The organism is Bradyrhizobium tropiciagri, from assembly GCF_001189845.1.
In the GTDB taxonomy this organism is placed as follows: Bacteria; Pseudomonadota; Alphaproteobacteria; order Rhizobiales; family Xanthobacteraceae; genus Bradyrhizobium; species Bradyrhizobium tropiciagri.
On record NZ_LFLZ01000018.1, the window covers coordinates 1 to 57,671 of the forward strand.

At 58.4% G+C, this 57,671-nt stretch carries 42 protein-coding genes and 2 pseudogenes (1 of these 44 running past the window's edge); 30 read left to right on the plus strand and 14 right to left on the minus strand.

Annotated features, from left to right (window positions below; genetic code table 11):
* A pseudogene (locus AKN84_RS47380) lies at positions 1–795 on the plus strand (hypothetical protein); the annotation flags it as partial.
* A gap of 84 nt (positions 796–879) precedes the next feature.
* Here AKN84_RS47380 and AKN84_RS16375 read toward each other — a convergent pair.
* A complete protein-coding gene (locus tag AKN84_RS16375; RefSeq protein WP_050421724.1) occupies positions 880–2,262 on the minus strand; it encodes a polysaccharide biosynthesis/export family protein in 1,383 nt (460 codons plus the stop codon).
* Between the two features lie 479 nt (positions 2,263–2,741).
* Between AKN84_RS16375 and AKN84_RS47775 the strand changes: the two genes are divergently transcribed.
* From AKN84_RS47775 to AKN84_RS16405, 7 genes are all read left to right on the plus strand, one after another.
* The gene (locus AKN84_RS47775; protein ID WP_162240884.1) at positions 2,742–2,888 is read left to right on the plus strand and encodes a hypothetical protein; all 147 of its coding nucleotides are present in this window, start codon (positions 2,742–2,744) and stop codon (positions 2,886–2,888) included.
* Between the two features lie 112 nt (positions 2,889–3,000).
* Positions 3,001–4,104 (plus strand): Wzz/FepE/Etk N-terminal domain-containing protein, encoded by a 1,104-nt coding sequence (locus tag AKN84_RS16380; protein ID WP_128970889.1) that lies wholly within the window; start codon positions 3,001–3,003, stop codon positions 4,102–4,104.
* Positions 4,105–4,285: 181 nt separating this feature from the next.
* Complete coding sequence (locus tag AKN84_RS16385; RefSeq protein ID WP_128970890.1) at positions 4,286–5,626, plus strand: O-antigen ligase family protein; 1,341 nt, start codon at positions 4,286–4,288, stop codon at positions 5,624–5,626.
* A gap of 437 nt (positions 5,627–6,063) precedes the next feature.
* Positions 6,064–6,828 carry an FkbM family methyltransferase gene (locus AKN84_RS16390; protein WP_050421729.1) on the plus strand — a complete coding sequence of 255 codons (765 nt, stop codon included), beginning with the start codon at positions 6,064–6,066 and terminating at the stop codon, positions 6,826–6,828.
* Positions 6,829–7,280: 452 nt separating this feature from the next.
* Positions 7,281–8,348, plus strand: a complete 1,068-nt coding sequence (locus AKN84_RS16395; protein ID WP_128970891.1) for a glycosyltransferase family 4 protein — start codon at positions 7,281–7,283, stop codon at positions 8,346–8,348.
* A 275-nt stretch (positions 8,349–8,623) separates the two neighbouring features.
* Positions 8,624–9,838, plus strand: a complete 1,215-nt coding sequence (locus AKN84_RS16400) for a lipopolysaccharide biosynthesis protein (RefSeq protein WP_050421731.1) — start codon at positions 8,624–8,626, stop codon at positions 9,836–9,838.
* Positions 9,838–10,077 carry a hypothetical protein gene (locus AKN84_RS16405; protein WP_050421732.1) on the plus strand — a complete coding sequence of 80 codons (240 nt, stop codon included), beginning with the start codon at positions 9,838–9,840 and terminating at the stop codon, positions 10,075–10,077. Before AKN84_RS16400 ends, AKN84_RS16405 begins: the two co-directional genes overlap by 1 nt.
* Before the next feature lie 139 nt (positions 10,078–10,216).
* Here AKN84_RS16405 and AKN84_RS16410 read toward each other — a convergent pair whose 3' ends face one another.
* Positions 10,217–11,530, minus strand: coding sequence for a serine hydrolase domain-containing protein (locus AKN84_RS16410; protein WP_128970892.1), 1,314 nt, complete (start codon positions 11,528–11,530; stop codon positions 10,217–10,219).
* A gap of 404 nt (positions 11,531–11,934) precedes the next feature.
* On the opposite strand from AKN84_RS16410, the gene AKN84_RS16415 reads away from it, so the two are divergent.
* The 3 genes from AKN84_RS16415 (at position 11,935) to AKN84_RS16425 (ending at position 15,391) form a co-directional block, all read left to right on the plus strand.
* Positions 11,935–12,822 carry a hypothetical protein gene (locus AKN84_RS16415; protein ID WP_050421734.1) on the plus strand — a complete coding sequence of 296 codons (888 nt, stop codon included), beginning with the start codon at positions 11,935–11,937 and terminating at the stop codon, positions 12,820–12,822.
* A 150-nt stretch (positions 12,823–12,972) separates the two neighbouring features.
* Positions 12,973–14,130: a glycosyltransferase family 4 protein gene (locus tag AKN84_RS16420; protein WP_157863309.1), complete on the plus strand. Its 1,158-nt coding sequence runs from the start codon at positions 12,973–12,975 to the stop codon at positions 14,128–14,130.
* Positions 14,131–14,482: 352 nt separating this feature from the next.
* Complete coding sequence (locus AKN84_RS16425) at positions 14,483–15,391, plus strand: heparin lyase I family protein (protein ID WP_128970894.1); 909 nt, start codon at positions 14,483–14,485, stop codon at positions 15,389–15,391.
* Between the two features lie 628 nt (positions 15,392–16,019).
* Here the strand turns inward: AKN84_RS16425 and AKN84_RS16430 are convergent.
* From AKN84_RS16430 to AKN84_RS16440, 3 genes are all read right to left on the minus strand, one after another.
* Positions 16,020–17,279, minus strand: coding sequence for a glycosyltransferase family 4 protein (locus tag AKN84_RS16430; protein ID WP_128970895.1), 1,260 nt, complete (start codon positions 17,277–17,279; stop codon positions 16,020–16,022).
* Positions 17,260–18,522 carry a nucleotide sugar dehydrogenase gene (locus AKN84_RS16435; protein ID WP_050421738.1) on the minus strand — a complete coding sequence of 421 codons (1,263 nt, stop codon included), beginning with the start codon at positions 18,520–18,522 and terminating at the stop codon, positions 17,260–17,262. The genes AKN84_RS16430 and AKN84_RS16435 overlap by 20 nt, the downstream gene beginning before the upstream one ends.
* 677 nt (positions 18,523–19,199) lie before the next feature.
* Positions 19,200–20,729 (minus strand): hypothetical protein, encoded by a 1,530-nt coding sequence (locus AKN84_RS16440; protein ID WP_128970896.1) that lies wholly within the window; start codon positions 20,727–20,729, stop codon positions 19,200–19,202.
* A 932-nt stretch (positions 20,730–21,661) separates the two neighbouring features.
* Between AKN84_RS16440 and AKN84_RS16450 the strand changes: the two genes are divergently transcribed.
* The 7 genes from AKN84_RS16450 (at position 21,662) to AKN84_RS16480 (ending at position 28,742) form a co-directional block, all read left to right on the plus strand.
* Complete coding sequence (locus AKN84_RS16450) at positions 21,662–22,822, plus strand: Gfo/Idh/MocA family protein (RefSeq protein WP_128970897.1); 1,161 nt, start codon at positions 21,662–21,664, stop codon at positions 22,820–22,822.
* Positions 22,823–22,826: 4 nt separating this feature from the next.
* Positions 22,827–23,468, plus strand: a complete 642-nt coding sequence (locus AKN84_RS16455) for a sugar transferase (protein ID WP_488226065.1) — start codon at positions 22,827–22,829, stop codon at positions 23,466–23,468.
* A 41-nt stretch (positions 23,469–23,509) separates the two neighbouring features.
* A complete protein-coding gene (locus AKN84_RS16460) occupies positions 23,510–24,673 on the plus strand; it encodes a DegT/DnrJ/EryC1/StrS family aminotransferase (RefSeq protein WP_128970898.1) in 1,164 nt (387 codons plus the stop codon).
* Between the two features lie 2 nt (positions 24,674–24,675).
* Complete coding sequence (locus tag AKN84_RS49985; RefSeq protein ID WP_050421742.1) at positions 24,676–25,425, plus strand: N-acetyltransferase; 750 nt, start codon at positions 24,676–24,678, stop codon at positions 25,423–25,425.
* Positions 25,426–25,464: 39 nt separating this feature from the next.
* On the plus strand, positions 25,465–26,442 hold the full coding sequence (locus tag AKN84_RS16470) for a glycosyltransferase (RefSeq protein WP_128970899.1): 978 nt from the start codon (positions 25,465–25,467) through the stop codon (positions 26,440–26,442).
* A gap of 90 nt (positions 26,443–26,532) precedes the next feature.
* The gene (locus AKN84_RS16475; RefSeq protein WP_128970900.1) at positions 26,533–27,546 is read left to right on the plus strand and encodes a polysaccharide deacetylase family protein; all 1,014 of its coding nucleotides are present in this window, start codon (positions 26,533–26,535) and stop codon (positions 27,544–27,546) included.
* A 2-nt stretch (positions 27,547–27,548) separates the two neighbouring features.
* Positions 27,549–28,742, plus strand: coding sequence for a glycosyltransferase family 4 protein (locus AKN84_RS16480; RefSeq protein WP_050421744.1), 1,194 nt, complete (start codon positions 27,549–27,551; stop codon positions 28,740–28,742).
* A 111-nt stretch (positions 28,743–28,853) separates the two neighbouring features.
* Here the strand turns inward: AKN84_RS16480 and asnB (AKN84_RS16485) are convergent, their stop codons facing one another.
* Positions 28,854–30,779, minus strand: a complete 1,926-nt coding sequence (asnB, locus tag AKN84_RS16485) for an asparagine synthase (glutamine-hydrolyzing) (RefSeq protein ID WP_244485196.1) — start codon at positions 30,777–30,779, stop codon at positions 28,854–28,856.
* A gap of 923 nt (positions 30,780–31,702) precedes the next feature.
* Here asnB (AKN84_RS16485) and AKN84_RS45565 point away from each other — a divergent pair.
* The 4 genes from AKN84_RS45565 (at position 31,703) to asnB (AKN84_RS16505) (ending at position 40,391) form a co-directional block, all read left to right on the plus strand.
* Positions 31,703–33,511 (plus strand): heparin lyase I family protein, encoded by a 1,809-nt coding sequence (locus tag AKN84_RS45565; protein WP_162240885.1) that lies wholly within the window; start codon positions 31,703–31,705, stop codon positions 33,509–33,511.
* A 496-nt stretch (positions 33,512–34,007) separates the two neighbouring features.
* Positions 34,008–36,770 carry a type I secretion system permease/ATPase gene (locus tag AKN84_RS16495; RefSeq protein ID WP_128970902.1) on the plus strand — a complete coding sequence of 921 codons (2,763 nt, stop codon included), beginning with the start codon at positions 34,008–34,010 and terminating at the stop codon, positions 36,768–36,770.
* Positions 36,757–38,181: an HlyD family type I secretion periplasmic adaptor subunit gene (locus AKN84_RS16500; RefSeq protein WP_050421745.1), complete on the plus strand. Its 1,425-nt coding sequence runs from the start codon at positions 36,757–36,759 to the stop codon at positions 38,179–38,181. The genes AKN84_RS16495 and AKN84_RS16500 overlap by 14 nt, the downstream gene beginning before the upstream one ends.
* 542 nt (positions 38,182–38,723) lie before the next feature.
* A complete protein-coding gene (asnB, locus tag AKN84_RS16505; protein ID WP_050421746.1) occupies positions 38,724–40,391 on the plus strand; it encodes an asparagine synthase B in 1,668 nt (555 codons plus the stop codon).
* Between the two features lie 83 nt (positions 40,392–40,474).
* Here the strand turns inward: asnB (AKN84_RS16505) and AKN84_RS16510 are convergent, their stop codons facing one another.
* Positions 40,475–41,599 (minus strand): GNAT family N-acetyltransferase, encoded by a 1,125-nt coding sequence (locus AKN84_RS16510; protein ID WP_244485198.1) that lies wholly within the window; start codon positions 41,597–41,599, stop codon positions 40,475–40,477.
* A 388-nt stretch (positions 41,600–41,987) separates the two neighbouring features.
* On the minus strand, positions 41,988–42,425 hold the full coding sequence (locus tag AKN84_RS16515) for a hypothetical protein (protein ID WP_050421747.1): 438 nt from the start codon (positions 42,423–42,425) through the stop codon (positions 41,988–41,990).
* Between the two features lie 1,286 nt (positions 42,426–43,711).
* On the opposite strand from AKN84_RS16515, the gene AKN84_RS45570 reads away from it, so the two are divergent.
* The 4 genes from AKN84_RS45570 to AKN84_RS16535 all read left to right on the plus strand — a co-directional run bounded on the left by AKN84_RS45570 (position 43,712) and on the right by AKN84_RS16535 (position 49,013).
* Positions 43,712–43,939 (plus strand): hypothetical protein, encoded by a 228-nt coding sequence (locus AKN84_RS45570; protein WP_128970904.1) that lies wholly within the window; start codon positions 43,712–43,714, stop codon positions 43,937–43,939.
* An 82-nt stretch (positions 43,940–44,021) separates the two neighbouring features.
* Positions 44,022–44,213, plus strand: a complete 192-nt coding sequence (locus tag AKN84_RS16525; protein ID WP_050421749.1) for a hypothetical protein — start codon at positions 44,022–44,024, stop codon at positions 44,211–44,213.
* A gap of 2,798 nt (positions 44,214–47,011) precedes the next feature.
* A complete protein-coding gene (locus AKN84_RS16530) occupies positions 47,012–48,235 on the plus strand; it encodes a heparin lyase I family protein (RefSeq protein WP_128970905.1) in 1,224 nt (407 codons plus the stop codon).
* Between the two features lie 340 nt (positions 48,236–48,575).
* The gene (locus AKN84_RS16535) at positions 48,576–49,013 is read left to right on the plus strand and encodes a hypothetical protein (RefSeq protein ID WP_050421751.1); all 438 of its coding nucleotides are present in this window, start codon (positions 48,576–48,578) and stop codon (positions 49,011–49,013) included.
* 93 nt (positions 49,014–49,106) lie between these two features.
* On the opposite strand, the gene AKN84_RS50710 is transcribed toward AKN84_RS16535, so the two are convergent.
* The 6 genes and pseudogenes from AKN84_RS50710 to AKN84_RS16555 form a co-directional block, all read right to left on the minus strand.
* Entirely contained in the window at positions 49,107–49,268 is a 162-nt protein-coding gene (locus tag AKN84_RS50710) for a transposase domain-containing protein (RefSeq protein ID WP_430649911.1), read from the minus strand.
* Positions 49,251–50,695: pseudogene (tnpC, locus tag AKN84_RS16540) on the minus strand (IS66 family transposase); the annotation flags it as partial. The pseudogene tnpC and the gene AKN84_RS50710, both read right to left, overlap by 18 nt.
* Positions 50,696–50,790: 95 nt before the next feature.
* Positions 50,791–51,138, minus strand: a complete 348-nt coding sequence (tnpB, locus tag AKN84_RS16545; protein ID WP_050421752.1) for an IS66 family insertion sequence element accessory protein TnpB — start codon at positions 51,136–51,138, stop codon at positions 50,791–50,793.
* Positions 51,135–51,536, minus strand: coding sequence for an IS66-like element accessory protein TnpA (gene tnpA / locus AKN84_RS45575; protein WP_128970907.1), 402 nt, complete (start codon positions 51,534–51,536; stop codon positions 51,135–51,137). The genes tnpB and tnpA overlap by 4 nt, the downstream gene beginning before the upstream one ends.
* Positions 51,537–52,103: 567 nt before the next feature.
* Positions 52,104–53,126: a UDP-glucose 4-epimerase GalE gene (gene galE / locus AKN84_RS16550; protein ID WP_050421753.1), complete on the minus strand. Its 1,023-nt coding sequence runs from the start codon at positions 53,124–53,126 to the stop codon at positions 52,104–52,106.
* 212 nt (positions 53,127–53,338) lie between these two features.
* On the minus strand, positions 53,339–54,268 hold the full coding sequence (locus AKN84_RS16555; protein WP_050421754.1) for a LuxR C-terminal-related transcriptional regulator: 930 nt from the start codon (positions 54,266–54,268) through the stop codon (positions 53,339–53,341).
* A gap of 474 nt (positions 54,269–54,742) precedes the next feature.
* Between AKN84_RS16555 and AKN84_RS16560 the strand changes: the two genes are divergently transcribed.
* The 4 genes from AKN84_RS16560 to AKN84_RS49080 all read left to right on the plus strand — a co-directional run.
* Positions 54,743–55,396: a LuxR C-terminal-related transcriptional regulator gene (locus tag AKN84_RS16560; protein ID WP_244485199.1), complete on the plus strand. Its 654-nt coding sequence runs from the start codon at positions 54,743–54,745 to the stop codon at positions 55,394–55,396.
* A gap of 352 nt (positions 55,397–55,748) precedes the next feature.
* The gene (locus AKN84_RS16565; RefSeq protein WP_050421756.1) at positions 55,749–56,138 is read left to right on the plus strand and encodes an acyl-CoA dehydrogenase family protein; all 390 of its coding nucleotides are present in this window, start codon (positions 55,749–55,751) and stop codon (positions 56,136–56,138) included.
* 587 nt (positions 56,139–56,725) lie between these two features.
* Complete coding sequence (locus AKN84_RS16570; protein WP_244485201.1) at positions 56,726–57,556, plus strand: ferredoxin reductase; 831 nt, start codon at positions 56,726–56,728, stop codon at positions 57,554–57,556.
* Positions 57,505–57,671 carry the 5' portion of a 2Fe-2S iron-sulfur cluster-binding protein gene (locus AKN84_RS49080; RefSeq protein WP_244485203.1) on the plus strand. Its footprint extends 4 nt past the window's final position, so the window shows 167 of its 171 coding nt (coding positions 1–167); its start codon is at positions 57,505–57,507; its stop codon lies beyond the right edge, outside the window. The genes AKN84_RS16570 and AKN84_RS49080 overlap by 52 nt, the downstream gene beginning before the upstream one ends.

The following is a 57,671-nucleotide window of genomic DNA, read 5'->3' on the forward strand; positions in this document are numbered from 1 at the left end:
CGCGAGCGATCCGCACGGCTGGAGCAGGATCTGACGGCAGCGCGGCGCGACGTCGAGTCCAAAACTGCGCTGGTCGCAAAAGCGGCCGAGGATCTGTCCCGGCTCACATCGGCGGGGAAGAGCGGAGCGGCGGATCTGCAAAGGGAGCGTGAGCGGTCCGCGCGGCTGGAACAGGACCTGGCAGCAGTGCGTCGCGATAGTGAGGCCCAGACGGCGAAGGCCGCAAAGGCAAGCGAGGAAGTCCTGCTGCAGAAGCAGGCAACAGAAGCTGGCGCTGCCGAGTTGAGGCAATTGCGCGCCAAAGGCGCAGACGTGAAGGCAGAGAACTTCTTCCTGTCGCGGAGCGCGATCCATGCCTATGAGGCCCAAGGTCGCGCAGGGCTTGGCGCTGTGTCGTACGTCTTGACGACCGGTTCGCCTGGCCCAGATAGGTTCGGCTCCGTCGGAGCGGCTGCCAGTCCGATCGCCGAGCAGGCGCCTCTGGCGCCTGTTCGCGCCGTTGCTCAGCCCGCTTCCGAGCAGGTTGCGGAAGCTGCAGGGTTGGTCGCGCGTGCGAGCTCCCTGCTCCGGCAGGGCGATGTAAATGCGGCACGGCTTGTGCTCGAGCGCGCCGTCGAGATGGGCAGTGCCCAGGCGAGCTTCGCGCTGGCAGAAACCTACGATCCGTTGGTTCTGGCGAAATGGGGAACTTATGGCACGCGCGGCGATTCGAGCAAAGCAAGAGCCCTGTATGCCAGGGCCGATGCCGCCGGAATTAAGGAGGCGAAAGGTCGGCTGGACGCACTGCGTCGCTAACATCTGCAGACGCGCGCCAATCGACCGAGCGTCGGACGTCCCAAGCCCCAACGCTCGCAAACGTGACCGGCCGAGCCGACCTCATCACCTGATACCGACCGACGGTGGATCAGCTTCTGTCACCGCAGTTCGGCCGGTCGCCGATGAGGGGGTTGAGCTGCTTAGCCTTCGGGCAGGCGCGTCCGGAAGATCCTGGTATCGCAAGGAGACTTCGACCGTGTCGCCTGGTTGCAACTCGGTATCTTCGCTCGCGACAATCTGCTCCGGTCCGTTCTTGCTCTTCCTGACGATGGTAATGTCGGGCTTGCTGCCTGCTCCTCGCACAAGCTGTGATCGAACCATCGCGGTGTACTGAATCTTCTCCCCTACGCTCTGCAGCTTCTCGCGAACCTGGTTAAGCCTCAAGCTCGTATCCTGCAGCTCACGTAGCAGGTCAAGTCGCCGCTGATCATCGAGCTTTGTCAGCCTTCTGACGAGCTCATCCTGCTGCTTCTTGACTTGCAGCAGCTGCGCGGAGGTCTGCAACTTCCTGGTTGACGACAGCAAAACCGCTCGACGCGCATCCGTAACGCGCGGGCTGGTCAAGGTACCTCTGGCGAACATGTCTTGCGCTTTTTGCAACTCGTCCTGGTCCGACTGAAATCCTTCCTCCTCGCGCTTCTGCTGCTCAGACAGCACACGAACTTCATCGTCTCCTTGCCGAACGCCGCGCTGGATGAACTCCTTCTCCTGCTGATAGTCATTCTGCTTTGTCTTCAGATACTCCGTTTCCGCATTGAAGATTTCTGAAATCGCCGATCGAGCTATCGGTGAGTCCTTCGCAGCGTTCGGAACGATCTGGGTCGCCTCTCCGAGTTCCGTCTTGATACGCCACAGGCGCGCTTGCTCTTTGGCGAATTCTGTCCAAAGCGATCCGTACTCGGCTCTCAGGTCCGCCAGATCAAGATACGGATTGTTCATTCTCACATGCATGATGTCGTAACCGCTCGCCACAGCTATGAGCTGACGTGCGGTGATCGCTGGGAGGTAAGGGTACTGACCAGGCTTCGATACGTCACCATTGATGTATATCGGCCTGTAGTCCGCCACGGTCGCAGTGACTTCATCTGCATCGATCACGACGACGCTTTCACGCCCATCCGGACTTCGCTGTCGAAACACCTTGTTCGCTAGCACGGCGCCGACCTTGGTTCGGATCTGCGGTAAGCTCAGGCCGGCTACCTGGAGCACTCCAACGAGCGGCAACGAAATGTTCCCGTCTGTCTGGACGGCTGCACGAGACCGCAGCTCCGGCACACCCGCCGCCGCGACCTCCAGCACATCTCCGACATTTACGAGATATTCGGCTTTCGCTTGTGCCACCGAAATCGTTAAGCCGAGGGCGGCCAGGCCACATTTGATGTAACCGCCGAGGTCGTTGCCAAGGATCCTGATTCTGAGGCGTTTGCGCGGTGCGGAGTTCGGCATGACGGCAACTTTCTCTACGACGTGGTCACCAGGATGAAACCCTCGGGATCCGTTGGTGTGCCAACACGTCAACATCGCTGACACTCGGGTAACATCGAGACGGACGACCGGCAAACCGAGGTTCTTTTCCCATTTGCCCGGAGGCAGGGTCTCTCGCCTACTTTTTCGATTGATCGGCCCTGTTGATCGTCAATTCGAAGTTGCATCAGACCCATTGAGATGTGCGAACGAGCGGATCGCCGCACGAATTTAGTCCGGTAGTGTCGCGGCTCAATGGACCATCGTAATTACCCATTTATTGCCTTTCCCAACCCGTGACCCGGAATGTACTGATTTCAGCAGGGACTGAGCGATTGGGTCGTAGAGTGCCATGAACGATGCGTTCTTCGCCGATTTGCCGGCCTCCGCCAGCCTGCGGGCGCATCCGGTCGACAGCGGTTTGGCGAATTCAGCAGCTACCGTCAGGCCGGTTATCGATCATGCTGGCTATCACTGCTGCCGAATTCGACGCCAGCTCAATTTCGGCAGATTTCGCGGCCGTCGCCGATCGCAGGTTGGTGCGGCGACCACTCGCCCATCCCGAGCCAGCTACCCTCGTCTCAAAAGGTGCATTGAATGCCTATTGACGTGACTCAGCCTGCTGCGCCTTCCGCTAGCCGTGCTTCCTTCGGTGAGCCCCCTTGCGCTTTTTGACCTAGCTGCCGCAAGGGAGTTCCAATTATCAGCGCTGGTACGAAAATGTTACAGAATACGACGGAAAATTGGGTGAACCGAGACAATCTGCCGCCGCCGGAATTTCGTCCTACGCCGGTCATTTCCCTGCCGGCGGTGGTGGCCTTCATACGGCGACGCCTGTTGACCATATTTCTGGTGTGTTGCGCAACGCTTGGCGTTGCCATCCTCTATCTTATCATGGCGGTACCCACGTTCACTGCTAAGGCGCAACTTATCGTAGATTCGAAAGCGACCCCCGGGGACGTTGCAGCAGTCGCGACGATTGTTGAAAGTCAGATCGGAATCATAAGGTCCGAGAGCATCGCTAGCGCCGTGATCGAGAAGCTCGGCCTCGCAGAAGACCCGGAATTCGCGGGCGGCCAGGGCAGCAGCACGCTATCCGTCTCGCGTTTGCTCGGTTGGACTAGACCGCAAGGTGCAGCTGGCGCCATGCGCTACGCCGTGGAATCGTTCGGACAAAGGCTGACTGCCAAGCGTGTCGGCCCGACCTACCTTGTCGAACTCACTTTCAGTTCGAAAGATCCTGATCGAGCAGCGCAGATTCTGAACGCCGTCGCGGAAAAGTACATCACTCATCAAATGGATCAGGGCGGCTCGTTGCAAGATGAGACATGGGTCCGGGATCGACTGAACGGATTGAGCACGCAAGCCTCAGCTGCGCAAAGGGCACTTGAGGAGTTCGGTAGAGACAAGAAAGATGCGCTGGATTCGGCTGCCAGGATGGATAAATTGGCGGCCGCTGCGGAATCATCCAAAAGTGCCTATGATAGTTTTCGCCATATGTTGCGCAGACTGGAGGCGACGCGACAACAATCCTCGCCGGTGTTTGCTGCAAGTCTCATTACCCAGGCGTTGCCTCCTCTGAGGGCCGCTTCACCGAAGCCCAAGAATGTGCTTGGAATAGCGATCGTTGGCGGGCTGCTTCTTGGCCTCGCCATCGCTGTGCTGCTGGATCTGCTGAATGGCCGCATGCGTTTCGCTGCGTGGGACCTCTTGACCGGACACGATGATGGAATCGAGCGGTCTGTTTCGGACGCAGTCCGACCGGAGCTTCAATCTGACGCATCGACAAAAACCAGGCCAGTACGCCTCACGGGTTCAGGGTGAAGGCGGGAGCTGCTATTCTCAACAACGCTCGCGACACGTTGTTTTGGACGGCAGGCGGGCAGGCGCCATTGGGCGATCGGTATCAGGCGCGACGAAGCCTTAGCCGGGGCAGCGCGGCGCAGAGATCGTGGCGTAAGCTGCCCAGCCGCGGTCGCGCTGGAAGGCAAGGAAACGGTCCGTCATGAACGTTGCGTTAAGACATAGCGGCCGAACTCCCTATCATCAGACGTCTGCGTATTCGCTTGGCCAAAGTGGAAAATGGCTCTTTCTGGCGATCGTTTTCATATTGCCCTTTCAACGAGTGCCGTTCGTCAATACGAATCTATTCGGCATGCAGGGCTGCAAGCCCTTTAATCTGTTGTCAGCTGCAGTCTTGATCTATCTGTTAGTCCAGGGATCACTGTTATCCGCGACTGACAGGATTGAACGAACATCCATTCGCGTTCTTTTGTTATATTTTGTAACCTTCACCATTGCCTTCGCCAGATCAATCCAGAATGCGCCTCTGCTTCATGATCGCCTCCCGGATGTATTTCCAGATTCCTATCTGGATTACATCATGTCATACGGCATGGTTCCGGCGTTCTACATTTTGCCGTTTCTGTTCATCTTGAAGCGATGTCGCTCGCTTTCGGAGATTGAGACAGTCGTCAACGCAATCTGCGTTTCGATTCTGCTCTTATCGGCTAGCTTTGTCTTCGTCGCCTTCATGAATCCATCCGCGGCACTTTCAGGGCGCGCCTCCGTCAATGGGTTGTGTGAAGCCTACTTCGGCATCCACTACAATACGATGGGCACTATATACATCTGCACGGCGCCTTTGTTGCTGTACAAGGCACTTACTCGTAGCTCGCTCTGGATAGTGCCCGTCGCCTTGTCGCTTTTGGGACTGCTTCTACTTTCGTCGCGTAGCGCGCTTCTAACCGTTGCCGGCTCCTATGTTTTGCTTCTGCTTTACAAGCGCAAGTTCGCTGTTCTCGCTGTCGGCGCCGCGATGGTCGGCATCGCGTCCGTTCTCTGGATCGCGCCAACTATGGACGCCATTCTTTCCATCGGTTTCGACGGGTCTTCGGACGTGTCGGCTGACGAATTGCTTACTGGCCGCGTAGATTTCATTTGGATACCGCTGCTCAGTGAGTGGACAAGCGATCTCGGCCTATTTCTGTTCGGCGCGGGTCGGTCCGGAATAATCACCAGCGAAGCCTGGTACTCGGGAACGCTCATACAGGCTACTCATGCACACAACGCAATCATCGATTTCTTTCTCGACTGTGGAGCGATCGCTACCGGTATTCTTCTCGTTCTTATGTGCGTCGGGATATCAACCGCTTGGCGTGTCGGCCGACGGTTGCATAGCGACCTGTATTGGGCCTTGTTTGCGTGCATCGTCGGCTATGGAATAAGTATGTTTACTGAGCGGGAGGTATTTCCATCGTTCGAGAACATGTACCTGTTCCTTCTCATCGCGATGATGGTCAATCTGGCGCGCCTATCCTCGCGCACGGGCCATACCTCAGCTTGAGCCAAGCTACTAAGCATTGCGATCTTTGATGATGAAAACGTGCTTAGCTGAGGCGTTGCCGACCTGACGTTGAATCCGCATGGTCGCTCGAATTGTTTGCGCAATCTCTGCCGTGGCTCGATAACTGCGCTGGCAAGCTGGAGCGATCGACGGCCTATGCCGAGCGTGTGGCTATGGCGCAGCGAACGCGGCGACAAGCCAGTGGAGGTAACTCCTGTTCTCCGTTTCCGAGCAAGGTGACCTTCTTGCAACGAAGCAATCGAGCTCGCTTAATAGTGATATTTTACTTGGTATCGTTCTATTGGCTCGGTGGATTCCAACATGACTATGTTCGGGCGGGAGTTGACGGTTCGCAACAACTCGATCGAGATCCGAGGCCAGGGCGCCCATGGAGCGCACCGACGTGTGATCGAGCCGCGTGAGCAGGGAGGGCTCCAATGATAGGCCCGCTCAAGCGTTTAACGCAGCGCTTGCTCATTGGCGCGCTCGGGTTTGACAACTATCTCTTCTTCGTCGCTCAAGCGCGCATCGCGACGATAAAAGCGTTCCGCTATGAAGCCGACTTTTTGTATTTTCTTGCCATGGTGCCGAACGACGGCGTGATCCTCGACATCGGCGCCAATATCGGAGTGACGGCCTATTTCTTGGCGGCCACCAAACCCGGCTCGCGAGTTCATGCGTTCGAGCCGGGTCCCGAGAACTTCAAGAGTCTGACACGCGTGGTCGCGCGGCATACGCTCGCGAACGTGACGGTTCACGAGTGCGGCTTGGGTCGTCAGGCCGCAGCGCTCCCGATGATCATGCCCGTGATCGGCGGCATCAAACGGCACGCACTGTGCCAGGTCGACGACGGGCATTCCGAATACAAGGAAGGCGTCCGCTTCCAGATCAAGATAGAGGCGTTGGATGGCGTTCCAGACCTCAAGACGTGCACGGACGTGCACGCGATCAAGATCGATGTCGAGGAGTTCGAGGCCGAGGTCCTAAAGGGAGGCATGGAACTGATAAGGCGCTGCCGGCCGCTCATCTTCTGCGAGATTTGGAAGCCTGAGAATCGCGACGAGATTCGCGCGATGTTCGAAGGCGAGCACTATCGCATGTACGGCTATGAGCACGGCGTGCTCAGGCCTGCCGGCTCCGGCCTCAAGAATTTCACGGGAAATTTCTTCATCATCCCTGATGAGTGTCCGCTGCCCCAATAAAGGTCGCGCTAGTGTCCCGAATCCTGTCGTACTCGACACCAGCATACGTGCGAGCGTGCGCCAGCCACCGATCACAGCCCCCTCTGGCTTACGCCAGCCGTCCACGCCAAAGTACTACTCACGATGAGCAACGCAGTGCAACGGAGCGCTCCATTGGGAGCGCGGCCTCCCGTTGCGCCGGAGAGCCAAATGAGTTCAAATCGCCCCTGAAAGTTCGACTCCGCTGGATAGATGACGGGGGCGATCATACTGTGCCCGACTCCGCTCTGCCGCAGTCGAAACTCAAATGAATCGTCGTGACGCGCATTCTAGTTGTAACGCATAAGCCGCTCGCAAGCCTAACCAACGGCCATGACCTCCGCGTGTGGCACTTGTGCCGCGAACTGGCGAGGCGGCATGAACTGTACCTTTTGACGGTGAACCTCGGTTCGACGGACAAGTGCAGCGACGGCTTGGTCGGCTTGTCCGATGTCTTCCGAAAGATTGTTGAAACGCCGAAGTTTCCGAATCACAGGCCGTCACTGAAGAGGCACTTCCGCCGAAATGATTCTGAATACTACTCGCTCTCTTATCCGCGTCACCTTTCAACGGTTACCAAAACCATAGCCGACTTCTGTGAAGAGAACAGTATCAGTCATATGATTGTCTTCTGCCTGGTGCTTGCGGAATTCGTCCGACCGTTTTCGAGCGACAAGAAAATCATCTTTGATCTCATCGACAGCGAGGTTCTAACGCTGACCAGACAAATGCAGTATCTTCCACCATGGCCCGCGCAGCTGAGCGCGCGTCTGGACGCACACGTGATGCGCGCGCGCCGCGCGAGGGCCGAAGCCTGCTTACCTCATTGGTTCAACCACGTCACAACAGTCAATGATGCGGATTCCGATACTGTTTGTCGACTGTCTGGCAGGACTGCGAACGTTAGCACGATACCGAATGGAGTCTCGCCCGACTTGGTGGAGACATTCGACTCAAATGCACGTGTCGCTAAGCGAAGGGGAGTGGCATTTTGGGGCAATCTTGCCTTCAGGCCAAACAGCGATGCGGTCCGCTTTTTTTACCAGTACGTCTATCGACCGTACTTGGCTCCAGCCGGAATTGAGTGGTGCGTGGTGGGCAAAGATGCGGAAGGGTGGCTTCTACAGGCGGCAAGGCGAGACGACGGTATTCGTCTCACTGGGTTCGTTGACGATATCTGCTCCGTGCTCGCGGAGTATCCCATCATGGTAAATCCAATGCGGATTGGCAGTGGATTGAAGAACAAGGTGCTTGAGGCGTTTGCCATGGGGTTGGCCGTGGTTTCAACGGGAGTAGGCATCGAAGCGCTTGGCATGGCACATGATGGCGTCGATTACATGCGGGCTGATGAGCCCGAGAAAGTCGCGGCTGCGATCAAGCTGCTCATCGAAGACCAAGGCCGTCGGCACTCTATGATCCAGAGTGCTCGAAAGGTGATGCTAGAGCACTATACCTGGAACAGGGTCGCGCGTGACTTGGATGCACTCGTGGGCTCATTGTGAGCGCCGCGAGAGGTTCAGCCATGAGTCGGTATCGATTTAACTCTGCGGTCTGACAGGTGATGCAACCAGATTGGTTCTTACGAGATGGATGAGAAGTGGCTCGAGGGAGGTGAGCTGTAAGCAAGCCAATTGCCATCAAACCCTTCGCTTCATCGGGGTGGCTTCCTGCCCTGCGGTTCTGGAGTTTATCAGTGAGTTATGATCGTTTTCTTGGAAAGTTCGAAGGCGGCAATTCGCGCTTTGGATCGTCGACGCTGTCGGTAGGTCGCTGATCCATGGCATCGATACTGCGTCAAGGAATTGCACTCTCGGCTGCCCAATACACCGAGCAGGTCATCATGCTATTGACGCCGGTCGTTCTGGTGCGAACGATCGGCCCCACGGCGTTTGGTGAATACCGGCTGTTCTGGCTACTCGTAACGACTGTGGCCCTGTTGTTCTCCTTCAACATGCCCCGCAGCTTGCTCTTCTTCTTTGTCCGGCTGGATGCAGAGGGACGGCGGATTTACGTCGGGCAGACGGTCTTGTTTCTGCTCGCCACAACCATGATTGCGGTGCTTCTGGTGTTTACCTTTCGTAATGCCCTTCCCTCGGGCATGAAGGATCTGCTGCACGACCACGGGTTGTTACTGGCGAGTTTCCTGTTTGTCTGGAATTTGGGCCTATTGCTGGACGTGTTACCCAACGCCGTAGGGTTGATCCGCTGGCAGGCGCAAGCTATCTTGGCTTCATCCGTGCTGAGAGCCGCGCTCATAATTTCTGCAGCAGTCGTGTTTCATCGATTCGAAGAGGTGCTGATCGCGGCCTTGATTGCCGCTAGCGTGCGCGTAGTACTTCTGGCCGTCTTCATTGCGCGCCATTGTGGTATTCGACTGTTTCCGATCAAGAAAGAGCAGTTCCGTGCACAGCTTCGCTACGCCCTTCCGTTCGGTGTTGCCGGCCTGCTGTGGAGTATGCGGAAACAGGCGGAACTATGGATCGTAGCGACGATGTTTTCGTCGGGTATGTTCGGCATTTTTTCAATTGCGACTACGCTGCTGATGCCGTTCGAAGTCTTGAGAGGCGGGCTGGGGAATTTGCTCTTGCCAAAGATGAGTCATTTCCACTCGTTGGGTCGCCACGAAGAGCTGTTACGCCTGAACAATCAGGGGAACGTTATCATAAGTGCGGTGATGTTCCCGGCCATTGCGGCATTGTTCGTCTTTGCTGACGAGGTCATCCAATTTCTGTTTACGAAGGAATACGTGAGCGGCTCTCCAGTGCTGCGCATTTATCTGATCCAGACGTTGATCTCGACCGAAATTACCACTCTGCTCAATGTGTTCGGGCAGGGTTCGGCCAACATGCGTTATGAAGCTGCGATCCTTCCATTTGCCGTGTTAACGAGCTTGGCCGGCGTCTGGTACTACGGCTTGCCAGGGGCAGCGATCGGGTCGGTATTAACAACTTTCGTTGTGTATGTGTTTTTCTCAGAAGACTTTCAAAGGTGATGAGCATTCCGATCGCAAAGTTGCAGGATTGGAAAAACCTTGCACTAATTTTGGTCGCATCGGTATTGGCGGCAATGCTAGTGCGGTTTTCGGTTGATCTGCTGAAGCCGCCGGTTCCGATTGCTGCGCTGGTTGGTCCGGCTGCGGTTCTGGTGTGTTATGTGGCTATGCTGTTCGTGACCGGATACTATCGAACCCTGGCTGAGGTCCGGAGAGAATGGGGAGTTCTCGGCGCGTGACGCAAGGTGCTCTGCTTGACGGGGCTGCCTTAACATCAGAATAAGGACGCGACGGCCCAACGAGAGAGGTCCGAAGTTTGTACGAATCCTGGTGCCCGGTACGATCGAGTACGAACAGCACGGTGAGGACGCTCGCTCGTTAGTGAACCTTCGGCTGGCCGTCGGACCAGTCGTACTCGGTTGCGATGCTGTACATGATTTCGTTAGCCAGCTGTCCGCCTTGATCTCCGTTCGTCATGATAACAGCGCCGTCTCCATTTTCGAACATGGTCATCAAGCTGACGAACCCCTCGTTGACGCCCGAATGCAGGAATCGTCGATGCGGCGCGACCCCTAGAACAATCGGACCAAGTCCATAGTTGCCGAGCCCGGGTGTGAGCATTTGGAGAGCCGTGGCCTGAGATAGTACGGTAGTGTCTTGACCGGTCCAAGCGTGGACCAAACCAAGCGCAAAGTGCGCAACGTCGGTAGGCGTCGTCCACAAACCTGCGGCAGCCAATTCGGGATAGATATGCGGACCTCCCGACACCGGCGCTCCCGTCGCTCGGTAGGGCGTTGCGGCCATTGGAGCGTCATTTTTGGGTAGCGGTTGGAGAAAACTGCTGTGCGTCATTCCAAACGGCTTGAGGACAAGTTCTTCAAGTAGTTGTGGGAACGGCCTTCCGGTTACGTCGATGAGCAGTTGCTGCACGATTGTGTACCCGCCACTTGAGTACTCGAATCTTGTTCCGGGCTCATGATCGACCACGATGGGGGCGGTGTTTACAGGCGCCCGTCCCCTGCGCGCCGGCGTTGCCGCGAGCCAGCCCATCCGTCTGGCAAGGAGGTTTCGTACGCGCTCATAGTACGACGCGCCGTTGAGAACGTCGACGAGCGATGGAATTGGTGCGCCTACAGGATATCCCGGAAAATAGGGGACAGTTATGCCAGCCGAATGGTTCAGCAGTCTTCGAAGTGTGACCTGGGATTGATTAGTGAACGAGTTAACAGGAATCCTCCAGCTTTTAAGGGAGCGATTGACATCGTCATCGAGATCGAGATTTCCGGCCTGAACCAATGCGAGCGCCGCTACAGCCGTAACCGGTTTGCTGATTGAAGCCGCTTGGAACAACGTTTCAGGCGTTACTGGCGGACCACCGATGGTAGCGGATCCGAACCCGCGGGCCTCGACTATGCCGCCATGAATCACTGCGATGCTGACGCCAGGAACATGCAGTTCGTTCATCCGACCGGCAAGCCTCATCGGAGGTTCGCCGGCAGTGGCAGCCCGCAGTCCATTCACGATCCGCTGCATGCGCTGTTCGAAGTCGCCACTACTGCCTGCGAGCGCGCCGTCCCGTGCAAGCGAAGCCGAAAGGGTTGCGATGCTTCCTACGATGACGAGCAAGGCGATACGGCCGACGTTAGGAATCATCGACGTGGAGCTCCGCGGGCGGCCAATGGATTCGGCCATGGGAGCATTTCTAGCAAGAAGACGGCACGTCCGGTAGGGAAGCCGTCAACCGTCGAAACCGTGGCCCCTGACGGCGCAACTGCCACCGTACGCGCCTGCAATGTGTAGCAAGGCAAAACTCCTTCCAGCCGACTGCAGAGCTCCCAGACCTCCCCTGGTCGGGGCCCATTCCGAGCCAGTTAGCCTGAATTGTCGCCGTGATCGAGATTGGGTAATCCGAAAGGGTCGAGCCGTGTATCGATCCAAAAGATTATGCTTGTGAGCGCGAGAAACAAGGCGCAACTCGAGTTCCTGCGGATTGTCGATCGAAGGGTTCTTCCTGTCGACGACCACGAGCAGCGTACTTTCAATCGATTAAGTTCGAGCGATCTTGAGAGAAGCGAGTCGAGCAGAAGGTGCAGTACATGACGGTCCTGATGCGCTTCTCCGGAGATTTTGGGGGCGGCGTGGTTTTGAATGCAAGGAGTTTCTTGACGGCAGGAGATGCGTTTACGCAAACACAGGAAGCGGCGTTCTTCGCCTCGATCCGTCTGCGTAACGGCACCTACAAGACCACCGATCATCATCGCCTCGATGATCTGAATATGCTGGTTATCGGTGAGTGGAGGAAACTTGGCAGCAAGCCGAGCCAAATCATGGACGTCGGCGTATCATCAGGGATTTCCTCGCTCGAATGGGCGGATGCTCTGACGCGCGCTGGCATCGAGACGAAAATTCTGGCGACCGATCTGTGCATGCGCGGGAGCCTCGTGCGCCTGTTGCCAGGATATGAGGTTCTGCTCGACCGTGATGGCAAGGTGCTGCAGCACATCGTCTCTAATCTTCCGGTGCGCTGGTATCTGAATGGTCCCCGGGACTTTCTGAAGGGCACCGGATTCGTGGTCGCCGCGCTCAACGCACTTGCAGGCGCGCTCCTGCCTCTGGCCAACGCGCGAGGAAAGTGGAGGGATGTACTCCTGGTGAACCCGCATGCCCGCGATGACGCACGGCTGAGCTTTGCCGAGGATGACATTCTGGCGCCTAACCCGGCGCAACTGCGCGGCCGGTTCAACGCAATCCGCGTGTCAAATCTGCTCAATCATGGCTATTTCAACGAAGCGCAGTTGCGCCGCGCCGTCGCCAATCTAAGAGATCGCTTGGTGGGTGCCGGTTCGTTCCTCATCGTGAATCGAACGCATGCGAACGGCATCAATCACGGCACGCTCTTCCAGCTTGGCGACGCGATCAGGTTTGAGGTGGTGGCCAGGATAGGGGAAGGGAGCGAGATTGAGAACATCGTGTTGTCAGCTTGACAAGGAACGATCTCGTTCCTTGCTGAAGGCATGGCTCGCCCTCTTACTGCGCGAACTGAGAATCCGTACAGCTCGAGTTCGCGGGCAAGGCCGCGTGCATGTCGCCGAGCTTCTTGTCGTGATACGGTCCCAATAAGCACGGGGTATCGGGTGCGCATTCTCTCGATGGATTTTTCCATTCCTTATCTGATGAAAGATGAGAACTATCCGATTGGCGGGTGGGCGATCGAGCTCGCAGTATGGCTTCGGGCGCTTGAAAACGCCGGTCATGAAACCGCTGTTCTCACCTGGAAGGGGGCGTTGGAGCATGTAGGTTCGGGACAGCAAATCAAACTCATAGAAACTTACGATCCCGCTCGTGGGATTCGGGTCGCGAAGTATTTCTATTCGTATATCCCGAAAGTGTTGGCAGCCGCCCGCAGCTATCGCCCGGATATCCTGGTCCAAGGAGTATGCGGGATACATACCGCCATCATGGCGTTCGTCGCCGACCAACTGAAGATTCCATTCGTTTATCGCGTTGTGAGCGACATAGATGTCGATGAGCGATGCAAAGCCCTCCTTCCATCTTATGAATGGCTTTCCTATTCTTGGGCCCGGCATCACACCGCCGGCTTTCTCTGTCAGAACGAATATCAACGAGGGAAGCTGGCTGCGCTTTTTCCGGGCAAGCCAGTGCACGTCCTTCATAATCCGTTTGCCGTAGCAGAGGACGCGGCCGCCCCTTTGCCGCGTGCAGAACGCAGATACGTTGCCTGGCTCGGTGTCTTCCGCTATCCGAAGAATCTGCCGTTGCTTTTTCGGATTGCGCAGGCATTGCCCGCTGTCAAGTTTCGCGTGGCAGGGATGACCTCGCCGAATACCGATCAATCGACGCTGGACGCCGTGAATGGCTTGCGTCAGCTGCCAAACGTCGAATTGGTTGGCTATGTCCGACGGGCGGACGTTCAACAATTTCTGTCAGAAGCAACGATGCTTCTCTGCACCTCTGATTTTGAGGGCTTCTCAAACGCGTTTCTGGAGGCGCTCGCCGTCGGTGCCCCCATCGTGACGCGCCGGCATGTTGATCCGGACTCGATCGTCGAGCGTCATATGCTGGGTGCATCAGTCGAGGACGAGTTAGCGCTTTCCAATTCTGTGAGTGCGATTTGGAATATGGACGCGGGTGACTACGACGCGCTCGGTCGGCGATGTCAGATCTATGTCAAGGCTAATCACTCCCCGATGGTGAAGACTCACGAGTTGATGGCGGCTTTGACGCCCCTTGTCGCCGGGTCAAAACGCTCGGGTGCAACTGTGATGAACTGAGCGGCTCGCTCGTCGCCTATCCGGATCGGGGACGAGTACTGGACGCCGCGTGGTGGGCCCCTCAGTCGGATCCAGGCCGTCGGTTTTGCGTCCGCGTCAACGAGCCCGCAGGGGCCTTATCGACGCGACTGCCATCGACGCGCTCTGACGGCGTGATCCGCTAGCAGGCAGATGCGCTCGCCGCGAAGCTGTGCATTCCGCGCGCAGGGAGCATTCTTTCGAAGTCTGCCTGGCGGTAGTCCTTATTTTCCCTCGATCGAATCCGGTGAAAATTGCATTGATATTTGAATGAGTTACTCTTGCGTGTGACTAGCGCATCTTGCGACAGACGCTGACCGGAATAGGGATAGCAATGAAGATAGTTTTATCCGTCATCTTTGCGCTGACTGGCAGTGTAGCAAATATCTCTAATGGATCGACATCACTCATCGCCGATGCAGGCGGTCAGGCAAAACTATTAGCTGAGGGCCCGTCCGCCAATACCGACAATATTGCTGGCACCGAGAGGGATACCGCAAGAACCAGAACAGTTGTTCCGTTGATCACGTCATTCTCCGGTAGGCCGCGAACCCGCTTTCGGATCGGCGACGACGCCTACGGTGTTCACGTTGCTGACCAGAGCTATAGCCTAACCAATCCTGACCCCCAAACCCTGCGCTTCGAGGTCCACAAGGGCGACTATGCCTGGTATGACAGCTCGTCCGTCGATCGCTCCGAGATCAATTCCACGGTAACCTATCCCGCCGCCACACCCATCATGCTCAGCTACCAGTTCATGGTGGAGGCGAACGGTAGCAACGGGGCGTTTGTGAACAGCGCCACCGGTTGGTTCATCGTCGGACAGTGGCACAACGACGACAACGCCTCAGGCGTAGGAACGTCACCTCCGGTCGCGCTGAACATGCAGGGCGATCACCTGCAGGTGCTTGCGCGCTACTGTCCGCCCGGCAAGAGCCCGAGCAACGGCGCCGGCTTCGTCGTCACCAAAACATTGTGGACCGCCCCCAACCCGATCGTGACCGGCAAGTACCACGACGTGCAGATGCAGGCCCGATTCTCGAACGACGCCACTGGTTACCTGAAAGTTTGGGTCGATGGGGCGTCGGTCGTAAATTACAGCGGACCGCTGGGCTTTGGAGTTGGCACCAACTGGGAATACGGAATCTATCGGTCGTCGGCGCCCGAGATTGCTGCCGTCAATTACCGAAACTTGATGATAACGAGCGATTGGTCAACGCCCGTATCTTCGGGGCATCCGTGACCCGGGGTGGGCAACGTCACTGCGGCACAGTTCCCTGGCTCGGACGGATGCGGCCGCGCTGAAGCACGATGAACTGCCGCTGAAATTTCCTTCAGCGGGCTTGTCCGACTGGCACTGACGATTGGCAAAGCGTGCGTGCCATTGCCGACGGCTGTCGCGGTCAGACGGCGCATTTCGGACCGGCCGACGCTACGCCGGTCAAGACGCCTTGGCGGCAGCTCCGCCTGGAAGTTGCGGGCCAGCAACGGAGTCAGCCGGTCACTGGTTCGCGGTTGGTACACTCGCGCGGAAAGGACGCGCCAGTTCGACGATGCCGCGCGAGTGTGTCGAACAGTGACTCGGTTCGGTGGAGCAGAGTTATCGTCGCGCGGGTAGGGGACCTCGCGAGACAGCTCTTCGTGCACCAAGCTCAAAAACCGCTCGCGCTTAGCGCGCAAAGGACTGGGCAAATGGTCGCTACCGGGGTCCCGAAGGTTGGAGCCGCTTCGGATCGGGCCACGAACTGGCATCGCATGGCGTAGCATCCTTGGCCGGTCTGCCGCGGTCTGGTGGTCTGTACTATGGGCTTTCTGCGATGGCGGATGGCGGCTAAGCATCTGCTGAAATGCGAGAGAACGGGTTTCTCTCCTCATTTATCCCTTAGTTCGAATACTTTGTCATAAGCCGCCAAAAGCTTCGTCGATGCATGATGCCAGGCGAGCTCGCCACTAATTCTCTTTTGACCGAATGCGCCCATGGCTTCGCGCCGCGCCGGATCTTCTAAAAGCTCCAGTATTTTATCACCGAACTCGGCAGTGTCCGCATTCTGAACATACAACGATGCCTCTCCCGCCGAAAAACGGCCTTCGGTGAGGTCGAATTGGACGATGGGCTTACCCAACGTCATGTACTCCATGATTTTGTGCATCGTCGACTTGTCGTTCATCGAGCTGGGGCGGTCCGGATTTACACATACGTCCGCCGTCGACAGGATGGTGAATAGCGTGGCGTCATCGACCCGGCCCGTGAACGTGACCACGTCATCCAGCTCGAGCGCCATTGCAAGCTTCTTGAGCTCGTCCAATTCCCGCCCGCCCCCGACGATCACGAACTGGATATCATCGCGGTTCCGTGTCCCGCGGATGTGCTTGATTGAATCCAGCAACAAGTCGAGCCCCTCCTGTCTCGCGATAACACCCACATATCCGACAAGGTACGTTCGTCCCTTCTTCCAGGCGGGGTCGGGCGGAAGTGAGCGAACGCGGGACACGTTCGGAGCGGAGCGGACAACGAACACGCGATCTGGGCTCATGCGGCCGCGTTCGATCGCAACAGTACGATACGATTGGTTGGTCGCAATCGATACGTCTGACAAAGCGAATGTGATGCGTTCAAGTAGAACCATAACGCGCCAAAGAAAGCCACGACGTCCGAATTTCGCCTCGTAGAGCTCCGGATTGACGTCGTGTTGATCGAAAATGAAAGATTTCCCGAGCAGAAACTTATGAAACGCACCAACTATGAAAATGAGATCGGGCGGATTACAGGCGTGGATTACGTCAAACCCACGCGTTGCTACAACCTTCACGCTCAGCACGAATTCCCAGAACAACGCCACGCTGTACTCGACCACATAGCCTAGCACCCCACGACCTTCAGCAGGCATCCAATGGCGATAGACTGCGATTCCTTCGAGCATTTCAAATGAGGCCGTTGCGCCTGGTCCCTTGGGACAAATCACAGACACCTCGTAGCCATTCCGTGCCAGCGTGCTCGCTTCCGACCATACCCGGCCGTCAAACGGTACTGGGAGATTTTCGACGATAATCAGCACCCGGCCACGCACCGCGACAACGCTCGCTTGTTCAGATTTGCGTGCAACGGTGTCGTCATGAGAGAGTGTTGACATCAATTACCCGCTTCGCGTTTAACGCCATTTGCTTCGCCCACCCTCTGGTGTCGATGACAAGATCGAACAGCTCCGATTCGGCGGCCGATTTTGCGATTAGCAATTTGCGGAGAGCGGGCAAATTGGAGAACGCATAGCCAAGGTTCTGCCCAAGCAGTTTCGACGGCTCGACATGTGGATCGTAGATCGACAGGCCGATGTGCAAGCGGAGGAATTTGCGAGCCAGGTCAATATTAGGACTCTCGCGAAGATCGTCGCTGTTCTCTTTGAAGGCAAGCCCAAGCATAAGCACTCGTCCGCCGGCGGGGACTGCCTTCAGGCAATTCTCAAACAGGAAATTCTTGTGCTCATCGTTCGATCTAAGTACCGAGTCCACGAGCCAGGTATGCGCCCCAACGTCGCTCGCGATGTATTGGAGCGCGCGAACGTCCTTTGGCAAGCATGAACCGCCGAATGCGCCGCCTGGCCGCAAATAGTAGGGTGAAATGTTGAGCTTGGTGTCAGAGACGAAAATCTTGTGAACAGTGGTCGCGCTGATGCCGAGTTTGTCGCAAACGCGACCGACTTCGTTGGCAAAGGCAATTTTCACCGCGTGGAACGAGTTGTCGACGAATTTGGTCATCTCCGCCGTACGATAGGTGGTGTAGAAGACCGGCGCCGCGATGTTCGCGTTCAGTTCGTCGAGGACCGTGCACCGTTCCCCGTCCCTTGTTCCAACCACGATCTTCGGTGGATTGAAGAAGTCTTCGATCGCCACCGACTCGCGCAAGAATTCGGGATTATAGACGACGTTGATGAGGTCCATCCTGGCGTTCAACGAGCTCTCGAAAATCGGAAGGACCAGATCGTCGATGGTGCCGGGCCGCATCGTAGAACGAAATACGACAGTCAGCACTGTCGTGCGAGCCGGACCGATCAGATCTGCGATCTGATGGGAGACCTCGGCGACAAAGCTCATATTGTGCGATCCGTCCGGTGCGCTGGGCGTTCCCACGCACACTATTGCCAACGCGCAAGCATCGAGATGCCCGCTCGCGTCCTTCGTTGCGCTCAGCAAGCGTTTGCGGACGGCGGATTCCACAAGTTGATCGAGGCCGGGTTCTGTGATTGGAGATTTCCCCGCATTGACGATGGCGACTTTCTCGTCACTGATGTCGACGCCGATCACTTCGTGGCCTTGCCTGGCAAGGCAAGCGGCTGTCGTCATGCCCACATATCCTAGTCCGAACACGGCTATTTTCATTTTGATCCATCATGCGCATCAGGTTGCGCTGGCAACGCTGGCGGCTGCTTAGGGGTTGTCTGAAAGGTCGACGGTGTCATTCAGAGGTTGTATGCGAGCCGGTACCCGGAGAAAGTTTTACGCATCGGCAACTTCCACCAAAGTGCGGCGGCTGTTAAACTTGGGATCACAATCACTACGACTTCAAGCCAGCGTCTGGATTGTATTCGTTCAGGCTCGTGGAGCCTCAACTTTTTCGGGCTACCTATTCCGGTTTCGGCAAGAGAAGACGGACTAAAAGATCACTGATTTTCACCATGATCGCGGTGGAATTGATTGAACTTGAGGAATCGCAGACCTATTCGCAGGGGCCACGAGACTCGCGGTTCAACCGCGCAGAGGCAGTCAGTGATGCTGGTCGGTCGATGCAGACGGCAGACAGTGGTGTTGGGGGGGCGGGAAGCAAGAGAGGGAATGGCCGAGACCGGGATCCACTTCAACAGACGAAGCCCTTTGATCGCGCAGCTTCCGGAAAATACGTCGTGGCCGCTGCCGAGCGACCGACCGGTTGGAGGCCGTGCGGCGGGGCGGGCCTCTGAATCGTCGGAGCAAGGCAGCGATCGGCCCGAAGCATCCTGGTTGACGCGTTCTGTCAGGGCCGTAGCGGCTTGATCATGTCGCTTTTGGTTCGCCTCCGGCTACGCGCGAAAGCGGAGTAGGTGACCGTAATTATCACGGAGTTCAGATAGATACCGCCGCACGGCGACCCCGAGGAGGTATCGGATCGATTCTGACGCGGGCGAGTCATCCGGCGGTTCGTGATAAACGCACCGTATATCCACCGAACCGCCGGGCGGGATATCGACCATCACGCGCACATATCCGTCTCTGTATTCGTGCGGGACCAAGCCTTCGTTGACTGTAATGCCCTTTAAGGCAGCGAGCTGTGGTTCCCGCTTCCTGATCGAGGTCCGTCGCGTCATTGCCTCTCTGTTCTCAAACAGAAGCCGCTCAGCCAGCATCTCTACTACGATAGTGTCGCCGTCGGATTGAAGGCTGTAGCCGTGGCAGACGGCGTCCTCGAGAGGTCGCCAGCGGAGTGTCCACCGCAAGGATGCGAGCTGCCGAAGGAATTTCGTCAATTCGCTACCGTGGCCGCGGAGAAGGTCGTGATGTCCGGCAATGAAGCACGGCTTGCCCAGGAGTCCGTCAAACGCGAAGTTTTCGATGCCGTGGTCAATGTACCGTCGGGTATAAATTGGGAAGCTGCCGTATCGGACGATGGCGACACTCCAGAGATCCGCGAGTGTCGTTTCGTTCAGCGCTTCATCCGCCGGTGCAACCTCTGTGTTCACCGCCGCGATGAAGCCATTTTGCTTGAGCGCCAAGGCTGCCTCGGGCGAGAATGCCCCTTGCGGGAAGACCATCACGTTTTCGTAGTCAAGCGCGTGTTTTTTGCGAAGGGCCTGCATCCGAAGTCTGGCGGTCTTTAGCTTTCTGTCGAGCGACTGAAGCGAGCGGGCTGCAAACTCGCCACGGGTGTGATCGCAGCCGTGCACGCAAATCGATAATTTCCTGCTGCTTTCCCGGAAGGCGGCAACAGTGTCGCGATTGGTTCGTCGCCAGTTCCATGGAATGAAGGCAATGGTCGTCGCGAATGTCAGCTCGTCAGCCAGCTGGAGTAGTTCGTCAAAATCGAGGAGACCGTACCGTGGCCACAGAGGCGGATCGTCGATGATCAAGCAAGCGCTTGTTTCGGCGGTCATCGGGCAAACGTCGCGGAACGCCCACTTCAGATACATCACGATCGGCACCGCGCCGGCGAAGCATTTTTTTACATCGAAATAGGTTGCGGCGCGTTCGCGAATGTCCACGATCTCCAGCGAAGAGCCGGCAAAAAAGCGGACACCGGAATATATGAACCCGGCGAACAGGTGTCCCTCGCGCGCTCCGACGATGCTCTGCAAGTTGGTATTGCGGATGACGAGCGCGGTATCGGTGGCGCCACGCTCCACCGGGATCTGTAGTCCCGACATCGGGCCGCACATCTCGGGAAAAGTATCAGTAACTGCTGCGCTCATTGGCCACTGACCAAAGCCGCGGATTTCCGCCTCGGGGTCTCCAGTGATCTGGCGCAACAGTGCCCTACAGGGATCCGCTGCTTGAAATCCAAAGACGAAAATCGAATTGGCAGCTGCAACCAGGCCGGAAGCGCCTCTGTCTTGCATCGCTGCAGGACTTCGGCGAGACAGGGCGCGGAAGCCAGGATGGAGAACTGCGTATGACCGGCCGTTAGCGCGGCTATCTTGTCGCCATTGGTCTCGACGACCGTCAGCGCACTCCAAGGAATCTCAAAGAAATCGAGAATTTCAGCGAGATTGCGATCATTGGGCGATGGAGTGTCGCCGCGGAGCAGGAGCGCGATCGAAGAGCCTTTGTCCATAGCGTCGGCATTTCACCCGTGGGTTGTGCATCGTCTCTTGAAGGCCGTCAAGCCTCCTGCGGGTCCCTCGTGACCGCGCGCTTGTGTCCCTCTTCTGAAGAGTCCTATCCGAACGGTGGCCGGGTTTCCACTGATGGACACATGCGCAATGGTCCTGCGGACTGACTAATCTGCGGTAGGCGATCGGGTGGCTGATCGTGATCAGATCAGACTGCTCGCCAGGTGACGAGGCGATTGGTGAATCCCGCAGTCGGCAGTGGTCTCAATCCGCAGCACCAAGATTGGGCGCAACCTTCTGCTTTGAGTACAAGCGTCCCGTCGGGTTGCCGCAGGCGAATTCCGGACGTCGGGCATTCGCCCGCAGGTGATGAGAGGACGACAGGGTGCTGTTGCTCTCAGTCCGAGCGTGCCGGGCAGCGCTGCAAGCCAAAAAAGTCATGGATTACAATGCGGTGCCGCAACAGTTTAACACCCCCGGTCCTGCCGTTGCGCTGCGTGCGAAGCCTCTGGGTTGCCCGCGCAAGGGCGGGGGTACCCCCGATGGGCGTAGGTCATAATCCGTGTTCTATCGCGGCGCGCGCGCTCAACCGGCTATCCTGCTTGAACGCACGTTGAGGCCTTCAAACAAGGAGCCGCCATGGCGAGATAACCGTGCTCGTGAGGATACTGAATACTGACATTTACCATTGCTTTTCCTCTGGCGTGATCGTGGCAAACATGTCGAAACAATTATATTCCAAACTTGTCCCTGGCTTCATTGATACTCAGAACCACATCGCCGGCGCGGAAATTCAGACCGCGAAAGCCGGCCCATCGCTTGCAGTCATCGGTTGCGGCTACTGGGGCGCAAAACACATCCGTGTTGGCCACGATATCGGCGCAAGGGTATCGATGGCCGCCGACATGCGGTCTGACCGACTGGAGTATGTCAAATCACAGTATCCCTCCGTGGTTGTTTCGCGTGACTTCGATGCGGTCATCAATAACTCTTCCATCGACGGAGTGATTATCGCCACGCCCGCCGCGACGCACTTTGAACTGGCGCGGGCAGCGCTCCAGGCTGGAAAACACGCGCTCGTCGAGAAGCCGTTGGCTATGGTGAGCGCGCATTGCCGCGAACTGATTGCGATAGCCGAAGAGCGGAAGCGCGTGCTGATGGTGGGGCACACCTTCGAGTATCATCCAGCGGTGGGTATGATGCGCCAGATGATCCGAAGCGACGCGCTCGGCGAACTCTACTACATCGACTCGCGGCGTCTGAACCTCGGTCTGTACCGGCCCGATGCCAATGTCCTGTGGGACCTAGCGCCGCATGACCTCTCGATCATCTTCTTCCTGCTTGAGGAGGCCGCGCAAAATATCGGCGCCTGGGGTTGCGCGCACGTCCTGCCGGATGTTGAGGATGTTGTTTACGCCAAGTTGGGCTTCAAGAGCGGGCCGACCGCCCATGTGCATGTCTCATGGTTGGACCCCGTCAAGGTACGCCAGATCACGGTCGTTGGAAGCGATGCGATGATGGTGTTCGACGACGTGGAGCCGTCCGAGAAAGTCCGCGTCTATCAGAAGCGCTTCAGGCCGCAGATCAGCGGCGATTCGTACGCCGACTTCCAGTCAGCCTATCATCATGGCGATGTTCATATCCCCGCGATATCCGGTAGCGAACCGCTGAAGCTCGAGTTGCTCGACTTCGTCAACGCTATCAAGACCGGGGGACAGCCCCTTGCGAACGGAGCGCATGGCCTGCGCGTCGTCGAAGCGCTCGAAGCCGCATCGGAATGTCTACGGCTCAACCAGGAGCACCGTGGCAACGGAACACATCAACCGGCGTTTTTGCGGCGGAACGCGTCGGCGGGGGCTGCCGAAATTGTCGTTAGATGAAGCCGTGCGATGGAAGGCGAGCCCGCGGGAGTGCGTCAAGCGGGTGCTTGACATTGCGATCAGTGCTAGCGCAATCCTGATACTAGCCCCTTTTCTTGTGGCGGTGTGGATAGCGATCCGTCTCGACAGTCCCGGCCCGGCGATCTTTTGCCAGCGCCGGGTCGGACGAGACGAGGAGCCGTTCAATTGCTTCAAATTCCGGACGCTTCGTCACAAGGCCGACGAAAACGTCCATCGCGACGCTATTCGGCGGGTTTGGGCGAAAGAGCTCCTCTCGAACGATCCCGATGCCCCGTACAAGCTGACGGATGATCCTCGCGTGACGCGTGTGGGGCGGTTGCTGCGGAGAACCAGCGTCGACGAGCTGCCGCAACTCTTCAACGTATTGCGAGGCGAAATGAGCATTGTCGGTCCGCGGCCGGCGATTCCCTATGAACTCGAGTACTTCCGCGAGTGGCATCACAGACGTCATATCGTGAAGCCCGGCATCACCGGACTTTGTCAGGTCCGCGGCCGCGGTCGCCTCTGTCCGGAGGCGATGCTCGAGATGGACGTCGAATATGCAATGAACTGGACCTTGTGGACGGACCTGAAGTTGATTGCTCTGACGTTTCCCGCGGTGCTGCGGGGCCACGGTGCTCGATGAGATTCTCGAGTGACAGAGATGAATCCTGGTGAGGCTGGAAAATGAAAATTCCGTTCGTAGACCTCAAAGCACAATATGCGACGCTAAAGGATGAGGTAGCCGAGGCAATTCGAGGCGTGCTCGAATCCACGCAGTTCGTCGGCGGCGAGGCAGTTGCTTCGTTCGAAAGAGACTTTGCCGCGTATTGCCAAGTGCCCTATGCACGCGGTGTGGCGAATGGCACCGACGCGATTCATCTGGCGCTGCGGGCGTTGGGTGTCGGTCATGGTGACGAGGTGGTTACCACCGCACATACTTTCATCGCCACCGCTGCGGCGATCGTTGCGGCAGGAGCGCAGCCGGTATTCGTCGATATCGATCCCGATACCCACACGATCGATCCGAGGATGATCGAGCGGGCCCTGACGAGCCGCACGAAGGCGATCGTTGCAGTTCACCTCTTTGGCCAGCCGGCTGACATGGGCCCAATCAAGGACATCGCACGACGGCGCGGCCTCTTTGTAATTGAAGACGCAGCCCAAGCGCATGGAGCGGAGTATCAGGGGATCCGAACCGGGGCCCTCGGCGATGTAGCCTGCTTTTCGTTTTACCCGGGAAAGAACCTCGGGGCATATGGCGATGGGGGAGCGGTAACCACCAACAGTGCAGCGATTGCCGAGCGGATCGAACGGTTGCGCGACCACGGTCGAACCACACACTACAGCCACGCCGAAGTCGGGTTTAACAGCCGCCTGGATGCTCTCCAGGCCGCAGTTCTCCAGGTCAAGCTCCGACGCCTGGATGAGTGGAACGATCGCCGGCGGCGTGCCGCTGAGTGGTACTCTGCGGAGCTGACACACTCAGGCATCAAGACGCCTTTCGTCCGAATGGGATCCACACACGTCTACCATTTGTACGTGATCATCACGAACGAGCGGGACGTCATACGCAGTAGACTCGACGAGGTCGGCGTAGCGAGCGGAATCCACTATCCGTTGCCGCTCCATCTGCAGCCCGCGTTCGCTTATCTCGGCTACAAGCGGGGCGATCTGCCGTGCTGTGAGGAGATGGCCGCTCAATCATTGTCTCTACCGATGTTCCCCGAGCTCACGCGCGACCAAGTGCGCGGTATCACGGCGACTGTGCGTGCAGTTGCTGAGTGCGGAAACCGTCGGGAACGGGAGCGAAAGCCCGTCGCGATGCACGCGGATAGCGGGAAGGTGTGACGATGAATCGAATTAGTGCACGAGCGGTGGTCGAGACCGAGGCGATCGGTGCGGACGTGACGATCGCCGAGTTCGCCGTAGTGCGGTCTGGTGTAACGATCGGCAACAGGGTGGTCATTCACCCGCATGTCGTGATCGAGAGTGGCGCGAGAATAGGGGACAACGTCGAGATATTCCCAGGAGCCTATATCGGAAAGGTACCAAAGGGTGCCGGCGCGTTGTCGCGAGCACCGCATTTCGAGGCATGGATCGATATCGGCGCCGATTGCTCGATTGGACCACACGCGGTCATTTTCTATGACGTCTCGCTCGGCGCGGGGACCCTGATCGGTGACGGCGCCTCGATCCGCGAACAATCGCGGATCGGCTCGAAGACGGTTGTCGGACGTTACGTTACGGTCAATTACAACACGTGCATCGGCGATCGCGTCCGGGTGCAGGATCATACCTGGCTGGCGGGCAATATGACGATCGAAGACGACGTGTTCATATCGGGCGGCGTCGGCACGTCGAACGACAACGCGATCGGCCGGAACGGCTACGACGGTTCGCCGATGCGTGGGCCCACTATCGCACGCGGTGCGGCGATCGGCGTCGGAGCCAACCTCCTGCCGGGCGTCAGAATCGGTATTGGCGCGATCGTCGGCGCCGGCTCGGTTGTGACGAAGGACGTGCCCGACGGTACGCTCGTGACGGGCGTGCCTGCGGGGATCCGACGAAAGCTCAACGAGGTAGGCGGCACCGAGCAGTGACTGGATGACGGTTCGTGCCAAAGCGTTGAGGGAGCAATTGTGAGGATCCTCTGTGTCACCAACATGTATCCAAGCCCGGAGAGACCGGGCTCCGGAGCCTTCGTGTACCGGCAGGTAGAGCAGCTGCGCCATTTCGGCCACACGGTCGACGTCATCAATATTTTCGGTTCTCAGTCAAAGCTGAACTATCTGAAGGGCACGTTTGATGTCGTGCGAATGACAGGCGGAGCGACATACGACATCGTCCATGCGCACTACGGATATTCGGCCTATCCCGCAATGTTTCGGTTGCGTGCGCCGCTCGTCATCACGCTGCACGGGACCGACGTGCTTGGGAATATCTTTGAAAGGCTGTCCACCCGGGTTGTGTCGCGCTTCGCCGATGCCATTATCGTCGTGTCTGAGGAGATGCGGAAGCGGATTCCCGGCATCGTGATTCCCTGTGGGGTCAACCTTGGCATATTCAAGCCGTACGATCGCAACGAAGCCCGAGCGCGGCTGCAGTGGCCCAAAGATAAGTTTGTCGTGCTGTTTCCGTTTGATCCGGCACGCCCCGAGAAGAGATATGATCTGGCACGAGCCTCAGTCGACCAACTAATGCGAAATGGCGTCGACGCGGAGCTGATGACAGTCATCAATGTTCCGAACGAGGAAATGCCTTGGTACTACAGCGCGGCAAATGCCCTGCTTCTCAGCTCGGATTATGAGGGATCGCCGACCTCTATCAAAGAGGCTCTCGCGTGCAATCTTCCGGTGGTGTCGACGATGGTCGGCGACGTTCGGGAGCAGTTAAATGGCATCGCGGGGACGCGGATATGTCCGGCGGACGCTGGCACGATTGCGCGCAGCCTTCGGGAGGCCTTTGATTGGTCGCAGAACGGCGAGTTTCAAGGGCGGGCGGCGGCGGCGCGATACGACCAGGCGCTCACCGTGGAAAGAATCGTCGGCGTATATACCGACGTCCTCTCCAACTTCAGGGCAAGAACGGTAGGCCGGCGCGTGCTGCGGAGCGGATGACGACAATCCGCTTCGCGTAGATAACGCTGCCGCCAGGGTCATCGCTTCGGCCAGCGGAGAGGCGCGGTCTTGTTTTTATGGTGGGTTAGAATGAAGCAGGGTCTCACGAACAGCATGATCGAAATGGCCCGCTGGTCTGGTCTAATGCCGGCCTTCCGCAAGATCTTTGCGGGCCGGGCGGCTATCATCATGTTCCATGAGATCCAGCAAGATAGCCGCTCGGAATTGATGACCGGGACTTCAGTCGGACTGTTTGAATATTCGCTCAATTGGCTGCGACAAGAGGGGTGGGAGATTGTCAGCCTTGAAGCATGTATCGAGCGATTGGGCACGAATTCCGGGACGGGACGCTATGCGGTACTCACATTTGACGATGGCTATCGAGACAATGTCGCGACCGCGCTTCCAATCCTGGAGCGATACAACGCGCCGTTCACGGTCTACGTTCCCACTGGCGCGCCGAAACGGACGTTGCAGGCGTGGTGGTTGGGTTTGCGCGAAATGTTTCGCTCTGGAGACACGGTGACGATCGATGCGATGGACATGCGATTCCACTGCCCCAGGCTACACGAAAAAATGTCGGGCTTGAGTGAGGTTACTGATTGGATTCACCAAGATTATCACCGGATCGCAATGCTTGCTCCAACGTTCAACAAGGCAGGTTTGTCATTATCTGCCTTGAATGAGGCATACTTTCTGGATGAGAGCGAGCTTCGAAGCTTGGCGCGGCACCCTCTCGCATCAATTGGCGGGCACACCGACACGCATGCCGCCCTATCGTGCCTGGATATTCAGTCAGCTCGGGCCGAAATGGCAGATAACCGCCGGTATCTGGAGCAATTGCTGCAGCGTCCCGTTCAGCACTTCGCTTATCCTTACGGTGACTCAAGGGCATGTGGCCCGAGGGAAGCGCACCTTGCAAAGGACGTTGGTTTTTCAACCGCAGTGACAACGCGGCATGGGCAACTGTCTAATCTCGAATCCAATCACTTTGCACTTCCTCGTCTCGGCGTCGGAGGGCAATTCGATACGTCAGCCAGGTTCGAGGCGCGCATCAGCGGCATTCAATCGGCAGCTCACATGCTGCTGGGGTCCCAACGTTGAATGTGGCGCTGACCAACTCACAGCGACGTGAACTGAATCAGTTCACTCGGGAGGGCGTTGAGATGCGCATATTGCACCTTATCGAACGTCTTGGCCCGGGAGGGAAAGAACGACAAGTCGTCGAACTGCTGAAAGGACTTTCCGCTCGCCGTGACATAAGGTCATTCGTCGCCGTTATGGACAAGGACGAGGTGCGGCTCGAAATTGACCGCGAACATGCGCAACTTATTCAGCTCAATCGGAGGGGAAAGAAGGATTGGCGCCTTTTCAAGAGTTTATACGGGCTGGTCTCTGACCTTAAAATAGATATCATCCACTCGTGGGGGGCGATGTGCTCGGTCTATGCAGCGCCGGTTGCGAAAGTGTGCGGTACGGCCTTCGTAAACGGGTTTGTGCGAGATGCACCCTCGCATATGACGCTGCGGGATAAAGGCTACCTGAGGGGCAAGCTGACTATCCCGTTTTCAGACGTCGTTGTTGCCAATTCGCGTGCGGGGCTGGCTGCCTACGGTATTCCCGAGCGCAAAGGTCTCTGTATCTATAACGGGTTCAGTCTCGAAAGGGTCTCCAACCTAAGGGACAAGACCGAGCTTCGCAGCATTCTGGGAATTGTGACGCCCCACATTGTCGGAATGGTCGCTAACTTCACGCCTAGGAAGGACTATGAGACCTTCGTCGAGATGGCACGCCGCATCTGCCGTCTAAGGGATGACGTCACGTTTTTGGCTATCGGTAGCGGTGAAACGCTGCAGCAGGTGCACGATAGCATCCCGGCGGAACATTCGCTGCGCATAAAGCTTCTAGGGCGGCGGACCGACGTAGAGAGCATTGCTAATCTCTTCACTGTAGGCGTTCTTACCACCAATAGCCGTTTGCACGGAGAGGGCATTTCTAATGCAATAACCGAATGCATGGCGTTGGGTAAGCCAGTTGTGGCAACAAACGACGGGGGCACTTCTGAATTGGTCCTGGACGGCGAGACTGGATTTCTTGTGCCGAGCCATGACGCCGGCGCCTTGACCGATCGCGTGCTCAGACTGCTCAGCAACGCCGAACTCGCTGATGATTTTGGTGCCGCAGGACGTCGGCGTGTTGAAACAGCATTCTCGCTGGATGCGATGTGCGACGCATATCTCCGCCTTTACCAGAAAGTAGCGGACAAGAGAGCGCGCGACCTGGCACGGCGCAACGGTTGAGCCGCCTCGAGAACTGCAGCGGGCGATGTGGCTAACGTCGTCCGCTCCGCATCCGGTCAAACCCCAGTCTGTTGTCTTGATCGCCGTATCGACGCTGTTTGTCTTGGGCAATCAAATCGGCCCCCGAACGGAATGCCTCGCTAGAGTTTCCAGACCAGATAGCCTGAAAGCTCGCAAGAACAACTCGAGGTTGGCAAGAGACCAAAGTACCTTTTCGTGGTTTTGACGTCGGTCGAGATGCTCGTTGACCAACTGCCTCAAGACATCTCTGTTGCAGAAGGATGCCACGCGCGCACCATCGCAGATCAGCAAATCGGACATAAACTTGCGATAGGGACCGCGAAACCACTCCTCTATCGGCACGCGAAATCCGATTTTCTTGCGCGTCAGGATCCCCGGTGGAAGAGTGTGCTGCATCGCCGCTCGCAGTACTGACTTGCCCCCGCTGCGACCGACCAGAAAATCGTCCGGAAACCGCGCCACAAGCTTGGCGAGATCAGTGTCCATGAACGGCATTCTACCCTCAATTGAACCTGCCATCATCATTCGGTCAGCGCGTTCAAGGAGGTTGTCGGGTAGCCACGACGTCTGATCGAAGAACAGCGTGCGCCTGACATTCGACCCGGTGCCCATTGAAAACGGATGCGAATCCGGCAGCGTTACAGGTAGGGGACGTCCGATAATCCGATTCCGTTCGTCAAGGGAGACTCCGCCGAACCAGAGTTGCATGCGGCTCGGCCAATCCCGTTCGCCCGCTGCGGTAGTCACGATCTTGGCGCGACGCATATCGTACGGCAGCGCACGCATTGCGGGTGATATGATGCGGTCATGAATGGTCTGCGGAACCAGTCGCTGGTAAAGCTCGATCCACAATTCGGCTCGATGCTTGGGATAGCCGCCCAAGAGTTCGTCTGCTCCTTCTCCGGTGAGGACCATCTTCACCTTGCTCGCCGCCATATGCGACAGCATCATAACCGGAATATCGGCCGGTTCGGCCGCAGGTGCGCCGCGGCGCAGAATGGCGGCCGGCCAGCTTTTCAAGAAGTCGTGTGGCTCCAGCACAATCTCCTCGTGATCGGTGTCGAATTGCCGAGCGATGGTGCGAGCGTGATCAAGCTCGGAGTAGCTGGTTTCGCGAAAGCCAACCGAGAAGGTGCGCACGCGCTCAGAGCTATGGCGGACCATGGCAGCTACAACCGCAGACGAATCGATGCCGCCAGACAGGTAGGCGCCAAACGGGGTGTCGCTCCGCATGCGAATGCGCACGGCATCATCGAATGTCGACTTGAACGTCCGCACGGCCTCGCCAAAGTCCGTGATGTCCGGCTCTGCCGACGCCAACGGTGGTATGAAATACCGGGTGATGCTGGTGCGACCTGCGCGCCATACCAGATGGCAGCCGGGGGGAAGCTTGCGCACGGCCTCGAAAAATGTCCTGGGGCCGGGCACATATCGATTGAGGAGATAATGCTCGAGGGCGTGGGGGTCGATCGAGGTATTCATGCCCGGGAATTTGAGCAGTGGCTCGATTTCCGATGCGAACAGTAGGCCTGGGTTCTCGGCTATGAACAGCGGCTTCTTGCCGAACGGGTCGCGCGCTAAGACAAGCTGCTGGGTTCTCGCATCCCACAATCCGAAAGCGAACATGCCACGGAAGCGTCTTATCGAATCGATCCCCCAAGCACGATAAGCCTCGATCAGAACTTCGGTGTCGGAGGACGTCCGAAAGGTATGGCCGAGAGGGATAAGCTCGTCGCGCAGCTCGATGTAGTTATAGAGTGCTCCGTTGAAGACGAGCCCAATCGAGCCATCAGCGCTCCACATCGGCTGGGCTCCGCCCTCGATATCGATGATCGAGAGACGCCTATGCCCCAGGCTGACTTGATTGCGCTGGTCGGCAGTGTCGCCCTGCCAGTAGCCCGCGTCGTCAGGGCCCCTATGCTTCATCAGGTTGGTGAGGCGGACAAGAGTCTCGTAGTCTTGCCGGTGCTCTCCCCGGAGTACCCAGCCAAAAATCCCGCACATCGCTCCCGCCATGTTTCCATCGGAACAATGCTGTAGCCCCGGATGCCCCTCAACGGGGAAGGCGGATTAATCCTTGGAGATTTGCGTCAACTTGTCCTCTCGACTAATTCGCGAAAGGTGCGCGCATCTCGCGCCATCACGCTCAGTGGTGCTCGATCAGGAGGATCAAGGAAGGCAGGCTGATGAACTTCCATATTTCAGCATCCTGTAAGGGCGGCGTGTTCAGCGTCGATTCTGAGAATCTCTTTCCTTCTTCCTTCCGGCGAGGCGCTCGGTCGGCACAAGCGGGTTGGCTCCTCCGTTCATTCGGCGACGAGCAAGGCTAGACCGGGTCTGGACCAACCGAAGGCGGTGTCAGCGGCCATTCAAGAATCCCAACTGGCGGTCACTGCCGCGGGCGTCGAGCATATCGATTGGACGGCTGCTCGCGCCGCCGCAGATGCGGCGTGATCGGGCGTCAAGAATCGCCGCGATTGCCTCTGTGGGGTGCAGTCCGGCGCAAGCGCTCCGGCATCAGTAATGTTCAAACTCGAGCGCTGTTGCCGCGCGACCTGGATCATTCGGGATGGCGAGCGCCAACATTGTCGCTATCTTTCAGTTGAAAACTTCTTTTGCTTCCGTACCGCTACGACGCTTAATTTAGCAGCAACGGCAAGCACATGCCGTCGGCGTCACGGGTTTAGTCATTTCAAACTATTGCCTTACCAAATAATTTTTTTGCCATACTCGCTCATTAACAGCCAACCCAGCAGTTGGGGATGGGCGATTCGCACTGCATTGGAATGTGCACGCAGTTGATCCTGCGATGCATTGAAATCTGTTCGTAGCGCAGGGCGTTGCGAGCACGTGGTATGTCGCGCGCCTTCGCGCTGCGGCCGTGAATTCCCTTGTAAGCGTCGGAAGAGAAGCATCTCTGCGACCCATGGAGGCATGAAGTGGATACGACTGGGACGATTACATCGTTTTCTTCCACACCGATGTCGAGGTTTGCCATCGGTGGTGACATCTACGGAGTTCAGGATGCGAGCACGAGCTACAGCCTGACCAATCCTGACCCACAAACTCTGCGCTTCGAAGTCCAGCAGGGTGATCACGCCTGGTACGATGACTCATCTGTAGACCGCTCGGAGGTTTCAGGCGCGGTCAACATTGCGGGCAGCACTCCGATCAACTTGAATTATCAGTTCATGGTGGAGGCAAATGGCCCCAATGGGTCATTTGTGAATACGGCAGATGGCTGGTTCATCGTCGGACAAATGCACAATGATGACAACGCGAGCGGAGTGGGCACCTCGCCGCCGTTCGCCATCCAGCTTGCTGGCGATCATCTTCAGGTTGTCGCCAGATATGTTGCCCCGGGCCTGGATCCGAGCAACGGAGCCGGCAACGTGCAGATGCTCACGCTCTGGACTGACCCCAATCCAATCCAGACGGGCGTGTACAACAACATCCAGATCCAGGCCGATGTTTCAAACACCGGTGGCGGGTATTTGAAGGTCTCGATCAACGGGACACAGGTCGTGAATTACAGCGGCCCCTTGGGCTATGGGCAAGCCACCAACTGGGAATATGGAGTCTATCGGTCGACGGCGCCCGAGACCGTTGCCGTCGATTACCGAAACATGACGCTGTTGACCGGGGCGGCGGCGACTGCCGCGGGGACGTCGACGCAGCCGACCACCCCGACGCAGCCGACCACCCCGACGCAGCCGACCACCCCGAACGTCGCGCCGACGGTGACGCAGGCGTCCGCTTCGCCGGGGACCGGGACCGAGCATGTTGGCGATGTCGTCACGTTGACGCTCGCCTTGAGCGAGGCCGTGACCGTCACAGGTACGCCGACGCTGTCGCTCAATGATGGTGCCAGCGCCACCTATGTTGGTGGTTCCGGGACAAACACGCTCACCTTCCAGACGAAGGTCGCGTCGACTGATACGAGCACCTCGGCGCTCGCCATCACCGGGGTCAATCTCGCGGGCGGCGCGAGCATCAAGGATTCCGGGGGGCTTGCCGCTGATCTCTCGGGCGCGGTGAAGACATTCTCCGGTCTCCAGATCTCGCCGACCACGCCCACCATGCCGACACAGCCAGCCACACCGACGGTGACCATGCCGGTGCTCTCCGTCGCGGACAACTCGCTCTGGGTGGCCGGCAGAGGCGGTCATGTCGACCTTGGGACAACGGTGTCCACGACCGATCCCAACGATAGCGTCAGTCTGAACATCAAAGGGCTGCCGAAATACGAGACGATCACGACCGGCGATGGCACCACGTTCAGGGGCAGCGACATCACTCTGAGCTCGGCGCAAGTTGCCAGTGGACTGACGCTGACGTCGTACTACAGGGGCAGCGCGCATCCGGTGGCGAACCTCACATTGACTGCGAGCGCGAAGGACCCGGTCACCGGCGCAGTGACGTCCTCGGCGTCACAGACCATCACCGTTACGGATCCTCGGCCGTCGACGACCTCCACCGGTACGACGAGCCTAGCAAACCAAGGTTTCTCGCATTTGCACGACCGCCTCGGATCGGACACCAATACGCTGGCGACCAACGCACCGCAGACCACCTCTTGGGCGGGGCACGACACGGCAAGAACGTCCCAGACAAGCCATAGCTTCGCGCTGCTGAACCAGTATCTGGCGGGTAGCTCGGGTCGGGTCGACGGGGGGCAGATCGCGGCAGCCATTTCGAATGGCGCCGCCTGGGCGCAGAACGCGTTCCTGACGAAGCCGCACCAATAGCGTCCTGCCGCACCCGGGCACTTTGCGCCCGGGTGCGGCACCGTCGGCTTTCTGGACGCCAGGCGGCAAAAGTGGTCGGTCAGCAGCCGCGAGGGACAGGTGAAACCAATCCACAACGGGGGATTGCCGACTGCCGCCGTTTGACGGAAAATCGTCGTACGGCTTCCGATTCGATCCTTGGTTGTGAGCGTAAAACCTCTGAATTCAGGTCAGTTTTCGGGCACAACTTGCGTGTGCATAAATCACAATTCGAAAGTTTTTTCGCCATTTTTGCTCGTTAACTAACCGCTCGGCGCTCGGGGGGGCAATTTCCAAATATCCCGTCGCGCTGACATCTCCTCGCGGTTCGAGGCCCTAACGCTTTGATGATTGCTTGCGCCGTTTTGGCTGCGAGCAGGCGTATGTCGCCTATCCTCGGATAGGGCGTCATTGGAATTCCATGTGCATGCAAAGGAACACAAACGCAGGCGGTAGCCGCGAAGGGTAGAGTAACGAAATGGCGATCCAGAACGGAAATGCCTACGTACCACCAGACTTGGGGTTTCGAGCGCTGGCTCTGTTTCTGCGCCTTCATGGCGTGAACACTGAACCTGATCAGCTCCGCGGTCGCTGTGGAGATGAAGCGATAGGCATCCGCGCAATGCTTCGTTGTGCGCACGAATTCGGAGTCAGGGTCCGTGCAACGACGATGGACTGGCCGCGGCTGGCGGGCATCCAGCTGCCTGGAATCGCGTCGCTGCGTGACGGCGGATTTTTGCTTCTGGGAAAAATCGAGGATCAGGTAGCGCTTGTGCTGCACCCGACCTCGTCGCATCCGCGGCGGATGACGCGCGCGGAATTTGAAGCGATCTGGGATGGCGGCTTGATCTTGCCCGGCTCACAGAACCTCGCACATCGCGCATTTCATGCGATCGCCGACATCCGCGCGCGAGGCGTTGACCTCGGGGTCGAGCTGGGCGCCGGCCTGAAGCGCCGCGCCGGCAAGGTCATGATCGGGGCTCGCGACGGCTTGGTGAATATTCGAGATGCCTTCGTGACGAAGGCGCCCGACAGCCCGATGCGGGCGCGCTTTGCAGCGCGCGACGATAATCCGGGCGAGGCGGCGGACACCGGATCCCCGGCCGCGAGCGTCGATTCCGATGACGTCGACGAATCTGGCCTCATTGCGCTTGCAATCCTGCTGCGTTGCCATGGAATCGCTGCCGACCCCGGCCAAATCCGCCACCGGGTGGGCGCGGCGCGCCTCGGCGTTACAGAAATCTTGCGCTGTGCCAAGGATTTCGGGCTCAAAGCAAGGGTGCAGAGGACGAGTTGGAGCAGGCTTGCGGTCACGCCGCTGCCAGGAATTGCACTTTTGCGCGACGGCGGCTTCCTGATTCTTGGCAAGCTCATCGACGACAAGCTTCTCGTTCAGCGCCCGCTGTCTCCGCGCCCTGAAACACTGACCCAGGCCCAGCTCGAGGCCATCTGGGATGGTGGCATCATTCTAATGGCCCGGCGCGCGAGCCTGACCGATTTCGCGCGACGCTTCGATATCTCCTGGTTCGTCGGAGCCATGCAAAAATATCGCCGCCTGCTCAGCGAGGTGCTGGCAGCGTCGTTCTTCCTTCAGATCTTCGCCGTTGTCTCGCCGCTGTTCTTCCAGGTGGTCATCGACAAGGTGCTCGTGCATCGAAGCATGAGCACGCTCGATGTTCTGGTCATCGGCCTTGTCGTTCTGACTGTGTTCGAAGCCGTTCTCGAGACGCTGCGCGTCTATCTGTTCGCGCATACGACAAACCGTATCGACGTCGAGCTCGGTGCCCGACTATTCCGTCACCTGATGGCACTGCCGATCGCCTATTTCCAGACCCGGCGCGTCGGGGATTCGGTGGCACGCGTCCGGGAGCTGGAGAATATCCGCCAGTTTCTGACGAGTTCGGCGCTCACGCTGGTCATCGACCTCCTTTTCACGGTCGTCTTCCTTGTGGTGATGTTCTATTACTCGACGACGTTGACTTGGATCGTACTGGCGTCCTTCCCGTTCTACATCGGCATATCGGCGGGCGCCGCGCCGCTATTCCGCGCGCGCCTCGATGAGAAGTTCAATCGCGGCTCTGAGAACCAAGCCTTCCTGGTCGAAAGCGTCACCGGCGTCGAGACCTTGAAGGCCATGGCGGTCGAGCCACAGATGCAACGCCGCTGGGAGGAGCAACTCGCCGGCTATGTGGCCGCAAGCTTCCGCGTGCTCAGCCTGAACAACACGGCGAGCCAGGCGGTTCAGATGATTAACAAGCTGGTCATCGCCGCGACCCTTTACTTCGGCGCGCGACTGGTGATTGGTGGGGACCTCACCGTTGGCGAGCTCGTTGCGTTCAACATGCTGGCGGCGCGCGTCAGCACGCCGGTGCTGCGGCTTGCGCAGGTCTGGCAGGACTTCCACCAGGCCCGTCTGTCGATCGACCGTCTCGGCGATATCCTCAACACTATTCCAGAGCCGAGCTTCACGCCCTCCCGCGCGGCTTTGCCGCCAATCCGCGGCCACGTGAAGTTCGAGCACACGACTTTCCGCTATCGCATCGATGGCCCTGAGGTGCTGCACGACGTGTCTTTCAGCGTCGAGCCAGGCCAGGTCATCGGCATCGTTGGCTCTTCCGGCTCGGGCAAGAGCACCATCACCAAGCTGATCCAGCGTCTCTATGTTCCGGAGAGTGGACGCGTACTGGTCGATGGCGTCGATCTGGCAATGGTCGATCTGAGCTGGCTACGGCGCCAGATCGGTGTCGTGCTGCAGGAGAACGTGCTGTTCAATTGCACGATCCGCGACAACATCGCGCTGGCCGATCCGGCCATGCCGATGGAGCGCGTCATCGAGGCGGCAATGCTTGCCGGCGCGCACGACTTCATCCTGGAACTGCCCGAAGGTTACGACACTATCGTCGGCGAGCGCGGCAGCAGCCTGTCTGGAGGACAGCGCCAGCGTATCGCAATCGCGCGCGCACTGATCACCGACCCGCGCATCTTGATTCTCGACGAAGCGACCAGCGCGCTCGACTACGAAAGTGAGCGCGCGATCCAGCAGAACATGAGGCAGATTTCCGCCGGGCGGACCGTATTCGTTATCGCTCACCGGCTGTCGACTGTGCGCAATGCCGACCGGATCATCGCTCTCGAGCATGGCCGCATCGTCGAGGACGGCAGCCATGATGAACTGATCCGCACCAACGGCCGTTACGCGAACCTTCATTATCTGCAGGCTGGTATCCATGACATCCGCTAGTCGCAACATCGTCCCGTTTCCGAGACGCGAACTTCGGCGCCGGGAACACGAGATTGCATTTCTGCCGGCTGCGCTCGAAATCGCTGAATCGCCGCCATCTCCGATCGGGCGCGCGATCGGCGCAAGCATCATCGCGATGTTCTGCATCGCGCTGTTGTGGGCTACGCTCGGCAGCGTCGACATCGTCGCCACCGCGACTGGCAAGATCGTGCCCGGCGGCCGCACCAAGCTGATCCAGCCGTTCGAGACGGGTGTAGTCCGCGCCATCCGGGTCCGCGATGGCCAAAGCGTGAAGGCCGGTGACGTTCTGATCGAACTCGACCCGACGATGACGGAAGCCGACCAGGAGCGCCAGAAAAGCGATCTGCTTGCGGCCGAACTCGACGTAGCGAGACTACGGGCGGCACTCGCAGCCGATCCGCTCGCTGCCTTCCGTCCCCCGCAGACCGCAAGCGCTGCCGAGATCGAGATGCATCGCCAGTTCCTGATTAGCGAGCGCGCCGAGCAAAATGCCAAGCTTTCCGAAATCGATCGGCAGCAGGGGCAAAAGGAGGCGGAACGAGAGACGACATCGGCGAGCGTGGCCAAGCTGGAAGCGACCGTTCCCGTGCTGCAGGAGAGGGTCGATATCCGCAAGGGCCTCGTCGAAAAGGCACTGGCGTCCAAGGTCGTCTATCTATCCGAGTATCAGGAGCTGGTCGCGATGCAGCAGGATCTTGTGCTGCAGAAGAGCCGGCTGCGCGAAGCCGATGCGGCGATCGCGCTACTGAAGGAAACAAAGGAAAAGACTGTCGCGGAGTATCGCCGCGCCACCTATGACGCGCTTGCGAAGGCCGAGCAGAAGGCTGCGAGCGCGGCGCAGGAGGTGGTCAAGGCGGATCGGCGTACGAAGCTCCAGCGTCTGACCGCGCCGGTCGACGGGGTCGTGCAACAGCTTGCCGTTCATACGGTGGGCGGCGTGGTGACGCCGGCTCAGGCACTCGCAGTAGTGGTCCCGAGCGAAAGCCAACTCGAGATCGAGGCCATGCTCTCTAACCGCGATATCGGATTCGTCCATCCGGGGCAGGCCGCCGAGATCAAGATCGATACCTTCAACTTCACGCGATACGGACTGCTGCATGGTGATGTGCTCAGCGTGTCGACGGATGCCATTACCCGCGACAGGACGCAGGGGGCGAACGACCGCGCGTCGGGCGCCACGCTAAGCAGTAGCGAGCCGAAAGGTCAGGAGCTGGAATATGCCGCGCGCGTGTCGCTCGACCGGACACACATGCAAGTGGAGGACAAGCTGGTCAAGCTCGGCCCGGGCATGGCAGTGACCGTCGAGATCAAAACCGGCACGCGCAGGATCATCAGCTATCTGCTTTCGCCGCTGGCGAGATACAAGCAGGAAGCGCTGCGAGAGCGGTAAGAGGCGGTCTTTCTTCGGCGAGCCTCGTGCGGCCGGAGCAAACCGGGCGCCACGCAGACCCAAGATGAGACGTTGGAGAGGCCCGGATCGATAGTGTCATGATCCGGGTCGGGGCATGGCCGCTCAAGGTGGGCGCGGCCTAAGGCAGCAGCCCTTGGGGGTGCCGTTTGAACGGCCAGTTCACCAAGCGCTTTAGTCTGCGGGCGATCGAGTCAAGGCCTCATCCGCCATCCCGTAGATCATTGGATCCGTTGGCCCCTGACGTGTGGACACGGCATGGGGCGACAATCTCTGCGTGACGCCCCGGGCCGTATTGCCCCACCGGGACGTCCGCCAGCGTCGTCCGTCGCATCCCGGTCTCGCCGCCGATCTGAGGGCGCAACATTGCGGTTACTCCCAAACAGCCTCTCAACGCATTTTGGTTACCTCGGACTGTGCGCTGTTCAGCTAGCGAATTCAATGCCACTGTTAAGGCGTTCCAGTCAGAGCGAGCGCTGACTGTCGTGAGGTAGATCGGCCAGCATACGGAAGGGTTAATCGCCTTGTGCGGCTTCGTTGGCATATTCGAATTTTCGGAATCGTTTGAAGCGGCGCGTAGCCGAGCGCTGGAGATGGCAAAGACGGTTAGACATCGCGGGCCGGACTGGAGTGGCATTTATTCCAGCGAACGCGCGATGCTCGCACACGAACGCCTCTCCATTGTCGATGTAGAGCACGGCGCCCAGCCCCTTCTCGACGTTACCGCGGGCCGGGTGTTGGCTGTGAACGGAGAGATCTACAATCATGTCGCTTTGCGCGACGCACTGAAGCTGCCGCACGCCTGGAAAACGAAATCGGACTGCGAGATCATCCTGTATCTCTACGACGAGTACGGACCAGCCTTGTGCAATATGCTGAGTGGCATTTTTGCGTTTGCCCTCTTCGACGAACATAGCGGCGATTTCTTCGTCGCCCGGGACCACATCGGCATAGTGCCGCTCTATATTGGATGGAGCGGGGACGGTGCAACTTACGTTGCCAGCGAAATGAAAGCTCTCGATCCGGTGTGCGAGACGATCCAGGAGTTTCCGCCGGGACATCATTATAGCAGCAAAGCCCGCGAGTTCGTCAGGTGGTATGATCCACAGTGGGCGCATGCATTTCCAAACAAAAACGTGTCGTTGCACGAGCTCCGGGCGTCACTTGAAGCCGCGGTCAAACAGCAAATGATGTGCGACGTGCCTTACGGGGTGCTTATTTCTGGTGGGCTCGACTCTTCTCTTATCGCAGCGCTCGCAGCACGGCACCGCTTCAAGCGGATCGAGTCAGGGGAGACCGAGGAGGCCTGGTGGCCAAGACTACATTCGTTCTCCGTGGGTCTGGAAAACTCACCCGACATGAAGCATGCGCGAACGGTGGCGGCTCACATCGGCACGGTTCATCATGAAGTTGTTTTTACTGTACAGGACGGACTGGACGCGTTGCCTGATGTCATCAGACACCTGGAGACCTTCGACGTCACCACCATTCGTGCTGGCACGCCGATGTATCTCATGGCGCGTAAAATTAAGGCGATGGGCATCAAGATGGTGCTGTCTGGAGAAGGTGCCGACGAGGTATTTGGCGGCTATCTTTACTTCCATATGGCGCCATCAGCAGAAGAATTCCACGAGGAGACAGTTCGAAAGCTGTTTGCGCTGAGCAGGTACGATTGCTGCCGCGCGAACAAGGCGACGGCTGCTTGGGGGGTCGAAGCCCGAGTGCCCTTCCTGGACAAGGAATTCTTGGATTACGCGATGTCGATAAACCCCGCCGAAAAAATGTGCCCCGGTGCGAAGATCGAAAAGGGCATATTGCGGGAAGCCTTTAGCGATCTGTTGCCGCAGGAGGTCTTGTGGCGTCAAAAGGAACAGTTTTCGGATGGGGTCGGGTACAGCTGGATTGAGTGCCTGAAGAATCATGCCGAGAGTAAGGTCTCGGATCAGATGTTCGCAGAGGCGGGCATGCGCTTTCCGCAGCAAACGCCGACTTCGAAGGAAGGATACTTCTATAGGACTATCTTTGACAGCATTTTCAAGAATCCGACGGCCTGCTTAACTGTCCCCGTTGGTCCCTCGATCGCGTGTTCCACGCCGACTGCGTTTCTTTGGTCCCAGCAATTTGCGAGGATGGACGATCCATCTGGAAGGGCAGTGAAGGGAGTGCACATTCAGGCCATTGATGACGTTTGAGCAGTCAACTTATTTCGGCTAAAGCATGATCCGGAAAAGTGCGAAGCGGTTATCCGAAAAGGCAGGCGGCAGCGGCCAATAGTTCAGTTTGCATTTGCCGACCCGAATAGCCGCAGTTTCTTTTTTGGAAGGTTCGCAGCAATCGTTCGTAGCGTCCGTTTGGCATCGCGGAGCTTCGCCTCGATGTGGCGCTCTGGACCGTCTCGGCTTATTGCGATCCACTTCATCGCATACTCGTTATTTGCCAGATGGGCCTTGTGCCCAGCGCCGCCAGCCAGGAAGTCGTAGCCGCGTTCTCCGCGTGAAATGCTTTCCTCAATGGCCAGCACATGGCTCACCAGCCCGGGCTTAAGGCGGCCATCGCTTTCATAAAGAAAGCCGCTTTGGTAGTTCAGGACGCGGCCGTCATGCACGAAATTGTACACGACTCCGATCGTCTGGCCGCCAACCAACGTCCGTGAGATGCGGACCGCCCCTGTAGGAATGCCGCGTGCGATCAACTCCTCGTGGAACGGACGGAAGCCCGGATTTGCGAAAGCCCCCTTGCGTCCCCATCGCGACCGATGAAAGTCGCTCAGCAAGTCGAACGCAGCCAGGGCCTCCGTTGTGGTTTCCATGATCCGGAATTCAAGGGGACCTCGCTCGGCATACAACCTCATGGCACGGCTCACGGCCTGGCGAGTGCTGCGGCCCAGGGTGGCACGATAATCCTTGTTTCGTTGACGGGCCTTCGCGAAATCAACCCATAAGGCCGTATCAGCCTGTTTCACTTCGCTAACGAGCCCGGCCCGGCCCGCGGCACGGCAAGCGATTAGTTCGAGATCCGCATCAATTCCGGAAAGAACCAACTGATCCGCGCGAGGTAGGCGGGATGTCAACGCGTCGAGGCCTGCCGGAATAATGGTGTCCGGTTGCTCTGCGAGAATACCATTGCACTCGATGAATAGTCTGTCGAAACGGGTATCTCCCGATTCATTTAGCAGCCAACGTGCCCGCGCATGCGGCCCAAGACTCCAGGCTCTCCGCCGGCAGATAACCGCCAACCCAACGATCCTGCCTGACGCGCGAGCTACGAGGACGTGCGGTTGCGTGCCATCCGGTATATGCCGCAACCAGGTGCCGATCCAGAGCCAAGACAAAAAGAACGAGTGAGTGGCCCGAGCTTCGAGTTCCTTCCACGCGGCTTCAAGCCAGGCAATATTGTTCAATGGCTCCAGTCTAACATCCGGGACCGGATCGGGCATGCTCATTTTGGTTCAACGCCACAAGACCGCAAACGTGCCTTGATGAAAGAAAAGGGATCTTGCCGCAATGGTCGCACATCATCCCCTAATGGGTGGTCCGGCCTGGTCACGCACGTATCCTTCTGGCAGCCACGTCGGTGGGTGCTTCTGGCCGTTGCCTCGGCGGAGGCGGATATCGGAAGTATATCGGAAATTCGAACCATGTGCGGACGCTTTCTGATTACCCACGGGGGCTTCCCGCCACGGCGCCTTCGGAGTGACTGTGTCGATGTGGTGCGGTGATCGGCTGGGCTCTCGGCTGGCGTCGATGCTTCCGCCCGGCGTCTGACGCCTTGACTCTGTCCGCGCACGACTACGATGGTCGAGATAGAGCCTGAACCGAGGTCAAGAACGCTCCGAGTTGCTCAACCAAATCTGCGGCGATTGACTTGTCGACCATAAGAATTGCGGTACCCGGTGTCTTGTCGGATGACCACGTGCCTTGAGCCGAGATCGCAGCATGATCGGAGCGGACCTTCACAAGCACGCGAGCTCTCGTCACATTGAGACGCTCACCGACGAGCTTGGTCCCTTCCACGGAGCCGCCAGCAGTTTGCCTGCCAACTGCGACGGGCGAAACCTCTAGTATCGCCTGGGCCAACCAGATCGCATGCTTGTAGGGAATCGTCCAAATTGCCGAGCCATAGTCGGCGTCAACATCAACTTCAAATGCTAGTCCGTCATCGGAGCTCTCAATGCCGCGAAAATCCTTGATGGTCTGTCGCTCAAGCGTGCCGTCTCTGTTGGTCAACGCAGGCCTCAATCTCTGGCTTTTGCGGTGTAGGTATCGCTGTTTCGAATCCAACCCATTTTCGAGCGAGCTGATCGCCCCGCAATTGGGCGGGACCGTCGCTCCTTAAGCCGGAGCGGCGATCCCTTATCGCGAGATATGCTTGGTCGGGCTGTAGTTATCCGCCAATTCGCACGACTGGGGACAACGTAAATCAGCAAGTGCCTGCGGCAATTGCCATTTTGAACTAGTCGTAACCAACAGATCCGACAACGGGTTGCCTGTTGGGGCAAAGGTGGTAGCGCGCTGCAACAATTGCAAAATCCTGGTGACGGAATTCAGCAGAGAGATGTGACGTCATGAGTCGAGGTTGGCCGCTACAATCTCCGGAAGCTCCCATAGCCCCGGCTCGCCCCCTGAGCTGAGGCTCGCCGCGCGAAAGGCGTCGTTGTCCGCTCGACCAGGGGCGTTGCTGAGGCGACGCACCAGTAGATTCAGTCGCGCCTTGGCCGCGAAAATGAAGAGGCCGCCAACTCCTGATCCATTTGCAGGAAGTATCGCAGATCGACTTTAAGGAGCAGTTGTTCGGCTTATCCGGTGACCAACTGCTTCTGTGCAGGCGGCTGAAACACGGACAGCGCCCCTGTCGGCACTGTCCAAGTTAGGCCATGCGCTGGAACGGATTAGAACATTGACGCACCATCATTGGAACAACAATTCCCCGTGTAACTCTGACGGGGTGGGTTCAGGCCCCCAAGCCTCGCACCCCGGCAACGGCCCCGGTCTATCGCCCAAGATCGGGGCTGTTTCTTTTCAAGGGAGCGGCGGCCTGTAGCGCGCTCACCGGGAGGCAACAGTCTTCTAACCCTGAAGGGGTAGCCCGCCAGCACGGGCCGTGCACGGTCTCGCTAAACTGGCGCGTGCATCCCTTCCTCACGGCAATAATCCGATACGCAGGCGGTGCTGACTGAAGGGTGTAAGCAGTGTATTCTAGCTTCAACACACCAGCCGGTGCGAAGCACGACGCTCGTGTCTGAGAAGCTGAGCAATGACCTCGATGCCGTGGATGTGGCACTGGTGGATTTTTCTAGGCGCTTCCGTCCTTGGTACGCTTGCGGCGAGGAGCCTCTTTGAGGAGAGGAGAGCTCAAAGCGGAGACATGTTTGTGTCCCTGCGGCCGACCAACTACGCCGACCTTTGTCGGTGGCTAGCGATGGGCGCCCTGTTTGGCGTGGTTATCGCCTGTATTGCCGGTTTCCTGAGGTGAAAGAGGGCTGCACGCCTACCAAGGGCAGGGAAGTGGGGGCTTGCTGCCGGGCGTAGCTTTCGGATGTGAAGGCGTTCACAAGAGTATTGCAAACCCGGCGCTATACTTCCGCAGACTATTGCCCATTATTTTATTGCTGACGGAATTCATGGCAAGGCCTTTGGCGGTTGTTGCAATCGTGCTTGCAGTTCTGGCGGCGGTGCGAGGCCAGCCCAACGAGCTTGTTCTGCTGCCGACGAAGCCGATGCCGGCGGTTCTTATTCCGTGATGGATCCAGTTTTGACTCTAGACGCGGCCCATAGAACAGCGTCGCTGACGGGCAACACGTCTCCTTTGACGAAGAGGCTGACATGGAAGAATACCAGATTGCGCTGTTGCGGACGCACGAGCGAAACATCGAGCGCTATCGAGGACTACTACGTACCAAACTCAATGACGTTGAAATTCGCTTTGTTGAACGACGGCTGTCGGAAGAGCGTTTTGCTGTCGAGATGCTCAAGGTTGCGGGCCGAGAGGAAGTTTCATCGAATCAGCTCGATTAATTAGAAGCAGTCTCGGTCGGCTGCGCGGCAGGATCTTGTTTCCGCTTAGGGAAAGTTATGTCGGATATATTGATCCGCTGCGTTGAGACAGGAAAACCCGTGCAGACAGGGTTAGATACTGAAACGGTCGTATTGGAGACGCTCCCAAGCATTGAGCTTCGCGTCCGGTGCCCACATTGTACACAAACACATTTTTGGCGACCCGCAGAGGCCTGGGTCTACGACGGCAAACACTCGACGTCACATTAGGGTCTACGCGCGGGTGGAAATCCGATGATCCTGTTCACCGGGTCACAAGCCGGACCTGCGACAAACGACAAGCGTCGGCCAAAGCGTTTGAGTGCACGCGTTAGGCGAAGCCCAAGTATGGCCGGATGGCCCACATATCGTCGCCAAGGCTCTCGCGGCCCTCAAGGCGTGTGGAGGGCGTCATACGCGTGGGCACCAAAGATAGCCGCGCTGACGCACAGCAGCCCGACAATGGTCATCGCCACCATGACACTTCCCCTTGTGGTTTTGCGGAAGTGGTATCGGCAAAATGTTTCAGCCCGGTTTCGTCAGTTGGTCAATATGGTGTCACGACCGGCCCGGCGGGGCCCTGGTCTTCAGCTCGGGGCCCTGAAATCCCCCAGCGCCGGAAATCTGCCAAAAATCAACTCGGTCAACTGTGGCTTGGTTCACACAGAATTAGGAAGAGCCGGCGCCAGGGCCCGTGCGCCAGCTCCTCCTGAAACGTGACCGTCTTCTACGTTCCCAATCGGTCCCGTCCCATGAGAAGCGTGCGCTGGTTTGGTTGCTGAATTTGCTAGCGGCGCAAGAACAATGAAGCGCCCTACGTCAAGGTCGCTCTCGTTTGTCTATTGTTTGGTGACGGCGTTGCCCTCTGGTGCAATCCTGCATTTGTGGGCCATTGGGCCAAGTGAGGTCAGATATCGGCGCGGTTCGATCCAAATCCACCGCCAGAAACCGTGAGCAGGAATCTCACTACGTGAAGCGCGTCGCCGGCGTCGAGTTGGTCGCGACGGGCCGACCGCCGCGGTCGTTAGTAGAAACACAATCTTTCGCGCGCAACATCGATCAAATTTGCATTGGTTATTGATGGGCTCGGAAATGATTGCCTTTCCAGACAGGCGAAAGTCTGTACGTAATCCATCACTGGATAATGCCTTAATCAGGTTTGGTGACTTGTCGCTATGCTGTGTCGTCGGCGACATCACAGAGAATTGCGCGTCGCTGAAGGCGGATGATCCGCCATCGCCCCTTCCTGACCAATTCATGCTTATCGTTCCGCCTAGCAAGACTTACTTCTGCAAAGTCGTTTGGCGAAAGCGCGGATGGGTTGGCGTTGCGTTCGTTGCCGAGTGATACGAACGGCAGAAAGCGCGAATGCAATGTTTGAAGATCCGCGCGGCTAGCAAACCTCACGCGCTGCCGGATGCCTGGCCTATGCTATCGCGCTTGGATTTCAGCGGGACGTCTTAGACAACAAAATTTGCAAGGAGAGAACGTGTTGGCTCGCTTGCCGGACAAGGCAGCCACGCCACTGTTCCGGCTCGTCGTGAACACTTCGGATATATTGCTAGGCATTGACAGGAAGCCGAGAGTGCCGCTCGTTTCGGCAAGGCAGTTGCGCCATCCGGAGGATCAGGTAGGCCGCTGAACCAACAACCGGCCGCAACGGCGCCGCTTAATTGGGCATTAGTTCCGGCGAGGACAGCTGCCGGCTTAGACATGCACTTGTCTCGGCGTGTCGAGCGAGCTTTATCAGTGCCTCTTTGGCGGCGCATGGGGCCAGTGCCGCGGCCTCGTTCCGCAACTCTCTCGCTCGTTCTGCGAGTCGTGCTTCGAGGCTGTCCGTCCAAACCACGCGGCGGCGTAATTGTCCCATGTGCTTTTCCTTTTCAGGTCCCACCAGGAACTTTGGATCGCAAGCGTTAACCGCGCGTAAAAGTTCCCTCGGAGGTGTTTTGGGGCGCCAAGACGGCGCGAAGAGGGCGCCAAATAGGACAAATTGCGGATTGCTTGGCAGACAGCGTTGGTGGCCGAGATTCGGTCGATGGGCTTGGCGGATCCAGGCGACGGGGGGGCGTTTTCATGCCGGCTCGAGCGCCGCTCGCGCCTGCTGTGATCTACAACAGACGTCGGAGAATGTAGTTCGTCACAGATAGTGTGTCGATCGCGCAACGTCTCGATAGTTCTGCTGAGCATCCGACGTGTTTAGGCTTCACGTCGTGGCGAATTCATCGTCTAATAATGGCGGACCTTCGGCGGCGATTTTATTTCCAAAACGTTCATTTGAGATCGGGTCCAGGAGGTCGCTGTCCAGCGCCAGCGGCCTCTTCGTTTTGCTTCATTGGATTGCGAGAACCCGTCCGATGCCGATACAGGTGTGGGCCGTTGCCGCTTCGATCGGCTGGACAACTGTCGTGGGCGCGATTCTGCTATGTGATTTTCGGCCCCGGCTAACTTGGCAAAGCCGCAATGTGTTACGCTATCGCTCTACGACCGGTGGCGCCCGGGACACGACATAGACCGACAGTTGGCCTCTCCTAATTGTCGCCATGCGAGCTCATTTTTTTCGCCATACTCCTTAATTAACCATCCAAGCCTAGCAGCTGGGGATGGGCGATTCGCACTGCATTGGAATGTGCTCGTAGTTGATCCTGCGTTGCATTGAAATCTGCTCGTAGCGCAAGGCGTTGCGAGCGCGTGGTACGTCGCGCGCCTTCGCTGCGCGGCCGTGAATTCCTTTGTAAGCGTCAAAAGAGAAGCATCTCTGCGACCCATGGAGACCTGAATTGGATACGACCGGGACAATTACATCATTTTCTTCCGCACCGATGACGAGGTTTTCTATCGGTGGTGACAGCTACGGAGTTCAGGATGCGAGCACGAGCTACAGCCTGACCAATCCTGACGCACAAACTCTGCGCTTTGTAGTCAACCGGGGCGATCATGCCTGGTACGATAGCTCGTCTGTTGATCGCTCCGAGGTTTCAGCCGCGGACAACATTCCCGGCAGCACTCCCATCGCCTTGAATTATCAGTTCATGGTGGAGCCAAATGGCCCTAACGGGTCATTTGTGAATACGGCAGATGGCTGGTTCATCGTTGGACAAATGCACAACGATGACAATTCCAGCGGCGTAGGCACCTCGCCGCCGTTCGCGATCCAGCTTGCTGGCGATCACCTGCAGGTTGTCGCCAGATATGTCGCCCCGGGTCAGGATCCGAGCAACGGGGCCGGCAACGTGCAGATGCTCACGCTCTGGACTGACCCCAATCCAATTCAAGCGGGTGTGTACAACAACATCCAGATCCAGGCCGATGTTTCGAACACCGGCGGCGGGTATTTGAAGGTCTCGGTCAACGGGAATCAGGTCGTGAATTACAACGGCCCGTTGGGATATGGGGTCGGCACCAACTGGGAATACGGAGTCTATCGGTCGACGGCGCCCGAGACCGTTGCCGTCGATTACCGAAATATGACGCTATTGACGGGGGCGGCCGCGACGACTTCGTCGACGTCGACGTCGACGTCGACGCCGACGCCGACGCAGCCAACCACGACCACCGCTCCAACCACCACCCCAACCGCCGTTGTCGCGCCGGCTGTAACACAGAACCTGACTTCGCCGGGGACTTCGACAGTCGACCCGGGGACGACTGTGTCAACGACCGACCCCAACGTCCAAAGCGCCATGGGACTGGCGCCGACGTCCCCGTCCGGTTGGTCGACGTACTCGACCGGCGCAAGCACCGGAAGCCTGGCAAACCAGGATTTCACGCAGCTGCAGCAGCCTCCGGGATCAGACACCAGCATGCTGGCAACCGCCGCCCCGCAGGCGATCTCTTGGGGGGATCAAGGCACGGCCGCGGCGTCTCAGGCGGGCAATAGCTTTGCGCTGCTAAACCAGTACCTGGCGGGGAGCTCCGGTCGCGCCGATGGCGGTATGGTCGCTCTAGCCATGCGTGGCTCTGATTGGACACAGAACTCGTTCCTGACCAAACCTCAGAGCTAAAGCATGATCCGGAAAAGTGCGCAGCGGTTTTCCGAAAAGACTATGCTCAAACAATGAGCTAAAGCGCGATGATGATTCAACCCAATCTCATCGCGCTTTGATTCGCCCGCAAATCCGCTCTCGTGGCATTGGAGCCACGCGCGATCCGCTGCGCACTGGAAGCCGACGCGTTATCCGGCCGGCGTCGCTTCGTCCTGGAAAGTATTGCTATAGTTGATCTTCGTAAGCATTCGCCCAGGGCCGCGGAGCGTAGCTCCGGTGCGATGATGTGTGGACGGCTTGTTTTCCGCGGTTGACGGCCGGTTCGTGCGATGGCCTCGTTGCTTCGAGGAGCGAGGGCATGCGGATCGAAGATCAGCTTCGCGATCGGCTGAAGAAGGTGGAGGCGCTGTATTTCGGCGCGGCCACGGCGGGAGAACGCGACGCCGCTGAAGCCGCAGCAGAGCGGCTGAAGGCCAAGCTTGAGGAGGTCAGTCGTCGCGATCCCCCGATCGAGATGAAGTTCAGCCTGCCAGACCAATGGTCGGTCCGGCTGTTCATTGCCTTGTGCCGGCGTTATGGCATTCGGCCGTTCCGATATCCGCGGCAGCGCGCGACGACGATCATGGTCAGGGCGCCGCGCCGCTTTTTCGACACCGTGGTGTGGCGGCAGTTTTCCGACCTGCACACGGACCTCTGGCTGTATTTCGAGCAGACCACAGAGCGGCTGATCCGGGAGGCTATCCACGCCGATACTGCTGACGCCGAGACGACGGTCGAACCGGCCAGCCTGCGATGACGCGCATCCTGGCCCGCTCGCGTACAGCTCTCCAATTGCACGCCAGAAGCTCGCGCAGCCCGTCGATGATCATTCTGACCGGCGTGATAGTGATCAGGCCGCCTGAGCGATAGCGGACGCCGCGCACTTCCATTCCCAAGGCAGTAGCTCGTGAAGCCGACCTTGCCGAATGCCGGCGATGCGAGCGAGCACGTCAGCGAGCCAGGCCAGCGGATCGACGTCGTTAAGCTTGGCCGTCATGATCAGCGTGGCCATGACCGCGGCCCGGTCGGCCCCGCGTTCGGAACCGGCAAAGAGCCACGATTTGCGTCCCAGCGCAAAGCCGCGCAGCGCGCGCTCGGCTGCGTTGTTGGTGAGGCAGATCCTGCCGTCGTCGATGAATCGCGCAAAACGGTCCCAACGTTTGAGCATGTAGTCGATCGGTTCGGCGACGGAGGCAGAGCGCGACAGGCGGGCACGCTCATCGCGCAGCCAGGCTTCCAGGACCGTCAAATGAGGCGCGCTTTGTTCATGTCGCGCCCGCAGCCGCTCTTCGGCGTCTAGGCCATTGATGCCGCGCTCGATATCGAACAGCACGTCGATGCGCCTGACCGCCTCCAGCGCGACAGGCGAGATCGCCGCTGCGTTCTTGCCGCGCCGGGCATTGGCGGCAATATCCGCTAACTCGAAGAACTGCCGCCTTGCGTGCGCCCAACACAGGGCCGACGTAACCGGCCCCGGTAAGCGGGACGGCTTGTAAAGTTCGTTGTACCCGTCATAGGCATCGGCCTGCAGAATGCCGGCGAAGTCTCGAAGATGCCGGACGGGATGTTCATGCGTCGGTCCCGAGAGGCGTAATACAGCGCCGCCGGCGGTGCACGTCCGCCAAACGGCCGGTCGTCGCGGACATAGGTCCAGATGTGCCCCTTTACCGTCTTGCCCTTCGCCAGGATCGGCACCGTGGTGTCGTCGCCATGCAACCGTTCGGCGGCCAGAACGTGGGCCTCGATCAGCGCATGCAGCGGCTGCAGCACCGTGGTGCAGGCCCCCACCTGGTCGGCCAGCGTCGAGAGGCTGAGATCAATGCCTTCGCGCCGGTATCGCTCGCTCTGGCGGTTCAGCGGCTGGTGCTGGCCGAACTTCTCGAACAGGATCATCGCCAGCAAATTCGGCCCAGCGAAGCCGCGCGGGGTAACATGGAAGGGCGCCGGCGGCTGGGTAATCGTCTCGCATTGCCGGCACGAGAACTTCTCGCGCACCGTCTGGATCACCTTCCAGGACCTGGGGATGACCTCCAGCGTTTCGGTGACGTCCTCGCCGAGCTTCGACAGCTTCGCCGAGCCGCAGCAGGGACAATTCTCGGGCGCAGCAATCACCACGCGCTCACGCGGCAGATGATCGGGGAAGGGCTTGCGCGAAGGCCGCTTGCGCTGGAATGAGCGCACCGTCTGTGCACCGGCCGCGGCCTGTTCGGCCGCCATCTCATCTTCGGTCGCGGCTGCTTCCAGGTCCTCCAGCTGCAATTCCATCTGCTCGAGCAGCCGCGCCTTGCGTTCTGAGCTGCTGCCGTAAAGCTCGCGCCGCAGCTTCTCGATCTCGAGTTTGAGATGGGCAATCAGCGCTTCCGTGTTCGCGTTCACAGCCTGGGCGCGGGCTGCAACCGCCTCGGCTTCCACACGCGCAGCGCGCTCCTTAAGGATCATCGCGTGAGCGGCGGCGAGATCGGATGGAAGCGATTCAGCTGCGTCTTTCACTAGACGATGGAATCACATCCGCTGCGATCCGCAAGCCAAAACTGTCAGCCGACCGACGTCGGACGCCAGGTTTCCTGAGGATTGCGCCAGTCAATACCGGACAGCAGGTAACCAAGCTGTGCCGGTGAGATCGTGATTGCGCCGTCGGCTGGGCTCGGCCACAAAAACCGCCCGCGCTCCAGCCGCTTGGTGAACAGGCATGCCCCTTGGCCGTCATGCCAGATCACTTTCAGAAGATTGCCGCTGCGTCCGCGGAAGCAGAACAGGTGCCCACCCAGCGGATCGCGCCGCAGCACTTCCTGCACCTGCAGCGAGAGGCTCGCAAATCCCTTGCGCATATCGGTGTGCCCGGTTGCCAGCCACACCCGAACATTGCTCGGCACCGGAATCATCGCCGCTCCAGTACCGCCACAACCCGCGCCAGCACGGCCGCATCGACGCCATTGTCGACGATCACCCGATGTCCGCGCATCAGCACGATCTCGATCCGACCCGGCACCGCAGGCACACATGCCTGAGGTGGCAGGCTCCGATCCGCAGCTTCAGGCTGTTCCGGCGATATAACTATCGGTGCAAACGTCGTCCCCCCGTCCGCTTCCGCAAGCCGACCAGCCCGGGCCAGCCGGCGCCATGTAAACAGCTGGCTCGCAGACAGCCCGTTCCTCCGCGCTGTCGCCGACACCTGCCGCGGCTCAGCGTAACTCTCCGCCACGATCCGTTGCTTCTCGTCCAGCGTCCAACGGCGCCGCGCACCCGACGAAATTACGTCGAGACGCGCGACCTTCAACATAGGCGTATGACCAGTCATACGCCTATGTCTTCACCGTCCCGTCACGTCAGACAAGGCGGCCCACGCCGTAGGAATTCTGATCTTCTCAATGTAGATCCGCTCATCCTGACGGGCTCGAACGCGCGAGAATGCAAGAATGGCATAGCCGTGCCTGCGGCGGTCGCTGGCTCATTTTGCCACCGGACAGGCTTCTTTCCCCCCGGAGACATTGTCTGTGGCCATTGGCTGCCTCCGTAAGGGCCTGGGACGGCAAGCGAGGCTGCGCCCGTCGGGCCGCTGACAGCCCTTGGCCCGCTCGCCCTGGATGCCAGACGGCGGCCTACGGCCGCTGCAGCGCGCCTGGAGGGGGAGGCGACCGACCGAACTCTGCCCGAACCCGACGGGTGGGCGGCGGATCGGTACGTCTCGCAGGGCGCTTAGCGCGAGCCCCTTCGAGGCGACCGGTTGCATCGGGTCGGCACGCAGGCGAGGCGTACGCGAGGGTATAAGGCTGTTGATCAGCGATCCGATGCCGGCGGCTGAGCACCCGCGACCCAGCGGAGCAGGCGCGTGATGTCTATTCAAAGCTCAGACGGCCCCCTGGCTGCTACGATAGCCATCCGGATTCTGCATTTGCCAGCGCCAATGATCCGCACACATCTGAGTGAGTGATCGCGTAGATGTCCAGCCCAGCAGATTCTTTGCGAGCGTGGGGTCCGCGTAACAGGTTGCGACATCACCGACCCTGCGTTGGTCAATCACGTACGGAACTGGCCGGCCACTCACGGCCTCGAACGTTTTGACCACCTCCAGGACACTGCTGCCGCTTCCTGTTCCGAGATTGACTGTCAGAACGCCGGGCTGTCTCAACTGGCTCAAAGCGCTCAGATGTCCGGATGCAAGATCGACGACATGAATGAAGTCGCGGATGCCTGTGCCATCCGCAGTATCGTAGTCATTTCCCCAAATTTGCAGTTTCGCACGCCGCCCGATCGCTACTTGCGCTACAAGCGGCAACAAATTGTTGGGTACGCCGAGAGGGTCTTCTCCGATGCGCCCGCTTTCGTGCGCGCCAACCGGATTAAAGTAGCGCAGGATGGCGATCCGCCAATCGCTGTCGGACCCATGGAGATCCCTTAGAATCTCTTCGACAAAGTACTTTGTGCGGCCATACGGATTTATTGGTCCTACGGGATGTTTCTCGTCCAGCGGCAGATATGTGGGCGTGCCATAGACCGTTGCGGACGAACTGAAGACCAGCGTTTTCACATCGGCACGCGACATCGCCGACACGAGCCGCATCGTCCCCACGACGTTGTTTTCGTAATACGTCATGGGTTGAGTGCTGGACTCACCGACCGCCTTGAGCCCGGCGAGGTGAATGACCGCGGTCACTCCGTGAGTGCGCAGGATCTCATAAATCGCCTCTTCGTTGCAGATATCGATGTGCTGGAATACGAGCGATCGCCCGCAGATGGCCTGTACCCGTTCGAGGGAGGCGCGATTGCTGTTGCAGAGATTGTCGACCGCAACGACATCCAGCCCGGAATCGAGTAGGGCGACCGCGATATGGGACCCGATATAGCCGGCGCCTCCGGTCAATAGGATCATTTTGATTCCATTTTCTTTCCGCGTCTGCGGGGGCAATTCTCGCCGCGCGCGAAAATCAACCCGTAGACCTTCGCGACAGCTGCAGGTTGTGCCTTCGTCCGCGCATAGTCAAGCTTCGTGCATCTCACCTCGCGGTGGAGGCGTCAGGCGGTATCTGAGACGTCAACGTTCAGTGAGCTACGGCTGACCGGTGGTGCATGGACTAATTTCGGCTATTTACGCAGTCGAAGCGCGCCTTCGGCCTTCGAACCAAAATCCTTGCGGGTATGGCCGTTGGCAAGAGGCACTTCGAAGTAGTTTGCCGCTTGGTCGATTGCACCGAGCGGAGCGGGCCGGCCTGTCCTGGCGATTTTGGGAAGTTCTCTCTTTGGTGGGAGGAGGCGCTCGGTTGCGTCAGCGGCCGACTGCGCAGTCCTATTTGATGGCCAAGCTGTCGGTCGATGGTTCAATCCCCAGATCGCCGCTTGTGTCCTGTTTTGAACGCGAATCTTGCGAAGGATCGCCTTGATGTGAACCTTCACCGTGGCTTCAGCGATATTGATCTTGCGCGCGATGCACTTGTTGGAATCCCCTTCGATCAAACATTGGAGAATAGAGATTTCTCGCGGCGAAAGTTGTTGTGCAAGCCTGCTGTCTGCATTTGCTATCGCAGGGCTATCATCGACACGTGCAGAGGCATCGTCTGCGTCACGCTTTTCGACATCGAGAGCAGACGTCAAGAAGTCAGTCGGAAATACCGTCCCGCCCATCATGACCAGCTCGATGGACTTGATGAACGTGTCGCAGTTCATCACGTCGATGAAATAGCCAGTGGCACCGGCCCGGAATGCAGCAGTCAAGTCGTTCAGACAATAGTGATCCGCGACGACGGCAATGCGTGCGTCCGCGTGACGGCGCTTGAAGCACTCGATCTGTTCGATCGCAGGGCCGAAATTATCGCCGCTGTGAACAATCAAGTACAACGCCGGATAGGCTGAAGCACCCCCGACATTCTCCTTACCGGGTAAACTACCAGGTAAATCAACATCGGCTATTGAGGCAAATACTTGAAAATTTTCGGAATTTAGAATTCTAGCAAGACCTTCTTTCCGAAGACTATTTGCACCACCAAGTACAATAGAACAAGAATATTGTCGTCTCATGGAACTCTCCTGGACGCGACAAAAAATATACAATGGGCTCATCGGTTTAACCCGACTCGTTTCTTGGATGGCTCGCCAAGCCAAAACTACGACGCATTGAAATTGCCTCTTCAGTTTCGGTCGCTCGGACAAAAAACTGGGGCGAAAAAGCCCTAAGCATGCGTCAAAAGATTTACTAATATTAAATGCTAATCCACGATATCCATATATATCCTTGGTTATAGACTTTGCGGGAGATATCGCCCACAGTGGCTTGATTTCTCGGCACAGGTCGGGTGCTCGCTTTGAGTGAAATCAAGATATTCGTACGATTTAAGATTGTAGTGTAAACTAGGTTCATCAGGCCATCGGGATGGCAAGCTCGGCGTGCCCGCGGCAACAAAACCTTCCTGAAAAGCCCCAAATTAAAGTAGCTTGGAAGCGATATTGAAAGGGGCGCCGAGCTGAACCGGACAGACTGAGGATTGGCCGGAAATGCATTTCAGTCGTGTGGTAATTGCTAGCAGATTTCCAGTTGTTTCATTGGGTCTGAACTGCCTGCTAGAAGCAGAACGTGACTTCAGGGTCGCAGCTCGATGCAACAATAGTGCGAGCTGCTTCAAGGCAATTCGGGCTCTTGTGCCCGACGTCGCCATCTTGGACATATCGATGCCTGACATGTTTGGGCAGGCATTGCTTGATATCGCGAATTCCCGGACCCCAGCCGTTCGGCTCGTGTTCCTCGCAAGCTCCGTTGAGGATCGCGACCTCGCCATGTTGGCAGAAGTGGGGGCCTTTGGCGTTATCCTGAATGACGAGGAGCCTGAAGCTCTTCTACAGACATTGCGGCAAGTCGCCGACGGCCAGAGAATGCTGCCTGCCCCCTCCAACGAAGTAGCAATCGCTTCTGGGCAGCCTGCGATCGCGGACAAGCAGCTTTCCGTGCTGACGGACCGTGAGCGTCAGATCATGCGTCTGGTATCGGAGGGACTATCAAACAAGGAGATTGGCCGTCGATTGAAGGTAACTGACGGCACGATCAAGGTTCATCTCCACCATATCTTTCGCAAGCTTGAGATCGGCAACAGGACAACCCTCGCAACGCTCGCCGTCTCATCCGCTGGGCCAAGCGGCTTCACTTCTGACTAACACGCAGCCTTTGGCCTGGTTGAGCGCGATATCAACCGCCTGACGCGGGGGTGCGCAGTGTTCGGGTTGCGCCGGGACGGGAAGGACCGTTCGTCCGCGTTTCTATTCTATCGCGCCGCCAGCTCGGACGCTTGGTAAGCGGCCGTCCTATCTCGGCCTTTGACCTCCTTGCCGCAGCAAAGCTGAGACCGAGCAACCTGCGAAGCCGCACCGCCGCTTCGCTACGGCTCTTCTCAACCGCAATGCTGACCATGTCGAGATCGATGGATTCTTCCGCAGGTGATGAGCTCAGGCAGGCATCCAGCGCGACGGCGCCCGAAGCCGCGCGTTTCTCTATGCCACCGCTTGGCGCATGGCGGCGGACGGTGATTGTCTGCGCGAGATTTCGATGTTGAAGGCTATCTGTGGCGAGCTCGTCAACGAGGTCGTGTATGCGTGCGTGCAGTTTCACGGCGCCATGGGCGTCATGCGGGAGAGCCCGATTGAGCGCATAGCGCGCGACGCTCGCATCCTGTCCATCGCCGGCGGCGCGACGGAGGTATGCTGGAGGTGGTCGCGTCGATGTCTTGAGCCCGATGCGAGAGCGGCAAACTCAAGGATATCAAGAAGCGGATTCGATGGTTGGCGATGGCACGCGAAGCCAGCCGGGCGTTTCATGCATGTCCAGAGCAAGCACAATACGAATGCTGTGGCTGTTTCGTTCTCGTTCCTGAACCCATCAAATCTTGGGCCGCGCCGATAACCCGCCTCCATCAGGCTTGCGGAAGGCTAGACACGCGTGCGGCGGGTCGAGGCGCCAGTTGCACCAATGTAGCGCCGATACTGGTCCCCGCTTTGACACGAAGCGTCGCTGAGCCACCGACCAATTTCTCTGGATCCGACGACCCGTTTCGGCTGGTGGGGGTTGATCGTTCCGGCTGAAAGGCTTTTGATTCGATGGTCCTCCGCCAGCGCTCTTGTGAATTGTTTTGCATCCTGTTCGGATCTGAAAGTCGCAGTCCTTCGCGCTTGCCTATCGGGCGGAGCGTCGCGCTGATCGATGAACGAAACGTACCAGATGTGATCTGGCGTCATGCGGCCACCTCGGCGGTTGGGTTTCGGCGTAAACAAACTTTGCCAGCCTAAGTGAGCTGGCGGCTGGTCCGAGGATAAGAAAGGGAAAATACGACTTTCGGTTACTCAGTCTCTCGGATTTTTCTAAGTACGCCTTCTGAGCATCAGCCTGCTGACAGCCGATATCGCAGCCTCGGCGTCCCGTTGCTTCGACGATTGACAGGCAATTATTACATGTATAAAAATATGCAAATTCATATAATATGAGATGCCCGAATGGACGCGCATCCGCTCAAGCTCAGAGTGCAGTCGGTCGTTGCGGAGACGCCAGTCATTCGCAGCGTTGTGTTCGGTGTGGAGGGCGGTGCCGTGCCGGACTGGCAAGCGGGCGCGCATATTCGCGTGCTGCTGCCGGGCGGAGGCGACCGGCCGTATTCCCTGATGGCGTTGCCGGATCTGCCCGAAGGCACGGTTGCGCTGGGGGTGCTGCGCGAGCAGACGTCGACCGGCGGTTCGCAGTTCATGCATGCCCTTCAGGTCGGCGACGTCATCCGGGCGAGCACTCCGGTCAACAATTTCGGTCTTCACGAGGGCGCCGCGCCGGCGTTGCTGTTTGCCGGCGGCATCGGCGTTACGCCGATCTTGTCGATGGCGGCCGAGCTGAACGCGCAGGGAACGCAGTATCGCCTGCATTATGCCGGGCGAATGCCGGGGCTGCTGGCGTTCCTGCCGCAGTTGCAGACAATCTGTTCGGAGGGTTTGGCGGTTCATTACGACAGCGATGAATCCCGCCTCGATATCGCAGCAGTGCTTGGCGAGGCACCCGCAGGCGCTCACGTCTATGTCTGCGGGCCTGCCGGCATGATTGACGCGGTGAAGGCGGGGGCGCTCGCCAGGGGCATCCCGGCAGACCGCATCCATTTCGAGCTGTTCAAGGCGGAGCAGCCGGGTGCGCCGAACAAGCCGTTCGAGGTCGAGCTCAAATCGACCGGGCAAGTCATCACGTCGCGACCGATCAGAGCATCATCCAGGCGCTGGAAGCGGCGGGGCTCGACGTGCTGTACGACTGTCAGCGCGGCGACTGCGGCATCTGCCAGTGCGGCGTGATCGCAGGCGTGCCCGATCATCGTGACGTCATTCTCGGCGATGAGGAGAGGGCGTCCAACAAGGTCATGCAGATTTGCGTGTCGCGTGCGAAATCGGAGCGGCTGGTGTTGGATCT

Excerpts from the sequence above, each read along its gene's own strand:
- AKN84_RS16525 (WP_050421749.1), top strand. The coding sequence starts at position 44,022 with ATGGAAGAATACCAGATTGCGCTGTTGCGGACGCACGAGCGAAACATC.
- AKN84_RS16430 (WP_128970895.1), bottom strand. The coding sequence starts at position 17,279 with ATGTCAACACTCTCTCATGACGACACCGTTGCACGCAAATCTGAACAA.
- tnpB (WP_050421752.1), bottom strand. The coding sequence starts at position 51,138 with ATGATTCCGGTGCCGAGCAATGTTCGGGTGTGGCTGGCAACCGGGCAC.
- AKN84_RS16475 (WP_128970900.1), top strand. The coding sequence starts at position 26,533 with ATGAAGCAGGGTCTCACGAACAGCATGATCGAAATGGCCCGCTGGTCT.
- AKN84_RS47775 (WP_162240884.1), top strand. The coding sequence starts at position 2,742 with ATGCTGGCTATCACTGCTGCCGAATTCGACGCCAGCTCAATTTCGGCA.
- AKN84_RS16400 (WP_050421731.1), top strand. The coding sequence starts at position 8,624 with ATGGCATCGATACTGCGTCAAGGAATTGCACTCTCGGCTGCCCAATAC.
- AKN84_RS16390 (WP_050421729.1), top strand. The coding sequence starts at position 6,064 with ATGATAGGCCCGCTCAAGCGTTTAACGCAGCGCTTGCTCATTGGCGCG.
- AKN84_RS49985 (WP_050421742.1), top strand. The coding sequence starts at position 24,676 with ATGAATCGAATTAGTGCACGAGCGGTGGTCGAGACCGAGGCGATCGGT.
- AKN84_RS16405 (WP_050421732.1), top strand. The coding sequence starts at position 9,838 with ATGAGCATTCCGATCGCAAAGTTGCAGGATTGGAAAAACCTTGCACTA.
- AKN84_RS16425 (WP_128970894.1), top strand. The coding sequence starts at position 14,483 with ATGAAGATAGTTTTATCCGTCATCTTTGCGCTGACTGGCAGTGTAGCA.
- AKN84_RS16565 (WP_050421756.1), top strand. The coding sequence starts at position 55,749 with ATGGCGGCGGACGGTGATTGTCTGCGCGAGATTTCGATGTTGAAGGCT.
- AKN84_RS16560 (WP_244485199.1), top strand. The coding sequence starts at position 54,743 with ATGCATTTCAGTCGTGTGGTAATTGCTAGCAGATTTCCAGTTGTTTCA.
- AKN84_RS16415 (WP_050421734.1), top strand. The coding sequence starts at position 11,935 with ATGACGGTCCTGATGCGCTTCTCCGGAGATTTTGGGGGCGGCGTGGTT.
- galE (WP_050421753.1), bottom strand. The coding sequence starts at position 53,126 with ATGATCCTATTGACCGGAGGCGCCGGCTATATCGGGTCCCATATCGCG.
- tnpA (WP_128970907.1), bottom strand. The coding sequence starts at position 51,536 with ATGTTGAAGGTCGCGCGTCTCGACGTAATTTCGTCGGGTGCGCGGCGC.
- AKN84_RS16385 (WP_128970890.1), top strand. The coding sequence starts at position 4,286 with ATGAACGTTGCGTTAAGACATAGCGGCCGAACTCCCTATCATCAGACG.
- AKN84_RS16375 (WP_050421724.1), bottom strand. The coding sequence starts at position 2,262 with ATGCCGAACTCCGCACCGCGCAAACGCCTCAGAATCAGGATCCTTGGC.
- AKN84_RS16450 (WP_128970897.1), top strand. The coding sequence starts at position 21,662 with ATGTCGAAACAATTATATTCCAAACTTGTCCCTGGCTTCATTGATACT.
- AKN84_RS16495 (WP_128970902.1), top strand. The coding sequence starts at position 34,008 with ATGGCGATCCAGAACGGAAATGCCTACGTACCACCAGACTTGGGGTTT.
- AKN84_RS16535 (WP_050421751.1), top strand. The coding sequence starts at position 48,576 with ATGCGGATCGAAGATCAGCTTCGCGATCGGCTGAAGAAGGTGGAGGCG.
- AKN84_RS16570 (WP_244485201.1), top strand. The coding sequence starts at position 56,726 with ATGGACGCGCATCCGCTCAAGCTCAGAGTGCAGTCGGTCGTTGCGGAG.
- AKN84_RS16500 (WP_050421745.1), top strand. The coding sequence starts at position 36,757 with ATGACATCCGCTAGTCGCAACATCGTCCCGTTTCCGAGACGCGAACTT.
- AKN84_RS16410 (WP_128970892.1), bottom strand. The coding sequence starts at position 11,530 with ATGGCCGAATCCATTGGCCGCCCGCGGAGCTCCACGTCGATGATTCCT.
- AKN84_RS16380 (WP_128970889.1), top strand. The coding sequence starts at position 3,001 with ATGTTACAGAATACGACGGAAAATTGGGTGAACCGAGACAATCTGCCG.
- AKN84_RS16440 (WP_128970896.1), bottom strand. The coding sequence starts at position 20,729 with ATGCAAGACAGAGGCGCTTCCGGCCTGGTTGCAGCTGCCAATTCGATT.
- AKN84_RS16460 (WP_128970898.1), top strand. The coding sequence starts at position 23,510 with ATGAAAATTCCGTTCGTAGACCTCAAAGCACAATATGCGACGCTAAAG.
- AKN84_RS50710 (WP_430649911.1), bottom strand. The coding sequence starts at position 49,268 with ATGGCCACGCTGATCATGACGGCCAAGCTTAACGACGTCGATCCGCTG.
- asnB (WP_244485196.1), bottom strand. The coding sequence starts at position 30,779 with ATGGCGGGAGCGATGTGCGGGATTTTTGGCTGGGTACTCCGGGGAGAG.
- AKN84_RS16555 (WP_050421754.1), bottom strand. The coding sequence starts at position 54,268 with ATGAGACGACAATATTCTTGTTCTATTGTACTTGGTGGTGCAAATAGT.
- AKN84_RS16435 (WP_050421738.1), bottom strand. The coding sequence starts at position 18,522 with ATGAAAATAGCCGTGTTCGGACTAGGATATGTGGGCATGACGACAGCC.